Origin of the sequence: Acholeplasma oculi, assembly GCF_900166985.1 — a bacterium.
GTDB classification, from domain to species: Bacteria; Bacillota_I; Bacilli_A; order Acholeplasmatales; family Acholeplasmataceae; genus Acholeplasma; species Acholeplasma oculi.
On the sequence record NZ_FUZK01000005.1, the window covers coordinates 1 to 54,368 of the forward strand.

Consider the following 54,368-nt stretch of genomic DNA (forward strand, 5'->3'; position numbering starts at 1 on the left):
AACGCTGAAAGCATCTAAGCGTGAAGCCCACCTTGAGATGAGATCTCCCAATTAGTAAGACCCCTTGAAGACCACAAGGTTGATAGGCTAGGTGTGTAAGCATAGTGATATGTTCAGCTGACTAGTACTAATAGGTCGAGGACTTAACCTTACGTGATGAATTCGCATCACAATTTCAATTTCAGAAAATCATTTATCTAGTTTTGAGAGCATGTCTGGTGACGATGGCGAAGTGGTTCCACCTGTACCCATACCGAACACAGAAGTTAAGCACTTCAGCGCCGACGATAGTTAATACAAATAGCGAAAATAGGACGTTGCCAGGCAACTCTTTACTTGATATAATATAAACAGTATCATATGTGTCACCCAAACTTTAATATAAGTGCCTACTTAGCTCAGTCGGTTAGAGCATCTGACTGTTAATCAGAGGGTCGCCTGTTCGAGTCAGGCAGTGGGCGCCACTTATGATTTAATAAGAGTTCTTTTAAGGACTCTTTTTTGTTTATAACATCTTAAATTAAGTAAAGCTTATAAATTTCGTTGAGAAAAAGCAGTTTTTCATATATAATAAACCAAGGAACATCCAAATTATAAGTAAATTTAAAGGAAAAACATCATGAAAAAACCATATCTTATCATTGTTGCAGGTGGTTCAGCATCCGGAAAATCAACAGTCGTTAAAGCAATATTAGAAAAATCAGGAATCAAAGATTGTTTAACAATCAATCAAGATGATTACTACAAAAATCAAGACCATATGACAATGGAAGAACGCCTTTTAGTCAATTACGATCATCCACTTTCCATTGATAATGATGTTTTATATCAAGATTTAATAAGTTTATTAGAAGGAAAAACGATTTTAAAACCTATTTATGATTATAAAAACTACACAAGAAGTGATCAAACAGAAACCATTGAACCTAAACCGATTATTATTTTAGAAGGAATTCTATCTTTAACAGATAAATCCATAAGAAATTTAGCGGATTTAAAATTATATGTTGAGTCTGATGATGATTTAAGATTGATTCGACGTATCAAAAGAGACGTTAAAGAACGTGGTCGTTCACTAGATTCTGTGGTAGATCAATACTTAAATACAGTTAAACCGATGTATCACAAATATGTGAAACCAACCAAACGATATGCTGATATGATTATTCCTAATGATGAAGCACATCAAAAGGCAGTCGATGTAATCGTTGGTATGTTAAAATCAAAAAAAGAGGAACTTAAATGAGATTAATTGTAGCAGCAATGGATAGCGAAGTCACTTCATTGATTGAACGATTTGTTCAACTTGAATTAGAACCTTTTAAACTTTATCAAGGTAAAATCTCTGGATTTGACTATTTATTAGTTGTAACAGGTGTTGGAAAAACGAATGCTGCTGCTGGTCTTTCTTATGCTTTATCTAAACATCCAAACATGGAAATTATAATTAATTTAGGGATAGTTGGTGGATATTTAGTTGACCTTCATGAAGCATATCTAGTCGAATCTGCAATGTATCATGATGTGGATGTAACGATATTTAACTATAAGTTTGGACAAATTCCAGGTCAACCAGAAATATTTTTATCTGATATAAATGAAATATCATCTAAACTGAATCTAAAGACGATGAGGTTAATGACTGGAGACTCTTTCCAAACCTCCAAAATCGACGATAAACCTTATATTATTGATATGGAAGGTGCGAGTTTGTTTCAAGTAGCAAACCGTTTTAAAAAGCCTATAATTTCACTAAAAATTGTTTCTGATGTGATCGAATCTAAGCATCAATTAGAAACATATACACGCTCAGAACAAACACTCGATGAAAAGTTATATCAAATACTTTTAAAGCTATTGGAGGTCATTTAAATGAAAGGTTTAATCTTATTTTCAAATGGAATGGAAGATAATGAAGCACTTGGAACAATTGCTTATTTAAGAAGAAGTGGTGTCATAATTGAATCTGTTTCTTTAGAAGAGGGAATTCATGTCTTAACACAGTATCAACAAACCGTTCATGCAGACATGAATTACACGAATGTGTCATTAGATGATTATGACTTTTTAGTCATTCCTGGTGGAGGTTATGTTAAAAGAGTCATTGATCAGGATACACGTATTAAAGAAATCATTAAAGATTTCCACCAAGAAGGAAAATTGATTGCAGCAATATGTGCTGGACCAAGGTTTTTGGGTCGTTTAGGATTACTGGATGGACTCGATTTCACATGCTTCCCAGGAAGTGAAATTGATATGCCTAAAGGTAATTATTTACGATTGAGTAAAGTAGTATCAACAGAACGCATTATTACTGCAAGATCTGCAGGTGCAGTCGTTGAATTTGCTGCTGAAATTGTGAAAAAAATACAAGGATTTGTGGAAGCTAAATCGCTTATTGATAACATTTTATATTAAATAAATTAAAAATAATAAAAAGTATTTTTTGGGTTGACAATTTATTATTTATTGATATAATTATACATGCGCACAAAGTGGCCCGTTGGAGAAACGGTTAACTCACATGCCTTTCACGCATGCATTCATGGGTTCAAATCCCATACGGGTCACCAAATTTTTGCACCCATAGCTCAATTGGATAGAGCGTTTGACTACGGATCAAAAGGTTAGGGGTTCAAGTCCTCTTGGGTGCGCCATTAAATTGCAATAACATTTTTAAAAAGCGTAACCTTTACCGATTGACAACGTATAAATTAATTGGTAAAATAATTTGGCTTGATAGATTTCGGGAAGTAGCTCAGCTTGGTGGAGCACCTGGTTTGGGACCAGGGGGCCGCAGGTTCAAATCCTGTCTTCCCGACCAGCTTTATTGCGGGTGTCGTATAATGGTTATTACCCCAGCCTTCCAAGCTGAAGACGGCGGTTCGATTCCGCTCACCCGCTCCATTTGTTGTTAATTATTACCTCGTCTAATATAGAACTTACTATAGACGGGGTTTTTTTATTTGTAAAAGACATATTAAAGGAATGGTTTAAATTATGACACTGTTTGAATTAATTATAATTTCCATTGGAATTTCGTTAGATGTTTTTGCTGTATTACTCACAGTGGGTTTAACGCTTAAAAATTCATCTTTTAAGACACGATTATGGATTATAGGGCTCTTTACCTCAATGCAAGTAATCATGCCTATAATAGGATATTTAGTTGGTCAGGAGTTTAAACAGTATATTGAGGCATATGATCACTGGGTATCATTTATCTTATTAGCTTTAATCGGTCTACGTATGATTCTTTCTAAACAAGAATCGAGTGACCATGTTTCTAAAAGACATATGTTTAAATTAAGTTTTGTAACAAGTATTGATTCATTAGCAGTAGGTGTGACGTTTGCAATCGTACAAATTAACCTATGGACATCATCCATTGTATTTTTTATAACAACAGCATTATTTAGTATATTAGGCTTATATTTAGGTCAAAAAGTAAAAACAGAAAAATCGATTATCGCAGAACGTTTTGGTGGAGTTATTTTAATTTTAATAGGCTTAAATATTTTATTAAAACACTTAGGTATATATTAATTATTGACAAATCTAATGACATCATGTAAAATAATTATGTAACCCCTATATGGGGGGTATAGATGAGGTGATGTCAATGAAAAAAGAAACGTATGAAGTTGAGGGAATGACTTGCGCATCCTGTGTACAAGCTGTTGAAAAGACAACTCAAAAACTTGACGGTGTGAAAGAAGTATCAGTCAATTTAACGACTGAAAAAATGACAATACTTTATGATGAAAATAAAGTGAATTTCAATCAAGTTAAAGAAGCAATCACAAATATAGGATATAACATACATGAATCCAAAACCGAAAAAGAATTTTTAGTTGAAGGTATGACTTGTGCATCTTGTGTGCAAGCAGTAGAACGCGTGACTAAAAAACTAGATGGTGTTAAAGATGTATCTGTTAATTTAACAACTGAAAAAATGCATATTGTTTTTGATCAAAAAGTTTTAAGTACCATTGATATAAAAAAAGCAGTAGAAGATACAGGTTACAAGTTAGTTGATATTACAAAAAGTGATGATAAACACCAAGAAAAAAAACAATTAGAAATTAAAAAGTTATGGGTTCGTTTTATTCAATCTCTTATCTTTACCATACCACTACTTTATATTGCTATGGGTCATATGGTAGGATTATATTTACCTGAAATCATTGATCCACATATGAATGACTTATGGTTTGCTTTAACACAACTCGTTTTAACAACTCCAGTTATGTTGGTAGGATATAGTTATTTTAAAGTTGGATTTAAAACATTAATTAAAAGACATCCAAATATGGATTCTTTAATTGCAATCGGTACATCAGCTGCATACCTTTATGGTGTATTTGCGGTGATTATGATTGCATTAGGAAATCATCAATATGTTTATAGTTTATACTTTGAATCTGCTGCTGTGATTTTAACTCTGATTACACTAGGTAAGTACCTTGAAGCAGTATCTAAGGGTAAAACATCAGAAGCAATTAAAAAACTAATGAATTTATCACCCAAAGAGGCACTTGTTATTAGAAATGGTGTCGAGAAATTAATATTGGTTGATGAAGTATTAGTGGGAGATATCGTTTTGGTAAAACCAGGAATGAGTTTACCAGTAGACGGTATCGTCCTCGATGGATATTCATCCATTGATGAGTCCATGCTTACAGGTGAATCTATGCCTGTTGAAAAAACAAAGGGTTCTAAAGTGGTTGCAGCAAGTATCAACAAGTTAGGTACATTTACATATGAGGCGACCAAGGTTGGTAAAGACCGTGCAATTGCCAAAATTATAGAACTTGTTGAAGATGCACAAGCGACTAAAGCACCAATTCAAAAACTGGCAGATATCATTTCAGGTCAGTTTGTACCAATTGTCATAATCCTTGCCGTATTATCAGGTTTATTATGGTTCTTTGTTGGTGGAAGTTCAGTTGAGTTTGCACTTACAATATTTATAGCTGTTCTTGTGATTGCTTGTCCTTGTGCCCTTGGACTTGCAACACCAACAGCCATAATGGTTGGTACAGGTAAAGGTGCTGAATATGGTGTATTATTTAAGAGTGGTGAAGCACTTGAAAGATTATACAAAGTCAATGTAGTAATCTTCGATAAAACGGGAACTATTACCACTGGTAAACCTAAATTAACGGATATTGTTTCAATTCATGAAATGCATGATGATGATATTTTATTACTCGCAGCATCAGCAGAAAAAACATCCGAGCATCCTTTAGCAGAAGCAATCATAGAAGCAGCAAAAGAAAAGAATCTAGAACTTTATCCTGTTGAGGCTTTTGATGCAATACCTGGTTATGGTATTCAAGCAAAACTTAGAGGAGAAAATATTTTATTTGGTAATGAAAAATTAATGAATAAATATCAAGTTGATATTGATCAGCATATACCTAAAGCATTAAAACTCGCTGAATCTGGTAAGACTCCGATGTATTTATCTGTGAATCAAAAACTTGAGGCAATTATAGCTGTTGCTGATACACTTAAAAGCGATAGCCAAGAAGCGGTTTTAGCACTTAAAAAACGTGGTATTCAAGTCATGATGATTACAGGTGATAATAAACAAACTGCACATGCAATCGCAAAATCAGTTGGAATTGAAAATGTATTAAGTGATGTCTTGCCTCAAGATAAATCCAACGAAGTTTTAAAACTTCAAGAACAAGGATTTAAGGTTGCTATGGTTGGAGATGGTATCAATGACTCACCAGCACTTGCACTTGCTGATGTTGGAATTGCAATTGGTTCTGGTACGGATATAGCAATTGAATCTGCAGATGTCGTATTGGTTAAAAACAGTTTAATGGATGTTGCAACAGCAATCAAACTGAGTCAACATACCATCAGAAACATACAAGAAAACCTGTTTTGGGCATTTGCTTATAATATTTTAGGCATTCCACTTGCAATGGGTATACTACATATCTTTGGTGGACCACTCTTAGACCCAATGTTTGCTGCACTTGCAATGAGTTTAAGTTCTGTATCGGTATTACTAAATGCACTGAGATTAAAACATATTAAGAAAGTTAAATAGGAGAAAAAGAAATGGAATCTACAATTAAAATTGAAGGTATGACATGTAAACATTGTCAAATGCGTGTTGAAAAAACACTTTCATCATTAGATGGTGTAGAAAAAGTAACGGTTGATTTAGAAAAAGGATTGGCACATGTACAATCCAATACATCATTAAATGAAACAATCCTCAAAGAAAAAATTGATGATGCTGGTTACAAAGTAATCTCAATCGAATAAGTCATAAAAAAGTGTTTGAAGACAAATTATCGTCATTCAAACGCTTTTTTATTTATAATAGACATGGAGGATAAAAAAATGTTAAAAGACTAGGTATTAAAAAGATTAGAATCTTTAAGCAATCCTGCACGATATAAGACATTAATTAAAGCAGGTGCTCCTAAAGAAACTTACGGTGTATTACTTGGAAATATTAGAAGTATCGCCAAAGAAATTAAAATCAATCATGAACTTGCATATGATTTGTGGCAAACCAAAAATACAGATGCAAGATTGTTATCGGTTATGATTTTTGATTCTAAACAAATCGATAAAAAATTTGCTATAGAACTCATTTCTAGTGTTAAGTTTGATCAACTATTAGACGATCTTATGTTTAGACTAATTGTAGAAATAAATCCACTTGATGAAGTACAAGAAACTTTATCACATATGGAGGATGATTACTTGAAGCGTGCTTATTGGTCTATTCAAGTCCATAAGGCATCTAAGAAATTATTAGCCCATGACAAAATTGATGAACTTATCAAACATGCAAAACTCAACCTTTTAACGGAATCTAAACAAGCACAGTGGATGATGAATCGCTTTTTAGCAACTGTTGGAATATATTATGAAGCTTACCGAAATGAAATAATTCATATAGGTGAAACATTAAAACTTTTTAAGGATCAAGTCGTACCAAAGGGCTGTACAAGAGCGTATATCCCTGAATGGATAGCTGCAGTTGTTAAATAATGGGCATTTATTTATTAAAACCTTTGGTTATTTATTTATAATCATATATAATATGAGTAGTATAAAAATTACAAGGGGTATGTGAATGAATAAAACTTATTTAACAGTATCACAAGTGATGCTTGGAATTGCTGCTGGCGTCATTGGTTTATATGTCTTTTTATTTGGTATTATTCTCTCAGTGGGATCAATTTACAACGGATTTGTTATGGGGAATTTCGTCGTTGTTATGTTCATCATCGCACTGATTGTCGGACTTCACATTCTAGTTATGGTTCGCTTTCAAAAAGCAAAAACTGACTACAGTATGAAGCAAGAGGTTCTTATTTGGTCAATATTGTTACTTATATCTGGTAACATTATTGCAGGTATCTTTGGTATCTTAGCATCCAATGATAAACAAGAAGCAGATTCTCCTGTCATAAACTCAGTTGAAGATAAATTAAAACATTTAGATCAACTCTATGACAAAGGATTAATCACACTTGAAGAGTATCAAATTAGAAGAAAAAAAATTATTGAAAGTATATAATATAAGGAGATAAGAAATGAATAAAACATATTTAACAGTTGCACAAGTTTTTGCAATTATTGGTGGAATTATCTACTGCTTCATGTTTTTCCTAATTTTTCCATTAATTCTTGCGTTCTTTAACTTTAGAGCCGCAACTATCATGGATAAGGCTAAAAATGGAATGGCTTCTAGAGATCAAGTAAGAAGTTATGGTATCTATCTACTCTTTACAACATACGTTATTGGTGGAATATTTGCTATAATCGCTGCAGAAAGTAAAGTAGGAACTGATGCACCATTAGTTCAATCTACTGAACAAAAACTTCAAGAACTAGAAACTTTATACGAAAAGGGTATGATTTCTAAGGAAGAATACGAAATTAGAAGAAAGAGAATTATTGAGACATTATAATGAATAAAACATTTATAACCGTTGGTATTATATTTACTGTACTTGCTACATTGATGTTGTTACTTTTTGGTGGTGTATTCATGAATGCATCAGATATTGTCTATGAGTTAGCACTTCAAGATCCAGATATCCAACTCGTTGCAGAAGAGTTGATTAGTTTATTCTCAACTGTTGCAGTCTTCATGTTTATATTTGCATTTCTAAACATTGTTGCTGCTGTTAGAATCTTTATGTTAAGAAACAGTCAAACAGCTAATAAAGAGGCGTTAGGATGGGCAATCTACTTATTATTTGGAGCTGGATTATTAGGCGGAATATTTAGTATATTAGGAGTTCAAGTCAAGAACCCAACACCTGTTGCTGCATCAAGTGGTTCAACCTTAGAATCTCAACTTAAAGAACTCGATAAACTCTTTGAAAAAGGATTAATTAGTCAAGATGAATACAACGAGCGTCGTGAAAGAATTATTTCGAGAGTTTAATAATCATGTATAAAACAACCGACTATCGGTTGTTTTTTTCATTCCCAAAATCATAAAATAGTGTAAAATATTATTGTAGATAAAATGAGGATATTATGAATAACAAAAGAGAATCTAAAATTAAAAAATTGAATCGTGCTTCTGTAGAGTCCTTTAAAATTACAGCACTATATTTCTTGACAGCATATGGGTATTTATTTTTAAGTGACTGGATCGTAATGATTTTAGTAGATGATCCTATTTTACTGAATTTAATTCAATCCATTAAAGGATTAATTTCATTAGGTCTTATTGGTATTGTTTACTATTTTATTATATTGAATAGACTACAACAATTCATTGGTGTAAACCATCAAATGAATCAAGTGCTAGAACAGCTTAAACAAAAGAATCAAGTATTAATCGAATTAGAAGAAAAACATTTTAAACTTGCATATTATGATACATTAACAGGACTCATGAATAAACAAAGATTAGAACTTAAGGTAAATCGTATGATTGAACAAAAAGAACCTTTTGCATTCGTGTATATGGATATTGATAACTTTGGTGCAATTAATGAATTAAAGGGTCATGTTTGGGGTGATCATGCTTTAATCCTAATTGCTAAAGAACTTGAAAAGTTATCAAAGGGAAATGTCGTATCTAGATTAAGTGAGGATTCATTTGTTTTACTATTAAGTGGTATGACAGACCATGATGCATGTAAAGTTTATGTAGAAGAAGTTCTATCATCCATAAAAGAACTTATCAATCTGCAAGCAGAAGTATACTTTTATACAGCATCTGCAGGTATTTCCATTTTCCCAGAACACGGTCATACATATACAGATATCTTAAGATATGCAAATTTAGCACTTTCTCAAGCCAAGAAGAATGGTAAAGATCAAATTGTTTTCTATAATCAATACACACATGAGTTAAAGTTAAGAGAATATGATATTACAAATTCGATTAAAACTTCTTTACAACAAAATGATTTTTATATTGTCTATCAACCTATTATCGACTTTAAGAAAAATCATATTCGAAAAGTTGAGGCATTAATTCGTTGGCTACATCCAAAATTAGGGATGATACCACCAAATGATTTCATATATTTATCGGAGATTTCAGGGTCCATCTTGGAACTCACACACTTTGTTTACGAGTCAGTATTTAAACAAATGGCTTTATGGAATCAACAAGGTTTAAAAATTCAGGTGGATATTAACGTATCACCGAAAGTATTAATGCATCAGGATTTTATTAAAAACTTAAATTATTATATTCATAAACACCAAGTGGATAAGGGTCAAGTTATTATTGAAGTGACTGAATCATTAATCTTAAGTAGCATTGATCAAGCAATCATGGTGTTGAATCAGTTAAGATCTGAAGGGTATCGTATTGCACTTGATGATTTTGGAAGTGGTTATTCTTCATTAACGTATCTTAAACACTTACCAATTGATATTTTAAAAATGGATAAAGCATTTATTGCTACAATTGATAAAAACGAATTAGAAAAACAATTCCTAAAGTTTGTCTTAGATTTAGCACATGCTATGCATAAAGAAGTGGTTTTAGAAGGTGTAGAAACCATCAGTCAAGAAACAGTATTAAAACCATTTAATGTAGACTATGTTCAAGGGTTCTTATATTATAAGCCGATGAAAGTAGAAGAACTAACTCAAATCCTACAAGAAAAATATAAATAAAAGATAAGAAAACTCACAAAGAAAAAATATGTTATTGTGAGGTTTTTTATATAAAAAAAGATGCATTCATCATGCATCTTTATGGGTTTATTCTTTAGGTTGTACGGACTCGATGGATTTTAATCTTGTTTGATATTCTTCATCTGAAATAATACCTCTTTGATAAAGTCTTTCAAGTTCGTTTAATTTAGATTGTTGATTATTTTGAACGACGGGTTCTTCAGATACAATTGGTTTATCTTTAACCATTAAGACCATTGAAATATATACTACTGCAATAGCGATTAATGCAAATACAACTCTAAGTACTGAATCTAGTTTCATTAAAGTAACAAATGGAGATACAGCTGCTAAGAATATGAATGAAACGATTAAGGATACCATGATAAATCTTTTAGTGAATTTTGTTTCAAATTTAGTTTGTGTCGTATGAAGTAATAAGAATAATGAACTGATTTCAAATAATGCATGACCTAGTAGAAGACCTAATACGAAGATAACTTCAAATTCTACTGAGTTGATGATTAATGATACAGGCCTTGTTCCAGTTACTCCGTAGAGTATATTAAATGCACCATAAATGACTAAAATGATTGCAATAATCTTATCAAATGACTTAAACTGTAAAATCATAATAAACGCAATCGCCATAAATACAAATGTATCTAATTGGAAACTAAGTGTTAAGAATGATCTTCCAAAAAAGTCTTGTAATACAAAGGCAGCAATGTATGCTAGGATAATTGCAATACCCCCTGTTAATAAACTTGTATGATATGTTTTTTTCATTGTTTTAAATCTCCTTTCCTTTATGATATCAATATTTTAAACTTTTTACAAATAAAGTTATCACAAATCAAACAATTAGATTCTTAATTGAATGATTTTTTGATAAGATAGTAGTATAAGGGAGGATTTTATCTATGAATTATGGCATTATTGATTTAGGATCAAATTCTGTTAGATTAGAGATATACGCTTTTCAAAAAGATGAGATGAAACATGTCTATTCAAGAAGAGAAGTACTGGGATTAGCAAGTTATGTATTACCTGAGGGGTATTTATCTGATTTAGGTATCGATGCTTTAATACGTGTCTTAAATGAATTGGTAAATGCATCTAAGCATTTTGATTTAAAATCATTATATGTTGTTGCAACTGCAACCATTAGAAATGCTAGAAATCAAAATGAAATATTAATTAAAATCAAGAAAAATTGTGGTGTCAATGTTATTGTTTTAGATGAGGAAAAAGAAGCTTATTACGGGTATAAAGGGGTTTCTTTGAAATTTGATATTAAAGATGGTTTGGTCATTGATATCGGAGGTGGTTCTACAGAGGTTACGCTTATTAAAAATAGTTTAGTCAAAGAAGGTCACAGTTTACCAATTGGATCACTGAATGCATATATTTCATATGTTAAAGAAGTATTACCAACTTTGGATGAGAAGGAACGCATATTACATGCTGTGATACATGCGTTAAAACAAGAAAAAGTACCTAAAGAACAAGTCTTAGAAGTGTATGGTATTGGTGGAACCATCCGAGCATGTAAGGTTTTAATTGAAAGTCTTTTGAATAAGAAAATTGATTTTTTAACAAAATCACATTTAGAAGATTTAATGAAGCGTTTAAACCCACTTAAGAAACAAACCTATTTATCTTTAATGAGAATGATTCCAGATAGAACGCACACGATCATTCCTGGAATGATGATTTTACTCGCACTTATGGAATATTTTGAGTTCAGTCAATTAAAAGTATCGGATTATGGAATTCGAGAAGGTTATTTATTTGAACGTTTAGAAAATTAAGAAAAAACGCCTACCAGAAACTATTTTTAATTAAACGAATAGTTTCTAGTGGCGCTTTTTTTATTTATTAATGATACTTAAATTATCATCTATTACCAAGCATTCATAGTGTACTGCTGGTAGAATACTTCCATCAATTAATTGTTTTGCAACAAATGTTTCGATGTTTCTTTGGATGAATCGTTTCAGTGGTCTTGCACCAAACTGTTCATTAAATCCATTTTTAATTACATATTTTTGAACATCTTCACCAAACTCAATGTGAATATTTTGTTCTAAAAGTTTTTCTTTGAGTTCATCTAACATCTTTCTTGCGATTAACACTTGAACTTTAAATCCTAAGGCATTAAATGTAATGATCTCATCAATTCTATTTAAGAATTCTGGCTTAAACGATTTTCTAACCAGTTCCATCACTTTATCATGACCTTCATTAGAATCGCTTAATAAATATTCAGATCCTAAGTTTGAGGTCATAATGATGACTGTATTCTTAAAGTCAACCGTTCTACCTTGACCATCTGTGAGACGACCATCATCGAGCACTTGTAGTAATATGTTAAATACTTCAGGGTGTGCTTTTTCGATTTCATCAAATAAGATGATGGAGTAAGGCATACGTCGGATTCGTTCTGTGAGTTGTCCTCCTTGATCATAACCTACATATCCTGGAGGTGCACCAATCAATCTAGAAACACTATGTGATTCCATATACTCAGACATATCTATACGAACCATGTGTGATTCAGAATCAAATAAATTATCTGCTAGACTTTTAGCAACCTCCGTTTTACCAACACCTGTTGGTCCTAAGAATAAGAAGCTACCAATAGGTTTATTAGGATCTTTTATACCAGCACGTTGACGAATGATTGCATCACTAATAAGCTTGATTGCATGATCTTGACCAATCACACGCATTTTTAAGTAACTTTCTAAGGATTTTAATTTTTCGATATCACCTGAAATGAGTTTTTGAATTGGAATATGTGTCCATTTGCTAACGATTTCAGCAATACTTTCTGATGTGACAGTTTCTGTAAGTAGTTTATCTTTTAAATCCATTTCAGATAAATTTTGTATATCTTTTTCTAATTGAGGGATTTTTGAGTATTGAAGTTCTGCTGCCTTAGAATAATTACCTGCATTATAGGCTGTGTTTAATTCATTTTTAAGTTTTTCTAATTGTTCTTTTTTCTTTTTAATTTCATTTAAATGATTTTTTTCTTGTTCCCATCTTTTTTTCAAATTTGCTGCTTCATCAGTCAGTGTTTGAATTTCAAGTTGTAGCTTAGATAATCTTTCTTTAGATAAAGGGTCGGTTTCTTTGGATAATGCTGATTTTTCTATTTCTAGTTGCATCAAACGTCTTTGAACATCATCTAACTCAACGGGCATAGAGTCAATTTCCATACGAATAGAAGCACATGCCTCATCGACAAGGTCAATTGCTTTATCAGGTAGGAATCTATCTGTAATATATCGAGATGAAAGTGTTGTTGCAGCAATAATTGCATTATCTGCAATATGCACACCATGATGCGCTTCAAATCGATCTTTTAACCCTCTTAAGATTGAAATGGTATCTTCAACAGTAGGTTCTTGAACTAAAATCTTTTGGAAACGACGTTCAAGTGCACTGTCTTTTTCAATATAGTTTCTATATTCATTCAGTGTGGTTGCTCCAATACAATGTAATTCACCGCGTGCAAGCATTGGTTTTAACATATTGGATGCATCCATGGCACCGTCCGCACGACCTGCCCCAACAATGGTATGTAGTTCATCAATAAATAAAATGATTTCACCATTACTATCCTTTATTTTATTGAGAACTGCCTTTAAACGTTCTTCGAATTCACCTCTAAATTTAGCACCTGCAACTAATGCTGCTAAATCAAGTTCATAAATCATTTTGTTTTGTAAACTAATGGGTACATCTTTATCAACAATACGTCTTGCAAGTCCTTCAACGATGGCTGTTTTACCAACACCTGGTTCACCGATGAGAACAGGGTTATTTTTGGTTTTACGAGATAAGATTTTGATGATTCGTCTAATTTCTTCCTCTCTACCAATGACAGGATCAATTTTACCTTTTTTAACTAGGTCAACGATATTTCTTCCGAATTTATTTAAGATTTCAGGATCTTTTGTATAATCTTCCATGGGATTGAATTGCATCAGAATTACCTCCTATTAAAAATCAATTCAGGTATATTATAATACCTTTTTTTGGCACTGTCAAGTGTTGAGTGCTAATTATGTGTTGTAAGCAAAAAAGTTGAAATAAAGACCATATTCGGTATAATATAGTGCAAGCTTTAAAAGAAGGAAATTCACTATGGAAAATAATAATTATCGTGTCTTACTATATTATAAATATAGAACAATTGAAGATACCGAACAATTTGTAAAAGAACATTTAAAATTTTGTAAAGAAAACAATTTATTAGGTAGAATACTAGTTGCAAATGAAGGTATTAACGGAACTGTATCTGGATTAGTTGAAGATACAGATAAATATATGACATTTTTAAAAAGTATCAGTGGTTTTGAAGATACATTTTTTAAAATTGATGTCGTTTCTGGACATGCTTTTAAAAAAATGCATGTACGTGCAAAAAAAGAGTTGGTTAATTTAAGTTTAGAAGAAGATATCAATCCGTTAGAACTCACAGGTAAACATTTAGAACCTAAAGAATTTATGGAAAAACTAGAAGATCCGAATGTGGTAGTAATTGATGCAAGAAATGATTATGAATATGATTTAGGTCATTTTAGAGGGGCAATCAAACCAGAGATTAGAAATTTTAGAGATTTACCTGGATGGATTAGACAAAATAAAGAAAAATTCGAAGGTAAAAAGATTCTAACTTATTGTACCGGTGGTGTACGTTGTGAGAAATTTAGTGGCTGGTTATTAAAAGAAGGTTTTGATGATGTCAGTCAGCTTCATGGTGGTATTCACAATTATGGAACAAGTCGTGATACATTAGGTAAACACTGGGATGGAAAAATGTATGTTTTTGATGAAAGAATCGCTGTAGATATTAACAAACATGAACATGTGATTGTAGGTAAGGATTATTTTACGGGTGAACCTTGTGAAAGGTATATCAACTGTGGAAACCCAGATTGTAATAAACAAATATTAGCATCTGAAGCATCAGAAGAAAAATATTTAGGATCATGTTCAGATCATTGCAGATTACATCCAAGAAATCGTTATGTATTAAGAAAACAACTTACATCGGATATGGTGAGAGAACAAGTCGAACGCATTCGATTAAAACGAGTTTAAGTATAAATATAAGTAAGGGGGAACACTTATGATTAAAGTACTATTTGTATGTCTAGCTAATGTTTGTCGTTCACCCATGGCTGAAGGCATGTTTAAAAGTTATGTAAAACAAAAAGGTATTGAAGATAAGTTTATATTTGAATCTAGAGCAATTAAAAATTGGGAGAACTTGAAAGTTCATGAAGAGACTTTGAATCAGATTAAAGCATTAGATGTTGACATGAAAGATAAGACATCTAAACCTATTACGGAAAAAGATTTTATTGAGTTTGATTATATTATTGGGATGGATAAACTCAATACGAAATTTTTAAAGAGTTTTGAAGAAGGATATTATCAAAGTAAGGTACACACATATATACCAAAGAAAAATGTACCAGATCCAATGGTTACAGGGGATTTTAATAAAACCTATAAGTTAATTAAGAAACAATTGGACTATTGGTTTGATACTTGGCATAAAAAAGAGAACATTTAAAAACTCAAGATAATCACTTGAGTTTTTTTATTGAAACTTTTTTTCTCTTTATTGAGCGATTTATGTTAAAATGTGAAATTTGTTTTTTCTATTATAACTTCCTTTGACTTGAAAACGCTGATATGTTACAGTCTATTTATAGTTATAGTAGTTTTCAATCAGTAAACTACAAACCTATACGATAAGGATTGTATGAGGCTAACTAAGAAAAAACGAATCTACTGTGCGATTATAAGTTTCATCCTAATGATAGGCTTGCACATGTTAATTTCACAGATTCCATTTTTCGCTCCAATAGATTCTACTGATGATGTAGGTCTATTGGTACCAACTTATACGTATTCAGGAACGTTTATGTCTGAATCAGGTACTGAGTTGGATCCCTATGTAATTGGTACTAGGGAAAACATGGAGTCGCTATCTGAACTTGTTAAATCTGGACAGAATATGACAGGCAAGTTTTTTGTTATCGACACCTCAATTAACGAATTAGACTTAGGTAATTTCCAACCCATTGGATCAAATACTCAACCCTTTAATGGAAACTTCAATGGAAGCGGAATTAATTTTAAATTAGCAATTGATAGACCTTCTGAATCATATATCGGATTATTTGGTTATGCATCAGGTGGTAGTATAAAGAACTTAACTGTATCAGGAATCATACAAGGAGACCAATATGTGGGCTCCGTTTTAGGTTATAACAATGGCAGTATTGTAACAACCGTTTATAATACAGCAACTGTCATTGGTACCAGAGATTATATCGGTGGTATCATGGGTGTATTATTAAGAGGTACGATTAAAGATGCAATCAATCAAGGACATGTCATGGGTCAAAGTTACGTGGGTGGTGTGATTGGGTATAGTTATCGTTATCAACGACATGGTTCATCCCTTTATTATCAAAATACAATTTTAAATGTTTATAATCGTAGTAAAGTCCAAGCAAAAACTGCCAACGTTGGTGACTGGATAGGTGGTTATAGTTCAAGCTATTATTCAAGTTATAACCAATTGAATAGTTGGACAAACATTCATATCGATACAAATTATGCAATGTTAAATATGGATATGAGTGTATACGGATTTAAAGATAAAACAGTTAGAAATGATACATCTTATTTATATACACAACAGTTTGTAGATGGTACCTTAAAATTAACAAATTTTACCGATGGAATGATTGTTGATTCATTTGGGTATTATCCAGTTCAAACATATTTTACGACACATACAAACCCGATTATACAATCCAGATTAATCCAGTATTCTAAAATAGATTTAAGTGATGGAATAGGATCCATTGAACATCCATTCTTAATTAGAGATGAAGCGGATATGATTGATTTTTCAAACCGTGTGAATGCATCAAACACATTTGAAAAATATTATTTTAAAGTAGAAACAACCGATTCAAGATTCATCCTTCCTGACTTTGTACCAATAGGTTCACCAACCAAACCATTTTATGGTAGTTTTGATGGTAACTGGTCACTCTTTGAGTTAGATATTAATCGTCCGGATCAAGATTATCAAGCACTTTTTGGTGGGTTTGCTAAAGGATATATCAGAAATTTAACCATTAGTGGTCAAGTCATAGGTAAAAACTTCACAGCAGGTGTATTAGGCCGTTTAGGACTTGGGCTTGGGTTAGACAATTTAGGTGGTCAAGTTTATAATGTCAATAATTTAGCAAACATTCAAGGTGAAAGCTATGTGGGTGGTATTGTTGGATATATCAGTAGTGGTAGTGTTAAATCCACATATAATGAAGGACGTATTCAATCCACTTTAAATTATGCAGGTGGAATTACAGGTTTTATGTATGGTACAGGTGTTTCTGCATCGGTTGAGGAGTCTTATAACCGAGGTAGAATAATAGGCCAAAACTATGTAGGCGGTATTACAGGATATTTTTATCAGTATTATAGACATTCAAGTTCTCAATATGTATATAGCACATTAAAGAACAATTACAATTCTGGTTTAGTTTCTGGTGCAAGTAGTGTATTTGGTCATATTGGTTATACAAATTTAAATCATTACTCAAGTTATAATCAACCGAATACCAATTCTAATAATATTTATGATGATTCAATTAATGTATTATTTATTCCTGAAGTGGGCATTAAACCACCAACGCTTCAAACAAATGGATTAACATCTGAAACATTCTTTAATTCAACCTTGATGATGCAAAGAGGTTTTTCTACAAACTTTTGGACTTTTGAAGAAAAAACTTCTACAACAGGTTATTATCCTCAATTAAAAAGTTTTATGGATTCTGGTGTTACAAGAGTTATTAATGATGCAGTTAGATCGACAAGTATTGATATTCGTGATGGTTTAGGTACGGAACTTAATCCTTTCCTTATAAGAACAAAAGAAGACATGGATCAGTTAAGTTCAAATGTCTTAAAAGGTAATACTTATCAAGATTATTTCTTTAAAGTAGAAGAAGGAATAGATCAAATTGATTTAGAAAACTTTATACCAATTGGTGATGCGACCAAACCATTTAGAGGAACCTTTGATGGAAATGGTGTGAATTTTAACGTTTCTATGGATCAACCTACTAAAAACTATATGGGTATCTTTGGTCTTGCAGATATGGGAGTTATCAAAAACTTTTCTGTATCCGGATTTATTACTGGACAAAATTATGTAGGTTCAGCAATCGGATATATGCAAGGTGTTGAAGTTTATAATGTATATAATACAGCTACTATTATAGGAGCAAGCGAAGTTGGTGGTATTGTTGGTAGACTTTATACGGGTAGTTTAAAGTATACTTTTAATATGGGCTCAATCTATGGAACATCTAACGTTGGTGGAAATATTGGTTATTCCTACCGATATGTAAGACACTCATCCTCTCTTTATGTAAGAAATACAATTCAAATGAATTACAATGCAGGAACAGTGAAAGCCAAAACTGCAACTGTAGGTGGAAATATTGGTTCATATAGTACATATTATTATTCAAGTTATTCAGAAGCAAATCCTTGGAGTTTAAATGTATATGATGCAAGAATCATTTCATTTGATCCATATGATGCTAACTTTATTTATAAACCTAATAGTATACCAGATCAATTAAATCAAGCAATCAATCAACCAAGAGCAACGCTACTTGGTGCAACACTTACTGGATTTGTGACAAGAGAAGAAACAGAAACACATGATTTCTATCCAGAAATTGAATACTTTAGAAATCATTCAAATGAAACAATCCAAAATTTATCTAAAACTACAGTTATATATGATTTAAAAGACGGTTTGGGCACATTAGAACATCCGTTTAAGATTTATGATGAAACCGATATGTGGAAATTATCCACAGATGTAAAAAATGGTGCAACTTTTGAAGGGTTCTATTTCAAAGTTGTAACACCGAATACAACTTTTAATTTGCCAGACTGGCAACCCATTGGAAACATCCAAACTTCATTTTTAGGTAGTTTTGATGGAAATTGGTCAAACTTTAATATAAGTATTAATCAACCAACCTTAGATTATCAAGGTTTATTTGGCGTTATTGGAATGGGTGAGATTAAATACTTATCAATTAGTGGATCAATTACTGGTAAAAACTATGTAGGTTCTGTTGCAGGAAGAACGGGTTATGGTAAACAATCTCCATCTCTTTCTGGTCGAATACATAGCGTATTTAATGAAGCAATCATAACAGGTGATAGCTACGTTGGTGGTATTGTTGGTTTACAAGATTCTGGTATGATCGAACAAACCTTTAATATTGGAAGAATTACTGGTAAAGTCAACTATCTAGGCGGTATTACAGGTTTCATGAATGGTAATGGCGTTCGAGCTACAACAAAAGATAGTTATAATACAGGTGATATTACAGGTAATCAAAACGTAGGTGGTATTACTGGTTATTTCTATCAATATTATAGACATAGTAGTGATAACTATAAATACATGACACTTTCTAATACCTATAATAAAGGAAATATTTCAGGTATTACATCCGTATTTGGTCATATTGGATTTACAAATCTCAGTTTTTATTCCAGTTATAATCAACAAAACATCAATCAAAATAATACTTATGATAGTTCGTTAAATGCTTTATTTGTACCATCTATTGGTATAAAACCTCCAGCACTCGCATCGAATGCTTTAACTTCTGATAATTACTTTGATGCAGCGAAGATGCAACAACTCGGTCTATCATCCAGTTTATGGACATTTAAAGAAAAGAATACGGAGTTCGGTTATTATCCACAGTTATCCACATTTATTCAAAGTGGTATTGACCGTGTAATTGAAACATCCCTTCAATCTGTAACAAGAAATATTGAAGGTGGATTAGGAACTGAAGGTTCACCGTTTATCATTGAAACAAAAGAAGATATGGATCAGTTAAGCTATAATGTTTCAATTGGTTATACATATGATAATTATTATTTTATTGTAAAAGAAGGTATTGATCAAATCGATTTAAGTGATTTTGATCCAATTGGTAAACCAGGTAAACCATTTAGAGGAACATTTGATGGGAATGGTGTAGACTTTATTTTAAGTATCGATAGAACTTTAGAAGATAGGGTTGCATTATTCGGATTTATGGATAAAGGAACCATAAAGAATCTTTCAACATCAGGATTTGTTACAGGTAGAAACTTTGTTTCAGCAATTCTTGCTGAAAGCCATGGTGCGCTGGTTACCAATGTCTATAATGCTGCAAGAATTTTAGGAACAGATTATGTCGGTGGATTGGTAGGATATTTAAGACAAGGTGAACTTAGTTCATCGATGAACTATGGTCTTGTTGAAGGTGCCCGTTATGTCGGTGGATTAGTTGGTGCATTACTACAATATTACCGTCATGCATCCGATACATATTATTACTCAACCATTAAAAATTTATATAATGCATCGGTTGTACGTGCATCTACCAATATTGTTGGTGGTGTATGGGGTTATTTAAATCCTAATTATTATTCAAGCTATAATCAACAAAATATTCGACAAAATGTTTATTACGATACAGGTGTTTTAGCAAAAGAACCGCAAGATGCAACATTTGGATTTAGACCATCAACAGAACCAGGGGTTGGTGTTGCAGTTTCTACTGGTGCACTGATGAACCAAACAGCATCCATTAACGGATTTATTAAAGATGGCCCTTATGAAACTTATGGGTATTATCCTTTATTATCAACCTTTAGCACACACACACTTAAAAATGTAGAAGACCGTTTACGTTCTTTAGCATATATAGATTTAACAGGTGGATTAGGAACGGTTGATTATCCATTCTTAATTGAAACCAAGGCAGATTTAGATAATTTAAGTTTATCTGTTTTAAGCGGTATCACATTCAAAGGAAATTACTTCAAAATTAAAGATAGTGTCACATCCATTGATTTAGAGAATTTTAAACCGATTGGAAAACAAAACCTTCCATTTGAAGGACATTTCGATGGAAACTTCAAATTACTTATTGTTTCAATGAATCCAACAGAACAAACATTTGGACTTTTCGGCGAATTAAAAGGTGTTGTTGAAAACCTCTATATTCAAGGTACAATAACTACCACTCAAAATGTAGGTGGATTTGTTGCAGGTAGACTCACAGGTGGAACTATTAAAAACACATTTGCATCCGGTGAAATCCAAGGTGGAACATACATGGGTGGACTTGTTGGTGTCCAAGTGGGTGGAAAGATTGAACAATCCGGATTCTATGGAAAAGTAGTAGGAACAACCATTGTAGGTGGTATTCTAGGTCAACTACACTCCGGTCAATTACTTAATTTATATACAAGAGCAGAAATCATTGGTACGACTCAAGTCGGTGGAATTGTTGGAACAACGTATCAGTATAACCGAGTATCATCAAGTGATTATACAAGTAATAGTATCCATCAGGTTTATAGTGCTTCACTCGTTTCATCTACAACAAACCTAGTAGGTGGCGTGATTGGTTACCATAATCCTGCTAGATATAGTTCATCAGGTGCGAATGCACGTGTGAATAATTATTATGATGCATCCATTTTAAAATCTTATACTCCAGTTGGAGGATTTAAACCATCTGCAGTTATTAGTCAAACAGCACTAGAAAAAACATCCATGTTAGGTTATGAGATGCAACAACTAGGTTTTTCTGATAGTATTTGGAAATTTGAGGAATCAGTTGGAAATGAATCATATTATCCACAAATTCTTATGTTTACAACGACCAAAGAATCTAATCTTAAGTCGAATTCTAAATTATCTGTTACAACAACCCCACTTCTTGGAGATGGAACCAATTTGTCACCTTACTTAATTAGAACTGTACAAGATATGATGAGTTTATCCGTTTCAGTTCAATCAGGTTTTGATACAACAGATATTTATTATCAAGTAGACTTAGGTATTCATTCCTTTGATTTAAGTACGGTATCATATGTACCTATTGGAAATTCTACGAATCCATTTAAAGGACACTTTAATGGAAGTTATGCGAACTTTAATCTGAATTTAAAATCAAACCTAGATTATCAAGGTTTATTTGGTGTTCTATCAAGTGATGCAACGGTTGCATATCTATCGGTATCAGGTAACATTCAAGGTTTATCTTATGTAGGTGGAGTCGCAGGTTATTCAGAAGGCCAAATTGAAAACATTTATGTAGATGCATATCTTAAAGGTAATGCGTATGTAGGGGGCATTACAGGCTCTAATTTAGGTATTCTAACTTATGGTTACTTTAAAGGAAATATTGAAGCTGAAACGGGTTCATATATTGGTGGTATTACAGGATTTAATCAAGGCTCTATTTCTGAATTTTACGTTAATGCAATGCTTTATGGACTAAGCCACGTAGGTGGTGTCGCAGGATATAATTCAGGTACGGTTTCAAATAGTTATTATAACCATACGTATTACATAAAAGATACTAATCCTAATAAAGTAACAAAAGCGATATCAAATCAAGAGAATCAAGATGATGTGAAGGGTTTAGATAAACTCAATATGACAGGTTTAAACTCAATTGGAAGTGAAGCATTCCAAATGAATTTAAATGTTAACATATTTAAAACAATTTCTGATGAAGGTTTATTTATTCACATGCCTCAGTTAAATGGATTTAGTAGTCATCCATTAACTGTAATTTCCAGCCGTTCTAAACAAAGTGTAAGAATCATCCGATTTGAACAAGGTGAAGGTACAAAAGATGATCCATATATCATTAAAAATGAAACAGAGATGGCGCTTTTATCACAGGTAAGTTCAACTGATTCATTTTCAGGTATATATTTTAAAGCAAGTCCTGAAAAGATTATATTTGACTTAAGAGATCCACTACTTAACTATAAACCAATTGGTACATTCCAATCCATGTTCAAAGGTGGATTTGATGGCAACTATCAAACATTCTTGATTAATATTAACCAAACAAACCTAGATTATCAAGGTTTATTTGGTGTTATTGGTGAAGGTGCCTTGATTAAAAATATTGATATTACAGGTTCTGTAACAGGTCGATATTATGTAGGTGGTTTAGCAGGTATGATTCGTGGTGCAACCATTGAAAATGTTTCTAATAAAGCAACCATTAAAGGTGCAAGATACACAGGTGGTATTGCTGGTGATATTGGATCAAAAACCAATGTTCGATTATCATATAACATGGGTAATGTCACAGGTACAGGAGATGCAACCGGTGGTATTGCAGGTATTTTACAAATAGAAAGTGAAGCAAAAGAAGTCTTTAACTATGGAGCAATTACTGGAGTGACCAATACAGGTGGTATTGCAGGGTTGTTACATGATCGTTCTTTAATTTCTTATGCATATAACCGAGGGGAAGTACGTTCAAGTGGTGCACAAACAGGTGGTATTGTTGGATTAAGTCGACAAAAATCATGGATTGACCAAGTATATGTAGCTAGTATTGTAAGAGGTTTAAATCAAACATCAACTGGTTCAATTGCCGGTTTAAGTCAAACTCAATCGGTAGAAAATAATGCATTCTATGATGTATCCGTTCTTTTATCTGATTTTGGACTTGTTGGTGTAAAACCAACCAAAGCAGTGGGTAATAAACTCGATCAACAAGATTTAAGAGGCGTGATGAAAACATCCTTAACAGGACTGGATATTTTATCAGAAGATGGCACGAATTATGGAAATTATATATCACTAAATCCAAATTACTTTAACCTTACAGAATCTATTGGATTAAAACGTTTTTATCCAGAATTAAAAGGATTTAGTCAATCCTTTATTGTCAATCATCAAACGGATTCTAAAACATCGGTTGAAACATTCGTATTTGATGGTCTAGGAACAAGTGCATCACCTTACATTATTTATAGTGCATATGATATGGTGGCATTAAGTGATGCGAATAATGATGGAATCTCGTTTGAAAATACATACTTTAAAGTACATGATACAGTTACTGAAATTAATTTATCCTTAAACGGATTAAATTATCAACCTATTGGAACTGAAACACAACCTTTCCAAGGGATTTTTGATGGAAATTATGTCAATTTCATCTTGCAGATGCAAACCAATCAAGAAGCGGGATTGTTTGGATATATCGGTGAATTATCGATCGTAAAAAACTTAAGTATTGAAGGATCAATTACTGGTCAAGAATATGTAGGTGCGATTGCAGGATATAATAATGGTTTAATTGAAAATGTTTATTCTGTTGCACATATTCAAGGTGAAAGCTATGTCGGAGGACTTGTTGGTTATAACCAAGGAATCCTAGAAAAATCATATGTTCATGCAGAAGTTAAAGGATTAAACCTTTATACAGGTGGTATGGTTGGTTACAACAAGGGAACCATTACAGATGGTTATGCAAGTGTTTATGTAAGAGGCTTCATGCACCAAGGTATGTTAATTGGTTATAGTGATGCATCAGCACTTGCTGAGTACTTATACTATGATTTAGATAAACGAAACGAAATTAATCCAGAATTAAATGCGGTTTCTAACCTAGATGAAGGAACACTTCTAAGAGGTATCGACCAAAATATCTTATCCTCACATAAAGCATATCAAGCATTTGAGTTTGTTTTCAGTTCCCAAGATATCTTTAAGAGTGCCTCTTCCGTGGGTATGCATGCATACTTCCCACAATTAAAAGGTTTTATGGAACATCCACAAGACTTTATCCGTACAAAATCTAAATTAAGTGTCACATTAAATAGAATCTCTGGTGCTGGTACGAAGGAAAATCCATATTTAATTAAAAATGCTTTAGATATGGTTGCCTTATCAGAATTAGTAACAATTAATAAACTTTCCTTACTGGATAAATACGTAGAAGTACTCGATGGAATTGAAATGATTGACTTAACGGACCCTCAATTAGGATTTTTACCGATTGGAAATCAGTCTTATCCATTTAGAGGTCATTTTAACGCGAAGTTTACAGAGTTTATCATTGACTTTAAAAATATTTCTACCTATGCAGGATTATTTGGATATATTGGAAAAAATGGAACTGTAACAAATGTGATTGTAAGTGGTTCAATTAATGGTGGTCGTCTACATGGTGGTATTGCAGGTAGAAATCAAGGAACCATTTCTAACAGTCAAAGTCATGTAGAAATTTTTGTGAATCAACATAGTAGCTATAATGCTTACGCAGGGGGTATTACTGCATATAATGAAGGATTCATTGAAAATAGTTTCAATAGCGGAACTGTTCATGCAGAGTTTAATTATGCAGGTGGAATTGCAGGGTATCATGCCAAGGGTGCAAGTATTATCAATAGTTTTAATGTTGGTAATGTTTCAAGTAACAGATATTATGCAGGTGGAATTGCAGGATATAGTTTAGGTAGAGTAATAAACGTCTATAATAGTAGTTTAGTCACAGGAACCTATGCTGGTGCGATTGTTGGTTATAGTAATCAAGGTACCTTACTTTATGCATATTATGACAAATCCATATTAGAAACAAGTACACAAGCTAAAAAAGCTACAAAAGCAATTTCAAATATGGATGATGAAGGATTTACTAAGGGATTATATAGAGTTGAGATGATGCAAGCATGGCACCAAGGATTCTTATTTGATACCGATCAATTTGAAGTTGAGCTGACAGAAGGCCTGTATGGTTATTTACCACAACTGAAAGTCTTTAATGATGAAGCAATTCATCATGCGAAGCAAAAAATGAATGATTCAACTTATAAAACCATCTTCATGGGAGATGGAAGTCTTAGTCTTCCATACCTTATTTTAAGTGAAGTGGACTTGCTTGCAATGAGCAATCGATTTGAAGCAATCGACTCGAATAACCTCAACTTTAAATTACAAACATCTAAAACAATGTTTGATTTATCCAATTCAAATGTAACTTATCAACCGATAGGTTCTTTAACACATCCATTTAAAGGTAACTTCGATGGTAATAATATAGAAATAAAACTTAATCTAAATGGAAACGATTATTTAGGTTTATTTGGTGTCACTAGCCTAGATGCACAAATTAAAAACATTCATATGAGTGGATTAATTTCTGGTAAAAACTATGTAGGTAGTATCATTGGATATAACCAAGGACAAGTAGAAAATGTAACAAGCACTGCAACCATTCAAGGCGAACGATATGTAGGTGGATTACTAGGTTTCTCAAGCCATAAACTCTATGAGGGTATGTATGAAGGCGCACTTCAAGGTAAATCTTATGTAGGTGGATTGGTTGGATATCTAGCAAGCAGTGGTTCGGTAGAAATGTCATACCATAACGGATATGTACGTACTGAATTAAGTTACACAGGTGGTATTGCAGGTTACGCTGAGACTGAATCCTCTATACAATCAAGTTTCAATATGGGGCTCATCGAATCCTATGGCACTTACTTAGGTGGTTTAGTAGGTTATTTAGAAGGAAGTATTGAATCTTCATATAACCGAGGAGACATTGTTGGCTATAACCTTTATGTGGGTGGTATAAGTGGTTATTCTAAAGGTTCAATGAATGAAGTTTACCATGCAGGAAAAATTTATGGTTTAGGTATTTTAGGTGGACTTGTTGGACAAAATGAAGGTCAAATTCAAAATGCGTATTATGATCTATCTATTATTGAAGAGGCTAGACCAATTAACTTATTAGTTAAACCTGTTCAAAGTATTTCAAATCAACCAGAACAACTCGATGTTTTAGGATTAAGTCATGAATTTATGGTAGGAACTGATAAGCTTGAAGGTGTTTATAAGACCATGAACTTCAATCCAGAAGCATGGTATTTAAGAGATGGTAATGACTTTACAAGTTATTATCCTGAGTTGTTAAGTTTTAATGAACATAGTCTAGAATCCTTTAGAACTGATTCTTATCAGTCCATCAAATATCAAGTGTTTGATGGTGAAGGAACATTATTAAATCCATATATTATTAAAGATACTAAAGACATGAAAACACTTCAACTTTTTGTTGAAAAAGGTTTTTCATTTGATCAAAAACATTTTAAAGTTAAAGATGGTGTACAAACGATTGATTTAACAGATCAATCGATAGATTACCGACCAATTGGATTAGTAGATGCACCATTTGAAGGTCATTTTAATGGTAATGGTGTAAACTTTATTATGGTCTTTATTGAACCAGGTGAAAATAACTTAGCATTATTCTATTTAATCGGTGAGAATGCATCGGTTAAAAATATTAATATTTCAGGATCAATTATTGGTAATTCATATTTGGCAGCCCTTGCTGTAAGAAATGAAGGATTAGTTGAAAACATTGAATCCTTCGTACAGATACAATCAGCAAATGGTAATTCCATTGCAGGGATTGTATCAGTCAATAAAGGTTCAATTCAAAATGCATATAACCATGGTCATGTAATGGCAAATGGTTCTTATGTAGCAGGTATTGTTGCAGAAAATGATGGAACGATTAAAAACTCCTTTAATAAAGGAATGATTAAAGGACTTACCCAAGTTGCAGGTATAGCAGGTATTCATAAAGGAATCATCGAACTTTCATACAATATGGCATCTATTGAAGGCGATACATCCGTTGGAGGTGTTGCTGGTGAAACCTTAAGTGTTATTGGAAGTAGTTTTAATCATGGAACAATTTATGCGAAAACCGGTATCGTCGGTGGTATTAGTGGTTATATGAGTGGGTCTAGTGCACCAAGAATTTATTCAAGCTATAATACAGGTTTAGTTTACTCTGACTTTAATTTAGCAGGTGGTATTTTAGGTGTTATGGATACAGGAACAGTGATCGATACATACTCAGCGGCAGGTGTTTATGCAAAACGTGATGTTGGAGCAATCATTGGACAAAAAACAGGTGGAGTTATTGAAAGAAGTTATTATGACCAAACAGTTTTAGATAATCTAAAAAACTATTCAGGCATTAAACCTTCTAAAGCAATTGGAAACCTTTCAGATACAACAACCGTAAAACCATTACTCCGTGGACATATGACAGGTTTAAAGAGTATTGGAAATCAAACGAATCAAATGAACTTCTCAAGACCAAATGATTTCATTGGATTAAGTTCATTTGATCAATTCAGTTATTATCAACAAATTAAATTACTTTCAACATCCACGAATAAAACAATTGCAGAGGATTCAAAAGTATCTGTTACAACCCATACATTTGCATATGGTAGTGGTAAACAAAATGACCCATTCATGATTATGAATGAAGCGGATATGATTGCTTTTGCAGATACAGTTAATAGTGGAAATACGTATCAAAATCAATATATTCAAGTATCGAAACAAGTTGGCACATTAGATTTTACGAATGAAGCTATGTATCAATATGTTATTGTTGGACAAAAAGATTTTATATTTAATGGTTCATTTGATGGTAATGGAACAACATTTAATGTATCAATCGTACAATCAAGAGATTATGTTGGACTCTTCGGTAGAACCGGTAAGAGTGCAGTTATTAAAAATATCTCAGTAAAAGGATCAATCGAAGGACTCAACTATACTGGAGGTATCGTCGGATACAGTGAAGGTATCTTAATGAGTTCTTATAATCAAGCAACGGTTAAAGGATTAAATTATACCGGTGGATTAATCGGACAAAGTACAAACCTTAATGAATTTGTTTACAATAGAGGGGATGTATTTGGTAAAGACTATGTGGGTGGTATTATTGGTCATTTAGATGGCTTATTACATAACAGTTACCAATCCGGTATCTTATATGGTCAAAACCATTTAGGTACACTCGTAGGATTCTTAAACTCAGGAGCTGTTGAAAATAGTTATTATGACCGATTAACCTTACAATCCTATGCACCATTTGGTACATGGAAGAAACCTGAAAAGGCAGTTTCAAATTCACCTGATTCTGATGTTGTCTTTGGTATGGACCCATCATTTATGATGCGAATTGATTCAATAGGTACTGCATCTTCACAAATGAATTTCGATTTATCTAAAGGTTATTGGACAACTCAGTTTAATATTCAACAAACAAATAAAAACTATCCTCAATTAGCTATATTCTCAAAACATACACATTTAAATGTATTAAATGATTCTAAAAATTCAACAGAAAGAGTATTAGATAATATCTCATATGATGAAGGATTAAACCAAGGTCTTAAAAACATGAGTGTCATTGTTGGATATCATTATCAATTAAATGTTCCAACAAAACTAGGTTACCGTTTTATAGGTTACTTTAAAACAGATTCTAATTTAAATGAAACACAAATGACTAATGATTTAGGTATTTCATTATTACCGTATGATGGTAACAATTTAGATACACTCATTGCGAAATATGAATTAAGATCTTATGAAGTTAAATTTGTAGACGGCAACAATCAAACCATTCAAACAACCTATCATACATATGGTGATCTTTTAACCATACCTTCAATCATTCCTTTAAAGAATTCAACGAATGAGTGGATTTATACATTTGAATCATGGAATTATGATTTCTCTAAAGGTGTCGATGATGATTTAGTCATTACTGCAAATTATCAAGCAATTCCAAAATTCTATAAAGTCATTTTCTATGATGGTAATGGTTTATTCTTTAAAGAGATTTATGTGGAATATCAAAAAACTATCAACATTCCTAGTGAAATTCCTAGAAAATTATCAAGTGGAAATATTGCATATCAATTTAGTTCATGGAACTATGACTTTGATTTAGCAGTAACGAGTCCTTTAGAAATTTATCCAACCTTTATGGAAGTTGATCGTTATTATACTGTTATATTCCATGATGCATTAGGAAACGTTATTGAGACACAAACCGTTGAATACTTACAATCTGCATATGATATCATCGTTAAACCTGTTAAAGAAGCATCTATTTCACATACATATGAATTTGTATCTTGGAGTGAATCCTTAAAACTGATTACAAAAAATCTGATGATTCATCCAATCTATGAAGAAAAGGTCAGAAACTATGAAGTTACATTTATAGATGGAAATGGACAGATTTATGATCAGTTGAGTGTGCCTTACTTAAGTGAGGCAATTCCAAAATCAGGTTATCCACTTAAAAATGCATTTGAAATGGAAGCCTATCAGTTTATAGGATGGAATCAAGTTATAAGTGAAATTACATCTGATTTAACGGTTCATGCACTCTATCAAACCATTGATAGATACTATAAAGTTTACTGGTATGATGGGGATTCAAATTTAATTCATACAGATCTTAATCAAGAATATTTATCGAAATTAAATCCACCAAGTATCATTCCAACTAAAACAAAAACAGACCAATATCAGTATGAATTTAATGGATGGAGCGAGTCTTTAGATTATTGTTTAGGTGAGATGCATATCTATGCGACATTTGATGAAGTCTTAAGACCATTTGAAGTGAAATTCTATGATGGAAATGGTGCGTTAATTTACAGTGAAACCGTCTTATATGGACAAGAAGCAACATTTCCAAGTGACTTAATCGTTAGAAAAAAATCCAGTGAAACAGAAGCGTATAAGTTCACAGGATGGAATCAATCATTTAATCTAGTCACAACTGATCTAGATATATATCCAGAATTTATCTCCGTTGAAAAATATTACTTTATTACATTTATGGGTCCAACAGGAAGTGAACCTCTCACTGTACAAAGAGTTGAGTATGGATATCCAGCAACACCACCTGTACTTGAACCTTATATACATCCTAATATTCAGTATGAATACATCTTTATGGGATGGAGTGAAGACCTAGACTTTATTGATAGTGATTTAACAGTCTATGCCCGATATGAAGCAAGATTGAAAACATTTGAGGTAAGGTTTGTTAATGGAGATGAAGAAGTTATTGTTACTGTCGGTTATGGTGCAAAAGCAATCGCTCCAATACCTTATAAATCACCTACAGATCAAGTCACTTACGAATTTATCAAATGGAGTGATTCATTCGATGTAGTTACAAGCAATTTAGTGATCTATGCAGAGTTTGAAGCAAGATATGCATATTATATTGTTACATTCTTAAATGGTGATGGTTCAATATTAGAAACTCAACATGTATTACCAAATCAACATGCGAAAAAACCTGTGAATCCAACAAAGGTAGCTCCAGACCAAAAACTCTATATCTTTATTGGTTGGGATCAAAGCTATATGGATGTTACAGAAGATTTAGTGATAGAACCTGTATTTAACTTAATTGACAAATATTACGTGATTCGATATTTTGATGCATTTGATGTGTTAATTTCAAGACAAGTCATTGAATATGGACAAAGTGCACTGATTCCAGATGGGCCGATAAAACCTGATGAAGGTTCGGCGCACTATACGTTTAGAAATTGGTCAGTCGATGCAAGCTTTGTAGATTCTAACCAAGATATCTATCCAATCTATGATGAAAGTCTTAGAACATATAAGGTCATCTTTAAAGATGGTGATGGCAACATCATCAGTGAACAATTCATAAAACATGGTATGAGTGCAAGTGTTCCACTTACAACGACCAAAACACCACACGATAATGATTATTATCTCTTTATGGGATGGAATCAAGATGCATATTCTGTTTTAAGTGATTTAACGATTGAACCGATATTTAAACGTATTGATTGGCACTACCAAGTTAGATTTATTGGGGATGGAGGCGTCATCTTGGATGAACAAACCATCACCTATGGTAATCCTGCAATAGACCCGATTCGACAAACACCAATTATAGACCGAGGTGATGGTTATGTGTTTGTTGTTACAGGATGGGATAAAAACTTTGATAACATTCAAGAGCATTTGGACGTATATGCAATTTACGGTATAGAACCGAGAGATTATATCGTCAGATTCTTTGATTTAGATGGTAACCTCATCCATCAAGAGACGGTCGTATATGGAACGGATGCTTCCGCACCAATACTTACACCTCCAACACATACGGACCCTAAATATTTATATACATTTAGCAGTTGGGATCAAGATTATACTTATGTTCGAGAAAATTTAGATATTTATCCAATATTTGAAGAAGTCTTAAGAACATATGAAGTCAGATTTATTGATGGTGATGGAAGAGTCTTTGAACTACAAACCGTAACCTTTAATGAAGGAGCTCAAACACCGAATGGTATCCCACAAAAATCAAATTCAGAAACACACTCTTATGTCTTTAGAGCATGGGATAAATCCTATGATGTGATTAAAAATCATCTCGATGTGTTTGCGTTATTCGATATGGTGGAATTAACCTATATTGTACGCTTTGTGGATACAAATGGCGTATTGATTAAAGAAGAACGTGTTGGTAAAAATCAAGATGCCACTGCACCTTTTATTGAGCCAATAGAACCAACAGATGAATTTATATTTAGTTATGAATGGTCTAAATCGTATCAAAATGTGACAAATCATGTAGAGACAAAATTAGTTATTGTTAAAACAGTAAGAGAATACACATATACATTTAAAGACTATTTAGGAAATATTATTAAAGAAGTGAAGGCTCCATATGGAACAACAATTATTGAACCAAATCATCCATTAAAACCGATGACAGCAAGTCATCAGTACGAATTTATTGGATGGAGCCCAACAGTTGATTTAAAATTAACAAAAGATGTTGTCTTCACACCGCTTTATGATGAAGTCATTAGAACCTACACCATTCGCTTTATAGATGGTGATGGACTTGTAGTTGATGAACAAAAAATACCTTATGGTGGAGAGTTTACGTATCCATCATATATTCCAACTAAAAAGTCAACAAAACAATATATATATACATTTAAAATGTGGGACACACTCATCATGCCGGTTAGAAACGACTTAACGATTGAAGCAATTTTTGATAGAACACTCCAATCATATGAAGTTATATTTATCGATGAAGCAGGAAACACTTTAAAAATAGAAACAGTATTCTATGGATATGGTGCTACTGAACCTACCAATATACCAACCAAACCGATGACACCAATTTATGAGTATATGTTTATTGGTTGGGATAAACAGTTTAACTTTATCGAAGGTGATTTAACAGTTCAAACGCGATATGTAGGTGTATTAAGAAAATATGTTTATACCTTCTATGATGATGATGGAACAACTATTTTACTTCAAATGACAGATATTTATGGGGCAAAAATTACGCAACCAACGCATCCTACAAAAGAATCCTTAGAGTTTGTTCGATTTGAATTTATGGGTTGGGATAAAGTTGTACCCGATCTATTAACCGACCATATTCATTTTGTTGCACAGTATAAAGAAATTTGGAAGACCTACCAAGTCATATTCCTAAACGGAAATGGTACGGTTTTAGAGGTTCAAACAATTAATCACGGAATGGATGCCTCCTTGCCTTCAGTCTTACCTAGCAAGATGCCTACAGTGATATATGAATATATCTTTAGTCATTGGAATCAATCCTTAGCATCAATTAACAAAAATATGACAATAGAACCTGTATTTGAAGAAACATTACGTACATATACGGTCACTTATTTAGATTACGATGGAACATTCTTAGGTGAAAAAGAAGTGAAATACGGTATGAGTGGTGTGGGGTTAATTGTTACACCTAAACGTATGGGTCATGGATTTACTGGATGGGATCAAAACTTAATTCAAGTGAAGTCAGACATGACCGTTAAAGCAACCTATATGCCATATCAATATCAAATTAGGTTTAATGATAATGGTGCAGATAGTGGTTATTTAGAATCAATGATTGAAACATATGGCAACCAAATCAGTTTACCAAACCAAGTCTATGAGAAGAGGGGTTACTTCTTTGCAGGGTGGAAAGTTGATCCTGATAGTGATGATGTGATCTATGCAGATGGTGAGGCAATCTTATTTGAACAAGAAGGTTTAGATTTATATGCGGAGTGGATTCCAATAATCTATCAGATAGAATATATTCTAGATGGTGGAACTGCATTTAACCCAACAACATATACCATTAAAGATTCATTGAATCTTCAAGGTGCTTATAAAGAGGATTATATCTTCGTAGGTTGGGAATTGGTTTATATTTCTCAAAAATCATCACAAAGACGTATGAGTGGATCTAGCCAATTTATAGAAAAGATTGATGAAGGTACGATTGGTAATATTACCTTAAAAGCAATCTATGAATATAATGGATGGATTAAACTTAAAGAAAATTCAACACTTGGATTATTCCATGCAGAAATAACAGCAATCATCCCAGTAGATGAAAGAACGCCACTTGAAACAGACAATCCAATATATTTAATGGGTGTATTCTTAGGTCAAACACTTGAGAACTTAAGAGGAAACTTTGATACAGAAGGTTTAGTATTCTTAGATGCCAATCAAAACGTATTAAGTGATACGGATGTGGTAAGAAGTGGCATGATGGTTGTGATGTATGATAAAGAAGACCCAAGTCAAATCAGAGATTTGTTTACAGTCATATTAAAAGGTGATTTAAATGGTGATGGAATTATCAATGCCCTAGATATCAATGTTTTATCTAGTCATGTAAAGGGTTCACAAACCATTGAAGCCTACAAGATATTATCAGGATTAGTCAATGATGATAGTATTGTCAATGCATTAGATATCAACTTGATATCAGGGCATGTTAAAGGAATACAAATGATTCATGATCCAAATAAAACATCAACTTTAAATTAACAACTAAATCGGTAAAATTAGGGAAACCTAATGACACAAAGCTATAGGGTCTAATTTAGACAGCCAGTTGCAAGAAATTATTCGAAACATAATACGAATAACTATCTCTTGATGCAACTAGGAGATAGTTATTCGTTTTGTTTCTTAATAGGTTAACTAAGAGACAAAAACATATTCAAATTAACATATTAAGAAATTTAAAAACAATTTAAACATTTTTAGAAAGACAGGTATCATATGAAATATTTAAAACAATTCGGTGTATGGGTATACATCATCTTAATGACTGTACTAATAGTCTCAGTCGATAACAAAACATATGCGGCTGCAAGTGATTTTGAGTTTTGGATTCAAACCGAAACTGGAGAAAAAGAACTTACAAAAGCAGAATTAGAGGATTTAGCTACAAGTAATGGTGATTTATTAAAACTTGAAATCTGGGCCAAATCCGTTTCAACACCTAAAAACTTAGGTGCAATTGAGGCTACATTTATGAATCTAGATCCTAATTTAGAATATGTTGGAGCAACATGGACATACCAAGTTCGTCGTGTTTTTTCAGGGGTACCTCATGCAACAATTAAACAAGATGGGTATACTGATGTAAGTAATATTAGTGAAAAGAAAATTTCATTTTACACTTCAGGAAATGTAGTTGAAGCAAACAAGATGGATTTAGATATATCAACAAGTGGAGCGCGCTTAGGATTTGTAGAATTTTTCATTCTAGGAGAATTACCTGAGAGTTTTAAATTTGAGTTAGCATTTAACCCTGGATTGGTTGGAGACTGGTTAGGAAATAAATATAATGTTGCTAATTCAACAATAAAATCTTTTAATATAGGCATGCAAGCAGAAAATGCAGATCTTACAGCACTCTCTATCTTAGGGAATAATTCCAATACACAATATGTTAATGCATCCAATTTTACTGGAGTTGATGATACAAGTATTGATGTTTTACTCACTTACCAAGATAGTTTATCCGGTCTAACGATCACTCCAACTACAAAGAATGCTTCTGCAAGTGTCGCAATTGATACCATTACGACCCCAATACTATCTGGAAGCACAATTAATGTAACGGTAACCGACGGTAGCTTAGTGAAGGTTTACCAGATTAATGTGACTGTTACACCAATGAGTAATGAAAATAGTTTATTATCCATCAGTGCTAACGTAGGGACTTTAACCCCTGTTTTTAGTCAAGGAACTTTAAGCTATACATTAACACTACCTTATTCTAATAACCAGGTTACATTATCAGCAACTAAAGTCGATAGTAAATCTAAACTCTTTATTGATAATGTATTAAGAAGCTCATTTACTAAAACCAATTTACCTGTAGGAAATACGACGATTTCTTTTAGAGTAGAAGCAGAATCAGGATTAACAAAAACATATGATGTCATCATCCAAAGATTACCTGCATCCAGTCAGAAAGACTTAGATTTTTTAAAAATTAGTAATGTAGATATTTATAATGGGGATACAACATACAATCATGTCTTAGATGAAACCAAGACAACATTTAACTACAACATTAAAGCACTGGATGCTAAAGCAACCATCTTACTTTCATTAGATCAAGGTGTAAGCTATAGTGTTATTTCACAAAATGCAAACTCAGCAAGTTATAGTTTAAATAAGGGTGAATCTAAAACATTTAAATTTAAAGTAGTTGCAGAGGATCTATCTGAATTGATTTATACAGTTCATGTGAGTAGACCATTATCAAGTTTAACAGAACTTCAAAGTGTAGCTATTAAAGATGGTAGCCAAACTTTAACACTTACACCACTACAAGGTGTATATACATATAAACTAAATAGTCAATCTACATCACTTGAATTCTTAGTAGCTGCTAAAGAAGGTGGTTCTGTAGAAATTATACATAGTGAAGTCACTGGAACAGTGATGGATGTATCTGCTTTACCAGCAGGTACATATCCTGTCATTATAAAAGTAACATCAAGCGATGGACTACAAACTAAAGAATGGACTGTTCAAGTTGTCAAAGAATCTGATGAAAAAGAGATTACATCGGTTATTTTAAAAGACCGTTTAAACGGGTTTAATGATATTTCTAACTTTACGTTTGATGCATTAACCAATACATATTCAATGACACTTGGATTTAAAGAAATATCTCAAATTCAAATTGAATTACAATCTTCTCCATTAGCAATTATTAACCGTCAATCTGGTCCAACTTTAAATCAAAATGGAACAAATTATGTTATTGGGCAACATGACTTTGTAAATACAAGTCAAATGGGGACAATGCAACTTGTCGTTGATGTGGTTGCTCAAAATGGAACGGTTAAACAATATAAAATTGTCGTCAACAGACTTGCAGCAGAATCTATTAAAACGCTAGATAGTTTTTACATAGATTCAACACCTGTACCTAATTTTATCGGTGGACAATCTCCAATTTCTGGTGGATATGGAACAATTATTGTTCCAGGTGATACAGGTAATGTAAATGTCATTGTAGAAAAAACATCAGCAAAATCTACAGTAACTTATAATGGGTCTTTAAATCCAAATATCGCGCTTGAACGAGGCAAGGTTAAACTAGTTACTGTCCGTGTCACTGCAGAAGATAGTACATATTATGAATACCAAGTCAATGTTTTAGCGGCTAATACAAATAATCAAATCACAAACATCTTAGTTAGAAATCATTTAGGTCAAGCATTACCTTTGGTTTTTAATCCTACAACACTTGTTTATGAAATCTTAGTGGATTACCCTACAACATTTATTAACATTGAAGTCATTACACCAACAGACTCTAGATCCGTTGTCACTACGGGTGGTGATGAAACAGGTACTAAGAACTTGATTCAAGGTTTAAACACGATTAAAGTGTTTGCAACATCAGAATCTGGTACAAAAGGTACAGAATATACATTACGTGTTACAAGATCATATGCAAGAACTGAAAATAGTTTAGAAACACTTCAACTTTCATCTAGTGGTTTGATTCATAACTTATCACCACAATTTAATCCATCTATTTTATCGTATACATTAAGAGTTGACGATAATATTTCTAATATTACAGTTTCTGCAACAACCAAAGATAATGGTTCTAAAATTATATCAGGTCTTGGTGTTCACAACCTAACCAGTGGACAAACAACAATGATTAGTGTTGTTGTTCAATCAGAGTCTGGAGTGAATAAAACATATATTATAGAAGTTAAAAGAGCCAATCAGATATCTACCTTAGATCATGTTGTCATTGATGGGTTAACATATCCTGTGATATCAACATTTAATGGCTATGTTCTTGAATTAAGTAAAGTGAATTATTCTAAGAACTCCATGCAAGTTCAAATTATCTTATCCGATATAAAAGCAAGTTTCCAAACAAGTACAAATTACTCAGGTGGTGTGTTTAACTTAGTAGATGGTGTGAATGAACTCATCATCACAGTAACTGCTATGGATGGAACGGTTCATCCAAACCAATATATAATCAGAGTAGAAAGACAAGCACCTGATTTAACAAAATCTTTAAGTGGACTTGAAGTATTAGCACAAGGAAGTGGTGCGAATTTAATTAGTGGTTTCTCACCAACCCTATATAGTTATGCGATACGTGTCAATCATAATATTACACAAGTAACCATCAATCCTACATTAACAAGTGTAAACTCAAGTTATACCATTACACCAGGACCTGAATTAACAACACTCACTCTTTATCCTACCAATACAACATTTGTCATCAGAGTTTATGATCAAACAGGTGTTGGATATAGAGATTATACTGTTGTTGTTATGAGAGCAGATGATAACCAAGAAATCAATAACATCACAGCAAATGCTGGTTCACCATTTACATTTAATAAAACTCAAACAGATTATGACTTGGGTTCTTTAATGTACTCTCATCAACAAATTACATTTAATATTCAAAAGGCTTCCATGTGGTCAACGATTTTAATTAATGGTGAACCTAAAGTGAGCCCTTATGTTGTTTCATTAGTTCCAGGACTTAATGAAATTACGATACAAGCTGTTTCAGAATATGGTACAGATGGCCTTATTTATACATTTCAGGTCTACCGTTTAGAACCTTCTAATGACACGTCATTAAAGGATTTATTAGTGAGTTATCAAGGAACTAAACTGATAGATGAAAAAACACCAGTTGCAAATCAACTCTATACCCTACGTGTGGACAGAAATATTAGTTTCGTTGATATTACTTATTTGAAGGGGCATTCCAATCAACAAATTACAGTGAGTCCTCAAAATGGAGGTTCAATTACTGCAGGTGCAATCAATAACTTTACGATTACAGTGACTGCAGAAGATATGGTTACAGTCAGTTATTATCGCATACAAATCATATCTAAAAATGATGATTCTGATTTCTCAAATATTAAAATAGATGGTGTTGCTATTACAGATATAGCAACCTATGATGATTTAAGAAAAACATATGTACTCAATGACGCATTTAATTTTAATCAATTAACAGTTGAAATCAGTGCAGTTAAACAAGATAGTTATTCCGTATTAACAGGCGTTGGAACAAAAACATTAGTCCATGGCTTTAACCGATTTGAAATTTATAATACATCAGAGTATGGTACAAAATCGGAGTCCGTATTTATTGAGTTAACCAGAAGAATACCTCAAACCGATTCAACACTTGAAAATTTATCTGTTAAAGATTTATCATTTGATAATGGATTAGTGTTCCACCCAAATACATATAATTATGTCATTACTTTACCAAGTTCGGATACAAGAACAACGATAGAAATATTGGCTACTTTAGGTGCAACACCATTAAATCAAAAGACATTCTCAGGTAAAACTGGTGTACAAAGTTTACCATCTGATGCGAGTTTTAATGTGAGTTTCCAAATCACTGTAAAGGCCGAAGATCAAAGTCAATCAATTTATACAATCAATGTGTTAAAGAATGCAAGTTTAAGTCAAGATGCAAGTATTAAAGAAATTATCATTGATGGTGTTACTTATGATGTAACAGATTTTACGAATAAAGTTTTAGATTTAGGATCTGTTATCTTTTCAAAACAAACCATTCAAATTGATGTAATTCCAAATGACCCACTGGCTAAAGCACAAGGTCATATCGGAATTTATACACTCAATGGTACAGGTATTCACCAATTTAAATTTAAGGTTGTTGCTCAAGACGGTATTCATGGACTCTCTGATGAATATACGATACAACTGATCAAATTAAGTCAAAGTAGTGATCACTCATTAAATAGTTTATCACTTGAAATTGACGGTATTGAATATATCAATAATTTTAATAAAGATACATTAAATTACCGTGTTGAATTAAGTGGAAATGCATTAAACACTGTCTTAGATGCAACCAAAAACCATCCAGGTGCTCAGCTTACAGGTGATTTAGGTAGTTTTGTTATTAGTAGAGGAGAACATATCTATAAAGTATTTGTTACTGCTGAGGATGGAACGAAGAGAACGTATACCATTACTGTGGTTGTAAAAAGTGACGATGTTGAATTAGAGTCTAATCATGTTGAACTTTTATATCAACAAACAAATCTATATACTTCATTTGATCCATCACTTACAAACCAATTGGTTTTTGAAGTGGATTATCAAGTATCTTTCGTTCAACTCAATGTAACTTTACCACTTGGTGCTACTTTAGTAACCAACAATCAATTATCCATTTATGATTTAACACCAGGTGTTGTTAAAATTATTGAAGTTCAAGTTCAATCTGAATCTGGTGTTTTAGGCATGCGTTATCAAATCAGTGTTTTAAGAAAAACTGCAAGCAGTGAAAACAGACCACATGAATTAAGTGTTGTTATTGGTACGGATACTTATGAATTAGATACTCAAAAACAATTTCATAAATTAACACTACCAGATACAGTGAGTGCACTTAGAGTAGATGCAGTACTTGCACTGAACTCAACTGCAACAGGTCTTGGAAACTATTCAAATGTAACAGATGGAATGACAATTCCACTGGTCTTTAGAGCAGAAAACATGGATGTACTCACATACATGATTGAAATCGACTTAAAATCAACGAATCATAGTTTTAAAGAAATTCAAGTGAATGGGGTAAATCGTTTAGCTGATTTTAATGCAAGCTACATGCTAAACTTAGGCAATGTTCCTTATAGTGTAGATACGCTTAATCTCTTTGGTATCTTAAATGATTCATTAGGTACAGTCATTGGAAATCAAAGCTATACACTTGCATTAGGTATTAATACAATTACCATTCAAGGTGTATCTGAATTTGGTACACAAGGCCCTATCTATACAATTTTAATTAACCGTGCAAATCCAGATAATCAAAACACACTCTTTAGTTTAGAAGTACTACATAATGGATTAGCAATTCCATTTAATGAAGGTGCTTTTGATCCTACTAAACTACAATATACAATTACATTAAATCCTGATTCTACAATCACTCAAATTTTTGTAGATGCAGTTGCCAGTAACCCAAATTATCAACCAACTGGAACTGGTGAATATACACTAGATATTATAGGTGGTATGATTCATAAAGTGATTATGGTTTCTGTAAAGAGTGAGGATAACATCACTAAAACGTATCAAATCACAATAACTAAGAATGCTCCAAATCAATTAAGTTCAGAACATGAACTCAATGTCGATGATGTGAAACTGATCCATCAAGGAATGAATTACATTACATTTGATTCAACACAAGAGATTCAACCCAAAGTGTTTGTTCCATATAGTGTAACAGATGTTCGATTTGAAGTGGTTTTACCTTCTAAAGCAACACTTGTTATAGGAACCAATTATAAAACATATACACTTTCACCTTCAAATGAAATCATCATTGAATTCCAAGTTCAAGCAGAAGATCAAACATTAGGCAAGCTTTATCAAATCACCGTAGAACGCATAGCAGGTTCTGCTGAAAACACATTAGATTCCTTAACAATTAATTTTGGAAATGATGTCATTACACTCGATCCAAATGTTCTTAAACATACCATTAATATACCGCTTGATATAGAAGAAGTGATTATCGACGGTACATTAAAACCAGGTTCTACAGTCATTGGATTGGGCGTAAAAGATTTAACAAAATCCAATATATTTATCATCAGTGTGACATCAGAAACAGGTGTTAGAAATGATTATATTATTGAAATTAAACAACTCTCCGATTTAAATACTTTAGAGTCTATTAAAATTCAAGGTATTGAACGTATAGAAGATTTTAATGCGTATCAATTAAGTATTGAAGTACCTTATCAAATGACATCTATCTCAATCCTATTAAAAGCAAACGACTTAAAAGCAAGTCTTTTTGGTGATGGATCAAAATCACTGAATGTTGGGATAAATGAGATAAAAATTTATGCAGTATCTGAAAGTGGTATTAAAGGTATTGAATATACATTAGTAGTTACTAGAAAACAAGCATCCAATAATAATTATTTAAGTGATTTAATTGTTACAGATAGTGATACAGGTGACTTATTAACCCTTTCACCCGTATTTAATAAAGATAATACCTATTATGTAATTAATTTAAGTGCTTTTCCAAATATCAAAAATATTCATATCGATGGATTAGCTGAGTCACTGGATTCAACTGTCATTGGATTCGGATATAAAGTATTACTTGCACAAACAGGAGCAAGCAGTCAAACATTTAGTGTGATGGTTATATCTCAAAGTGGATTATCCAGAACCTATGATATTGTTGTACAAAGAGCAGTAAATCCAGATGATGATTATAGCGTATCGTTCTTAAGTTTGATTGGAAATGATCACATCAATTATTTAGGTACAAAAGATGCATCTAAAACTTTCTATAATCATGTGTTAACGTATGAAATTACAGTACCTTACATGGTTACGAGTTTAAATCTAACAGTAAGTAATACCAATGGTGCTGTACCAAGTAGACAAGGAACCATTTTATTAGAAAGTGACTATCAACTACGCACCACCATTACATTTACAATGACATCTAAAACGGGGTTAATTTCACCTGTTTATACAATTTATGTTGAAAGAATGGCACCAAGTGATGATGTTACATTAAAATCTATTGAAATCAATGGTGTTTTAATTGATGGATTTGATCCTGAGGTTACACAGTATGAAATGACAGTAGACTCACAAATTGTTCAAGAAATGAATATTGTTGCAACTAAAAACAATGCACTTCAAACATTAATTGGAACATCAGGTATCATTCATATTTCAAGAGGTGTAAATATTCATACATTTAAAGTGATTTCTGAAAGTGGTCTTGAAAGAATTTATTCTATTAAGATTACATCGTTAAGTTTTGCTAATGATCTTCTTAGTCTATCTGTTAAAAATCAAGTGATGACACCTTCATTTGATCCAGATCAACTGATTTATGAATTGACGGTCGATTATACAGTTTTAACCATTGAAATACTAGGAACACATTCACCTTATGCAACTATAGTAGGTCATGGTGTGAAATCCTTACAAGTAGGACTTAATGTATTTGAAGTTTATGTCATGAGTGAGGCGAATACCAAGGGTGAAGTTTATATTTTAGAAGTTCACAGAAGCGAACCAAGTAGTGATGCAACATTAAAGAATTTAACAGTAAAAGAGTCCTTATTAGGTAATGTGATTTCATTTAATCCAGGATTTAATAAAGATATTACAAATTATGTTATTCAAATACCAACAGGTGTTAATCTATCCGTATTATTTATTGAAGCAGAAGCAAGCAATGCCAATGCATGGGTCAGTGGTACAGGTGTAAGAATTCTAGACGGATTAGTTACTGGAGATTATCATACCATTTTAGAAGTTACAGTACTTGCTCAAGACGGAACTTTAGGAGTCTATAGAATTTCTGTTTACCGTGCAGTTGATTTAAACAAAGATATCTCTATAACAAATATCTCACTAGAAGATAATCAAGGTATCAAACACCTAGGATTAACAGATACATTTGAATATGTCTTTGATCCAAGTATTTATTTATATGAAATTGAAGTACCATTCTCAATTACATCCACTCAGTTAACCATTGAAACATCTAGTGCACTTGTTTATGGGGCAGGATTAAAAACATTTGGAAATAACGATGAAATCCGATATGCATTTTATATTGTATCTTTAGATGGCACAGTACAATCGGATATGTATCAAATTATTGTTACAAGAAGTGTTGCAGAAATTGATAATAATTTAAGTGGAATCTTTATAGATGGCGCATTAATTGATGGATTTGACCCATCAGTCTTAAACTATCAAGTGATGATTCCTGTTCACTTAAAAGATAGTATTGAGTTATCTGCAACTAAAGCATCAGATTCATCCTCAGTAACAGGGGATTTAGGAAGTATCACATTAATACCTGGAACACATGTTTACTCCATCAATGTTACGAGTCAAAAAGGTGAGATTAAAACTTATACCCTTACAATCTCTTATGTAGAATCTAATGCATTATTAGAGGAGTTAATCATTCGTACAACGAATCAAGAAACATTTAATTTAGCAACATCTGATTTACTAGAGTCGTTAAACTTTAGTAGTGAAGAGATGGTATATAGAATCACAGTCGGTGAGGATACGACATGGATTCATTTAACAGGTGCAGCAGTCGATACCGTTGGTGCACAAATCATGGGCTTTGGTACATATCAACTCACATCAGGTGTTACAGATATTACAATTTATGTACGTTCTGCAGACCAACTTGAAACACTAGCTTATAAGATATATGTAACAAAAACATATATACCAAGTAATGATGCAAGCCTTAAAGATTTAGTATTAAATGGTAGTAAGCTTGAAATGGATGCTGAACAAAATATGTACCACATTCAAATTAAGTCAGGGGATTCAAGTATTGCACTAGACGCTAGTGCATTCCATCCAAGAGCTAAAGTGTCTATCCTAAATCACCAAGGTGGTCAAGACCTATCACAAAATCTATCGACAACAATTGATAATTTAGGATATGGACCGAATGTTTATATGATTAAGGTTGAAGCAGAAGATGGTAGTGTCTTATTCTATCAACTCGTTATTGAAAGAGACGAAGCATCTAATGAGTTTGTTATACTCTTGTTGATATCTATATTCTTATTATGGGTTGCAACTATTGTTTATATCATCATTAAAGAACAAAAATCAAAAGATCAAAAGCAATCCATCGATAAAGATTTCTTCAAGAGAAATCATCGTATGCATATGAGGAAGTAAGATGTATATACTACTTAGTCAAACAGAAAACATGGTATTTACATTTTTAGGCGTTTTATTATTGACCTTAGGTATCTACCTTGTTTATAAAAAAATATATAAAGAACGATTAAAATATCAAAAACAACATGCGATTAACCACACGGTTTTAATATCCAAAAATGATTTGAGCTATCAAATGATGGAGGATAATGAGCATAAGAAAAACCTATATAAGACAGCAATCTACATAGAGATCCACGATTTTTTCCATGTCATTCGACATATGAAGAAAAATGGAATCTCTATGTACCTAGAGTGCTTTTCCAAAGAAATTGAAAAAATTATAAAAAATGGATTTCTAATCTCCTTAAATGAAGATGATGACGGTTTCTTAATCTATATACACAAATTTGTTAAGTTAGAAGAATTAAAAGAAATCATCAAAGAGATTCAACAAATCTCTCAAAAAGGGATTTACTTAACTGAGGAATTCTTCATTAAAAGAAGTCTAAGAATTACGTATCATACATATCAACATAAAAAAGATTTCTTAAGCTTCATACATGATTTAAAGCGTTCAACAGCACTTTTATTAGAACAAAATGAGTGGACTTCTAATTTAAAAGACACGAAAACCTTAGATACCTTTCATCATGAAATGTATTTAAAATATAAAGCGAGTTTTTATAAAGAAAGATTCCAAATTACTTACAAACTCATAAAAAACAGTGTAAACCCTAAAAATTGCTGGATACAACCGATATTCCAATTGGAAAACTTAAAAATAGAAGATGCATTTAAAGAAGCTAAACACCATCATTTGATGACTTATTTGACACATCAATACTTAAGTTTGATATTTAAAGAGTTTAAAAAGTTAAAAGAAAAAGATTGGGATACGATACTGGTGATCAAAATTGACCAAGCTTATTTTAAACAAAACAGTGTATCCTCATTTAAAGAGTTTATCGGTAGATATTTCATCAGATTAAATGATATATATATTGACTTAATTGGAGTACCGGATGCTGAACTAATTCATCAAATACGACAACAAGATTTATGTATCATTGGCTTAAGTGAACATAGAGAAACAATATTTGATATTGTTAAGACCAATGATTCAAAAGAGATTCCTAAGTTACTTAGTCAAGGACAATTGGTTTGGTATAACGGGTATCAAAAGATTTTAATGGACTCAGAGGATGATAAGTTATTTATCACATCTCATGAGGTAGAAAAAGGGATAAACTTAGAGGAACTCATCAGTCAAAATCCCCAAGATTTAGGAAAGGTTCGTTGATTAAAATGGAAAAATTTAGCACTTGGTTTATTGCATTTATAGAAAAACTATTTAAACATTTTATAGAGTTTTTTGGAGGATTTTTCCAATTACTTTACCGTGTTTTTGTAGATAACTTAATGATGTACTTTAATGATTATTATGAGGCATCACAAACATTTACCTTAATAGATTGGATATTATCTTTTATAGCAATTTTATTAATGGTTTTATTAGTCACTGGATTTGGAATTATCGTATTTCAACTTTTTAGGAAGTATGTAAGATTCTTAAAAAACCAGTATGAAAAAGAAGCTTTAATTGAAGAGATTGATAGTTTAAAATATCAGGTAAATTATTTACTGGATGAAAAACATGCAATGATGTCATTATCTCAAGAAAACTTTGATACAACTGTTGAATCAGAAGTTCTAGGTCGCTTTACTAGACTTAAACTGATTGATGAAAAATATCAATATAAACCCCTGATTGTACCCGCTTTAAAAGAACCTATTTCATTATCTGAGTTAGTCGATCGATTCATTAACTTTTCTGCAAGTCAGTTAAATTTATACTATACAAGAAAAGTTGTATCCGTGTTCTTTGCTGGTATGGCATCGAGTCAAACACTTGTTTTAGAAGGTATTTCGGGTACAGGTAAAACCTCACTTCCTTATGCTATGGGTAAATTCTTTAAAAATGATGCAAGTATTATATCCGTTCAACCATCATGGAGAGATAGAAGTGAGATGATGGGATTCTTAAATGAATTTACAAAGAAGTTTAATGAAACAGACTTTTTAGAATCTCTATATGAAGCATCTTTTAGAAATGATGTAGATATTATTGTATTAGATGAAATGAACTTAGCACGTGTGGAATACTACTTTGCAGACTTTTTATCTATTCTTGAAATGCCTAATCCTGAGGAATGGGTATTAGGAATTGTACCTAATGAAGTTGAAAATGATCCAATTCATTTGAAAAAGGGTAAACTAAAAATTCCTAGAAATGTTTGGTTTGTAGGAACTGCCAATAGAGATGACTCCACCTATGCAATTACAGATAAAGTTTATGACCGTGTGGCTTCCATTGAAATGAATGAGAAATCTACACCGATTGATGCACCTTACACAGAAGGTATTCAAATGCCTTATGATGCGTTAAAACGTTTGTTTAAGGATGCACTAACAACCAATCAAGTGAACGAGGATTTACTTTATCGTTTAGAAACACTGGATCAATTTATTGTTGATAATTTTCAAATTGCATTTGGTAACCGTATAACTAAACAGATTCAAAACTTTATCCCTGTTTATGTTGCATGTGGTATGGACCAAGTAGATGGACTAGATTATTTAATTGCTAGAAAAGTGATTCGTAAATTTGAATCCTTAAACCTACCGTTTTTAAAAAGAGAATTAGAAGAACTTATTGACATGTTAAACCAACTCTTTGGAGAAGATGGTTTCAAATACTCCAAGAAAATGATTCAAGACTTCCTAAAAAGAGTGTAGTGTATGAAAAGACATTATGATTTATCACTTTATTATGAACTTTTAGAAAGTTATTTTAATCAACTCGAAAAAGAAACAGATTTTGTATCTTATTTTTATGATGCCTATTTTAATGGGAAAAATGATGTATCGTTAGTTGAAGAGGTTGAACTTAGAAAGTTTAACCAAGACTGGTTAAAACAAATAGAGTCTTACTTTCCTTCAATTGATAGAATCACTAAGAATATGAAGTCTCATCTAAGATTTGAGTCTGAAATTATACCGGTTGAAAAGGTTAAACAAATCGATAGTGAATCCATTAAACATTTAAGCCAACATACAGAGTATATTCGAAGTATGGATCAAAATGAAATTATTCCAGAAAAATTAAAGACACCAAAATCAGACGTTGAATTCGATTTATATGAAAATAGATTTGTAACGACATTGATTTTTAGATTAAGAGATTTCTTAAATCGTAAAATCAATGATATGGAAAAGAAACTCCATGATGAAAGAAGATTAACGTTAAAATCTGGAAGTAAGTTTAGTTTTAATGACTCAAACTATGTATTAAATCTAGATATCAAACAAACGGATGATTTAGGTCCGGGTACTTATTATCACGAAAATCTAGAAATGATCGAACAAACAAAAAGATTGTATCAATTAGTGAGTAACTTAATACATACACCTTTTGTACAAACGATGAAGAAATATAAAACAGTTACACCTCCAATCGTTAGAACTCAAATGATTCAAAAGAATCCAGATTTTACCAATGCTTATCATTTATGGACCTATATGGATAGATTGCATGAAATGAAATTTGGTGAAGAAATTACACATACTAAAAAGAATCTATCGACATCTTATATGGAAGATATCGATAGGTTTCATTTACATTCCATTTCTACCTTAATCGCACACGATATGGGTAAAGAACATATACATGACTTATTTGTCGATGATTCCTATCAAATGGATAAGGATTTAATACCAGTAAATTTAATAGATCCTATAGACTTTTCTAAAGCAAAAGGTTATCAATTGGACACGGAGTATCTAAAGCATCGAAAAGACTTCTTTAAGAAACGATTGATCAAACTTGAAGAGACATTTAAAAAGTCTATAGAAACAAAACTAATTCTAGAAAGACTTCATGAAGAAATTAATGATGTATATCAAGACTTAATGGATAAGATGTTTCAAGATGCTGATACTGCCGAGAAAAAAGAGAATTTACTTGAAGTCATTGATATCATTAGAACTATCAAAGAAAAAGATTATCAAGACCTCTTAAATAAAGAGTTATCGATTCGAAAAGAATTAACCGACAATCATCAACATATCATCTTTGAAGAGAAGAAAAAACTGAGTCAAGATTCATTTGATCAGTTAAATCAACTTGAAAAAGAATTGGATCAAGCATATAGAGAGAAGAAAGATGGATTTAAATCTTATGTTCTAAAAGAAACAGCAAGTTTAAGTGAAAGTGTTGAATCTCTTAAGAAAGAACAAAGTCAAAACATTAATGAAACACTAAAATCAATTAGAAAAGCATCTGATCAAGTATTTGAAATTAAGAAAAACAAACTTTTAGATAAACATCAAAAACGTATGAAAAAACTTGAACAAACAATAGATTCAAAGCCAATGGTTCAATCTAGAAAAAAACAAAAATAATATCAAGAAAACAATAAGTATGATGAAATCCTGTAACTTTAACAAGCTTTTAGATTCTTCATACTTATTGTTGACAATTGGTATCTCAAAACGTATAATATAATAGCGCTTTGGCCCCGTAGCCAAGTGGTAAGGCACGAGTCTGCAAAACTTTGATGCGTCGGTTCAAATCCGATCGGGGCCTCCAAAACAAACTTAAATTGGTTCGATAAAACGAACTTGTTAAAACAAATTAATGCCCATCTAGGGCATTTTTTGTTTTTAAGGAACCTATCATCAATATAATAAAACACCTTTCAGAGGCAAAAAATAAAAAAATAAAAGTTTTTCTTTACTAGAGGCAAAAAAACGAATTGATACGGTCATATACAAAATCGTTTATAATATATTTAGACATCAACATTCAATCATGTTGTCATCTATCATGCAAGAATCACTATAAGGGAGTATAATCATGGACTATTTAACAAGACTAAACTATTTAAAATCATTGAAAAAAACAATTTTGAAATATGAACCAGAGATTAAACAAGCACTTTTTGAAGATTTAGGTAAATCCAGTCAAGAAAGTTATTCAACTGAGATTGGAATTGTATTATTAGAATTAAGTTTATTTATAAAGAAACTTAAGAAATGGATGAAACCAAAAAGAGTAAAATCAAGCCTCATTGCTTTCCCTTCTCGATCCTTTATATATCCTGAACCATTCGGGAAAGTCTTAATCATTGGTCCTTGGAATTACCCATTCCAACTTATTTTGATGCCGTTAATTGGGGCAATAGCAGCAGGAAACCAAGTTGTTGTTAAACCATCTGAATTTGCTATAGAAACAGAACATATCATCAAAACAATCATAAAAGAAGTGTTTACTGAGGATGTAGTTCAAGTGGTTTCTGGAAACCACTTGGTCAGTCAAGAGTTATTAGAAAAACAATTTGATTATATATTCTTTACAGGTAGTGAAAAAGTAGGTAAAGTTGTTATGCAAGCAGCAAGTAAACATCTAACACCAGTAACATTAGAACTTGGTGGTAAAAGCCCTTGTATCATAGTCGATACGAAAGATATTCAACTTGCAGCTAAAAGAACAGCATTTGGAAAACTTATCAATGCTGGTCAAACCTGTATTGCACCAGATTATGTTTTGATTCAAGAAAAAGATAAAGAACAATTTATTAAGTATTTTATTGAGGCTACCGAATCATTTTATGGAAAAGATCCATTAAATACATTAGATTATCCTAAGATTATTCATCAAAGACATCATGAGCGATTAAAAAATTTGATGAATGGTCAAGAAGTTATTTATGGTGGTCAATATTCAGAAACAAAAATAGCACCTACCCTGCTTATACCTAAAAAAGATTCACCTATAATGGAAGAAGAAATATTTGGTCCAATACTACCTATACTTACCTTTAAGGATTTATCCGAAATACCTAAATTAGTCATAGATAAGCCATTAGCTTTATATCTTTTTACAGACAATAAAGATGTTAAGGACTATATTATTACCAAAATACAGTCTGGTGGTATGACGATAAATGATACATTAATGCATTTCAGTAATCACCATTTAGGGTTTGGTGGCGTTGGAAAAAGTGGTATGGGAACGTATCATGGTAAACATAGTTTTGATACGTTTACGCATTATAAACCTGTTTTATTTAAAAGTAAATTAATCGATATATCTTTTAAATACCTACCATCTAGCAAACAAAAAGAATCCATCATTAAAAAAATACTTAAGTAAATTGAGGTTAAGCTATGTATCAAATATATGCTATGGGAGAAATGTTAATAGACTTTACATTAAATCCAAAAAAATTATTTGTTCCTAATCCAGGTGGTGCACCAGCAAACCTTTGTGTTGCTGTTAAAAAACTGGGTGGTGAAAGTGCACTAATTACTTCACTTAGTCAAGATTACTTTGGAAACTTTTTGATGGATACTTTAATAACACATCAAGTTGATACCAGATATATTACCAGAGTTCAAGATAAAACAATGCTTGCATTTGTGACACTCGATTCAAATAATGATCGTTCATTTAAGTTTTACGATGAACATACTGCAGATAAAAAGCTAAGTATCAAACCTCTTGAATCAACAATCTTCCAAAAAGACTATTTTCATTTTTGTTCAGTAAGTTTACAAAACAAGCAAAATATAAATGCACATTTGAAAATGATAAAAAAGATAAAAGACCATAGTGGTTTAGTAAGTTTTGATCCTAATTTGAGATTAAGTCTCTGGAAACATAAAGAAAAGTTAATGGATACGGTTTGGAAATTCATTGAGTTATCAGATATCGTTAAAGTTTCAGAAGAAGAACTTAAATTTTTAACAAATCTTGATGAAGCAAAAGCAATCGAATCATTCTTCTTAAAACCTATTCGTATGCTTATAATAACCAGAGGTAAGGATGGTGCAACACTTATCACCAGACAAAAACGATATGATCAGCATGCCAAACCTGTAACTGTAATGGATACAACAGGTGCAGGAGATGCATTTATGGGTGCATTCTTGTATCAACTACAACAACAAAAAATAGATACTTCAAATCTACTAACGGTTGATTATTCAAATATTTTGAGTTTCTCAACAGACATTGCTACAAAATCAGTCCAACATGTAGGAGCGATACCTTCTTATATTTTTGATGATGTATCGAGTAAAAAGTAAAGGAATGTATCAATGAAAATATCTGTTGTAGGTTTTAGTGGAAGTGGCAAATCAAGTTTTGCATATAAACTTAGTCAATTGTATCAAATTGATGTGACATATATTGATAAGCTTCAATTTCTCACCAATTGGGAGGAAAGAGATTCGAGTATCAGAAATATGTTGTTAGATGAAGCTATTGAAAAAGACTCATTTATCATCGATGGGAACTATCAGTCCATCGGTATAAAACGATTTGAACAATCAGACCATATCTTCATCTTTAATTTCAACCGATGGAAATGTCTTTATGGTGCAGTTCTAAGAAGAATAAAATATCATGGGAAAACAAGAAGAAGTATGACTGAAGGTAATAAAGAAAAGCTTGATTTTGAGTTTATATGGTGGATTCTTTTTAACAATTTCATCAAGAAGTCCCCTTCCTCTATAGGTGGGGGATGAATTGATTTTTTATAGTATACTATGATCAGATTTATGGTATAATATATTAAATAAACCATTCAGTATAAAAGTTAAGGGGCGCTCTAATATGAAGAATTTCGATAACAATAACCATTCAGTATTCAAATTAAACTTTCACCTTATTTTGGTTATAAATTATCGAAGAGAAGTCCTTGATGAGAAGATATCGAATCGACTTAAAGAAATTTATATAAATATAGCAAAGACATATAACATCTCCTTACAAACTTGGAATCATGATGTGGACCATGTTCACATACTTTTTACGGCACACCCTAATAGTGAGATTTCAAAATTTATTAATGCCTATAAATCAGCATCTTCAAGGTTAATTAAAAAGGAATTTCCAAGTATTAAGAAATTTTTATGGAAAGAAGCTTTTTGGAGTAAAAGTTTTTTATTACTAACAACTGGTGGTGCACCTACTGAAGTTTTAAAACAGTACATTGAAACGCAGGGGGAAGACTGTGAAAAAAATGCATATAGCATATAAATTTAGGATATATCCAAACCCTGAACAACAAATCTTAATAACTAAAACACTAGGTGCTTGTCGTTTTATTTGGAATCAGATGTTATCAGATAAAATCGCTCACTATGAATCAACTAAAGAGATGTTATATAATACGCCAGCTCGTTATAAAGAGGCTTTTAGTTTCTTAAATGAAGTGGACTCATTGGCACTAGCTAATCGTCAACTTCATCTAGAACGTGCATTCAAGTCCTTCTTTTCAAAACAAACCAGTTTTCCTAACTTTCAAGCAAGAAAGAAAGATTATGGTTATACTACAAATATAGTGAATGGAAATATCAAAGTTTTAGATGGATTTATAAAATTACCTAAACTAGGCTTAGTTAAGTTAAAGAAACATCGACACATACCAGAAGACTATAAACTACGATCAGTGACGGTATCTAAAAGTAAAACAGGTAAATATTACATTTCAATCTTATTGGATTATGAAACAGTCATATCACCATGTGAAGTAAAAACTACTATAGGTCTTGATTTTGATATGACAAACTTTTATGTAGACAGTGAAGGTAATCGATATGCTTATCCGGAAAGTATCTTGTTGGACCAACAAAAACTTAGAAGGCTTCAGTCAAGCCTATCTAGAAGATACCAACCGAATAAGAAACAAAAAGATCAAAGTAAGAACTATTTTAAACAACAACATAAAGTAGCAATACTTCATGAGCGTATAACAAACAAACGTCTAGATTTTTTACATAAACTATCAGATTCGATAGCCAAGACATCAGATAGTGTAAGTATAGAAACGCTAGACCTTAAGCAGATGGCAACCAGTAACAAACATTACGCTAAACAGATTTCAAGATTTGGTTGGTATAAATTTATCACCTTACTTGAATACAAGTTAAACAGATTAGGTAAAACACTAGTTAAAATAGATAAGTGGTATCCATCGAGTAAAATGTGTAGTAGATGTGGTCACTTAAAAACAGAGTTAAAACTAAGTGAACGTATATATAGTTGTGAGCATTGTAGACAAAATATGGACCGAGACTATAATGCAGCAGTCAATATAAGAAATAAGGGTTTAGAACTACTTAAAGTTGAAAACTTAGCATAAGTTATTAGAACCGTAGGAACTACGGGGATAGCCTACTGAGACACTAAAGAATACTTTAGTTTGGGTAGGAAGCCCCCACTTCAACATAAAATGTTAAGTGGTGGGTAGTTCAC

At 32.2% G+C, this 54,368-nt stretch carries 25 protein-coding genes, 6 tRNA genes, 2 rRNA genes, 1 pseudogene and 1 riboswitch; of the genes and pseudogenes, 32 read left to right on the forward strand and 2 right to left on the reverse strand.

Annotated features, from left to right (window positions below; genetic code table 11):
* The 18 genes and pseudogenes from B5X49_RS07260 to B5X49_RS07345 all read left to right on the forward strand — a co-directional run.
* A 23S ribosomal RNA gene (locus B5X49_RS07260) occupies positions 1-151 on the forward strand; the annotation flags it as partial.
* A 63-nt stretch (positions 152-214) separates the two neighbouring features.
* Positions 215-326 (forward strand): 5S ribosomal RNA (rrf, locus tag B5X49_RS07265).
* A gap of 61 nt (positions 327-387) precedes the next feature.
* Positions 388-464 (forward strand) — tRNA-Asn (locus B5X49_RS07270).
* A 155-nt stretch (positions 465-619) separates the two neighbouring features.
* The gene (gene udk / locus B5X49_RS07275) at positions 620-1,246 is read left to right on the forward strand and encodes a uridine kinase (protein ID WP_045748970.1); all 627 of its coding nucleotides are present in this window, start codon (positions 620-622) and stop codon (positions 1,244-1,246) included.
* Positions 1,243-1,872, forward strand: a complete 630-nt coding sequence (mtnN, locus tag B5X49_RS07280; RefSeq protein ID WP_045748971.1) for a 5'-methylthioadenosine/S-adenosylhomocysteine nucleosidase — start codon at positions 1,243-1,245, stop codon at positions 1,870-1,872. The genes udk and mtnN overlap by 4 nt, the downstream gene beginning before the upstream one ends.
* Positions 1,873-2,418, forward strand: coding sequence for a DJ-1/PfpI family protein (locus B5X49_RS07285; protein ID WP_045748972.1), 546 nt, complete (start codon positions 1,873-1,875; stop codon positions 2,416-2,418).
* 79 nt (positions 2,419-2,497) lie between these two features.
* A tRNA-Glu gene (locus B5X49_RS07290) sits at positions 2,498-2,573 on the forward strand.
* 7 nt (positions 2,574-2,580) lie between these two features.
* Positions 2,581-2,657: transfer RNA gene (locus tag B5X49_RS07295), tRNA-Arg, on the forward strand.
* 90 nt (positions 2,658-2,747) lie between these two features.
* Positions 2,748-2,824 (forward strand) — tRNA-Pro (locus B5X49_RS07300).
* Between the two features lie 8 nt (positions 2,825-2,832).
* A tRNA-Gly gene (locus tag B5X49_RS07305) sits at positions 2,833-2,907 on the forward strand.
* 93 nt (positions 2,908-3,000) lie between these two features.
* Complete coding sequence (locus tag B5X49_RS07310; RefSeq protein WP_045748973.1) at positions 3,001-3,546, forward strand: manganese efflux pump MntP; 546 nt, start codon at positions 3,001-3,003, stop codon at positions 3,544-3,546.
* Positions 3,547-3,622: 76 nt separating this feature from the next.
* Positions 3,623-6,070 carry a heavy metal translocating P-type ATPase gene (locus B5X49_RS07315; RefSeq protein ID WP_045748974.1) on the forward strand — a complete coding sequence of 816 codons (2,448 nt, stop codon included), beginning with the start codon at positions 3,623-3,625 and terminating at the stop codon, positions 6,068-6,070.
* A gap of 11 nt (positions 6,071-6,081) precedes the next feature.
* Positions 6,082-6,291, forward strand: coding sequence for a heavy-metal-associated domain-containing protein (locus tag B5X49_RS07320; protein WP_045748975.1), 210 nt, complete (start codon positions 6,082-6,084; stop codon positions 6,289-6,291).
* Between the two features lie 108 nt (positions 6,292-6,399).
* Positions 6,400-7,029, forward strand: a pseudogene (locus B5X49_RS07325) (DNA alkylation repair protein); the annotation flags it as partial.
* 85 nt (positions 7,030-7,114) lie between these two features.
* Entirely contained in the window at positions 7,115-7,561 is a 447-nt protein-coding gene (locus B5X49_RS07330) for an SHOCT domain-containing protein (RefSeq protein WP_045748977.1), read from the forward strand.
* Positions 7,562-7,577: 16 nt separating this feature from the next.
* Entirely contained in the window at positions 7,578-7,955 is a 378-nt protein-coding gene (locus B5X49_RS07335) for an SHOCT domain-containing protein (RefSeq protein ID WP_045748978.1), read from the forward strand.
* Positions 7,955-8,437 (forward strand): SHOCT domain-containing protein, encoded by a 483-nt coding sequence (locus B5X49_RS07340; protein WP_045748979.1) that lies wholly within the window; start codon positions 7,955-7,957, stop codon positions 8,435-8,437. The genes B5X49_RS07335 and B5X49_RS07340 overlap by 1 nt, the downstream gene beginning before the upstream one ends.
* 95 nt (positions 8,438-8,532) lie before the next feature.
* Positions 8,533-10,137, forward strand: a complete 1,605-nt coding sequence (locus B5X49_RS07345; RefSeq protein ID WP_045748980.1) for a putative bifunctional diguanylate cyclase/phosphodiesterase — start codon at positions 8,533-8,535, stop codon at positions 10,135-10,137.
* Between the two features lie 87 nt (positions 10,138-10,224).
* Here B5X49_RS07345 and B5X49_RS07350 read toward each other — a convergent pair whose 3' ends face one another.
* Positions 10,225-10,926, reverse strand: coding sequence for an SHOCT domain-containing protein (locus B5X49_RS07350; protein WP_045748981.1), 702 nt, complete (start codon positions 10,924-10,926; stop codon positions 10,225-10,227).
* 134 nt (positions 10,927-11,060) lie between these two features.
* On the opposite strand from B5X49_RS07350, the gene B5X49_RS07355 reads away from it, so the two are divergent.
* Positions 11,061-11,951 (forward strand): Ppx/GppA phosphatase family protein, encoded by an 891-nt coding sequence (locus B5X49_RS07355; RefSeq protein WP_045748982.1) that lies wholly within the window; start codon positions 11,061-11,063, stop codon positions 11,949-11,951.
* 60 nt (positions 11,952-12,011) lie between these two features.
* Here the strand turns inward: B5X49_RS07355 and B5X49_RS07360 are convergent, their stop codons facing one another.
* Positions 12,012-14,135 carry an ATP-dependent Clp protease ATP-binding subunit gene (locus B5X49_RS07360; protein ID WP_052669904.1) on the reverse strand — a complete coding sequence of 708 codons (2,124 nt, stop codon included), beginning with the start codon at positions 14,133-14,135 and terminating at the stop codon, positions 12,012-12,014.
* Positions 14,136-14,295: 160 nt separating this feature from the next.
* Between B5X49_RS07360 and trhO the strand changes: the two genes are divergently transcribed.
* The 13 genes from trhO (at position 14,296) to B5X49_RS07425 (ending at position 54,255) form a co-directional block, all read left to right on the forward strand.
* Positions 14,296-15,255 (forward strand): oxygen-dependent tRNA uridine(34) hydroxylase TrhO, encoded by a 960-nt coding sequence (gene trhO, locus B5X49_RS07365; protein ID WP_045748983.1) that lies wholly within the window; start codon positions 14,296-14,298, stop codon positions 15,253-15,255.
* Between the two features lie 28 nt (positions 15,256-15,283).
* On the forward strand, positions 15,284-15,733 hold the full coding sequence (locus B5X49_RS07370; RefSeq protein ID WP_045748984.1) for an arsenate reductase/protein-tyrosine-phosphatase family protein: 450 nt from the start codon (positions 15,284-15,286) through the stop codon (positions 15,731-15,733).
* Between the two features lie 261 nt (positions 15,734-15,994).
* Positions 15,995-34,819 (forward strand): dockerin type I repeat-containing protein, encoded by an 18,825-nt coding sequence (locus tag B5X49_RS07375; RefSeq protein WP_045748985.1) that lies wholly within the window; start codon positions 15,995-15,997, stop codon positions 34,817-34,819.
* Positions 34,820-34,894, forward strand: a riboswitch (cyclic di-GMP riboswitch).
* A 162-nt stretch (positions 34,895-35,056) separates the two neighbouring features.
* Entirely contained in the window at positions 35,057-45,061 is a 10,005-nt protein-coding gene (locus tag B5X49_RS07380) for a cadherin-like beta sandwich domain-containing protein (RefSeq protein WP_045748986.1), read from the forward strand.
* 1 nt (position 45,062) lies between these two features.
* Positions 45,063-46,346, forward strand: a complete 1,284-nt coding sequence (locus B5X49_RS07385; protein ID WP_045748987.1) for a hypothetical protein — start codon at positions 45,063-45,065, stop codon at positions 46,344-46,346.
* A gap of 5 nt (positions 46,347-46,351) precedes the next feature.
* A complete protein-coding gene (locus B5X49_RS07390; RefSeq protein ID WP_052669910.1) occupies positions 46,352-47,842 on the forward strand; it encodes a hypothetical protein in 1,491 nt (496 codons plus the stop codon).
* A gap of 3 nt (positions 47,843-47,845) precedes the next feature.
* Positions 47,846-49,507, forward strand: coding sequence for a DUF2357 domain-containing protein (locus B5X49_RS07395; protein WP_045748988.1), 1,662 nt, complete (start codon positions 47,846-47,848; stop codon positions 49,505-49,507).
* A 112-nt stretch (positions 49,508-49,619) separates the two neighbouring features.
* A tRNA-Cys gene (locus tag B5X49_RS07400) sits at positions 49,620-49,694 on the forward strand.
* A gap of 267 nt (positions 49,695-49,961) precedes the next feature.
* The gene (locus tag B5X49_RS07405) at positions 49,962-51,260 is read left to right on the forward strand and encodes an aldehyde dehydrogenase family protein (protein WP_045748989.1); all 1,299 of its coding nucleotides are present in this window, start codon (positions 49,962-49,964) and stop codon (positions 51,258-51,260) included.
* A gap of 14 nt (positions 51,261-51,274) precedes the next feature.
* Positions 51,275-52,195: a carbohydrate kinase family protein gene (locus B5X49_RS07410; RefSeq protein WP_045748990.1), complete on the forward strand. Its 921-nt coding sequence runs from the start codon at positions 51,275-51,277 to the stop codon at positions 52,193-52,195.
* Between the two features lie 12 nt (positions 52,196-52,207).
* Positions 52,208-52,636: a P-loop NTPase family protein gene (locus B5X49_RS07415; RefSeq protein ID WP_045748991.1), complete on the forward strand. Its 429-nt coding sequence runs from the start codon at positions 52,208-52,210 to the stop codon at positions 52,634-52,636.
* Between the two features lie 88 nt (positions 52,637-52,724).
* A complete protein-coding gene (gene tnpA / locus B5X49_RS07420; protein ID WP_045748692.1) occupies positions 52,725-53,150 on the forward strand; it encodes an IS200/IS605 family transposase in 426 nt (141 codons plus the stop codon).
* Positions 53,134-54,255 carry an RNA-guided endonuclease TnpB family protein gene (locus tag B5X49_RS07425; RefSeq protein ID WP_045749946.1) on the forward strand — a complete coding sequence of 374 codons (1,122 nt, stop codon included), beginning with the start codon at positions 53,134-53,136 and terminating at the stop codon, positions 54,253-54,255. Before tnpA ends, B5X49_RS07425 begins: the two co-directional genes overlap by 17 nt.
* Positions 54,256-54,368 lie beyond the last annotated feature (113 nt).

What these genes read in the sequence shown, in the direction of transcription:
- udk (WP_045748970.1), top strand. Translation starts at nt 620, where the DNA reads ATGAAAAAACCATATCTTATCATTGTTGCAGGTGGTTCAGCATCCGGA.
- mtnN (WP_045748971.1), top strand. Translation starts at nt 1,243, where the DNA reads ATGAGATTAATTGTAGCAGCAATGGATAGCGAAGTCACTTCATTGATT.
- B5X49_RS07285 (WP_045748972.1), top strand. Translation starts at nt 1,873, where the DNA reads ATGAAAGGTTTAATCTTATTTTCAAATGGAATGGAAGATAATGAAGCA.
- B5X49_RS07310 (WP_045748973.1), top strand. Translation starts at nt 3,001, where the DNA reads ATGACACTGTTTGAATTAATTATAATTTCCATTGGAATTTCGTTAGAT.
- B5X49_RS07315 (WP_045748974.1), top strand. Translation starts at nt 3,623, where the DNA reads ATGAAAAAAGAAACGTATGAAGTTGAGGGAATGACTTGCGCATCCTGT.
- B5X49_RS07320 (WP_045748975.1), top strand. Translation starts at nt 6,082, where the DNA reads ATGGAATCTACAATTAAAATTGAAGGTATGACATGTAAACATTGTCAA.
- B5X49_RS07330 (WP_045748977.1), top strand. Translation starts at nt 7,115, where the DNA reads ATGAATAAAACTTATTTAACAGTATCACAAGTGATGCTTGGAATTGCT.
- B5X49_RS07335 (WP_045748978.1), top strand. Translation starts at nt 7,578, where the DNA reads ATGAATAAAACATATTTAACAGTTGCACAAGTTTTTGCAATTATTGGT.
- B5X49_RS07340 (WP_045748979.1), top strand. Translation starts at nt 7,955, where the DNA reads ATGAATAAAACATTTATAACCGTTGGTATTATATTTACTGTACTTGCT.
- B5X49_RS07345 (WP_045748980.1), top strand. Translation starts at nt 8,533, where the DNA reads ATGAATAACAAAAGAGAATCTAAAATTAAAAAATTGAATCGTGCTTCT.
- B5X49_RS07350 (WP_045748981.1), bottom strand. Translation starts at nt 10,926, where the DNA reads ATGAAAAAAACATATCATACAAGTTTATTAACAGGGGGTATTGCAATT.
- B5X49_RS07355 (WP_045748982.1), top strand. Translation starts at nt 11,061, where the DNA reads ATGAATTATGGCATTATTGATTTAGGATCAAATTCTGTTAGATTAGAG.
- B5X49_RS07360 (WP_052669904.1), bottom strand. Translation starts at nt 14,135, where the DNA reads ATGCAATTCAATCCCATGGAAGATTATACAAAAGATCCTGAAATCTTA.
- trhO (WP_045748983.1), top strand. Translation starts at nt 14,296, where the DNA reads ATGGAAAATAATAATTATCGTGTCTTACTATATTATAAATATAGAACA.
- B5X49_RS07370 (WP_045748984.1), top strand. Translation starts at nt 15,284, where the DNA reads ATGATTAAAGTACTATTTGTATGTCTAGCTAATGTTTGTCGTTCACCC.
- B5X49_RS07375 (WP_045748985.1), top strand. Translation starts at nt 15,995, where the DNA reads ATGTTAATTTCACAGATTCCATTTTTCGCTCCAATAGATTCTACTGAT.
- B5X49_RS07380 (WP_045748986.1), top strand. Translation starts at nt 35,057, where the DNA reads ATGAAATATTTAAAACAATTCGGTGTATGGGTATACATCATCTTAATG.
- B5X49_RS07385 (WP_045748987.1), top strand. Translation starts at nt 45,063, where the DNA reads ATGTATATACTACTTAGTCAAACAGAAAACATGGTATTTACATTTTTA.
- B5X49_RS07390 (WP_052669910.1), top strand. Translation starts at nt 46,352, where the DNA reads ATGGAAAAATTTAGCACTTGGTTTATTGCATTTATAGAAAAACTATTT.
- B5X49_RS07395 (WP_045748988.1), top strand. Translation starts at nt 47,846, where the DNA reads ATGAAAAGACATTATGATTTATCACTTTATTATGAACTTTTAGAAAGT.
- B5X49_RS07405 (WP_045748989.1), top strand. Translation starts at nt 49,962, where the DNA reads ATGGACTATTTAACAAGACTAAACTATTTAAAATCATTGAAAAAAACA.
- B5X49_RS07410 (WP_045748990.1), top strand. Translation starts at nt 51,275, where the DNA reads ATGTATCAAATATATGCTATGGGAGAAATGTTAATAGACTTTACATTA.
- B5X49_RS07415 (WP_045748991.1), top strand. Translation starts at nt 52,208, where the DNA reads ATGAAAATATCTGTTGTAGGTTTTAGTGGAAGTGGCAAATCAAGTTTT.
- tnpA (WP_045748692.1), top strand. Translation starts at nt 52,725, where the DNA reads ATGAAGAATTTCGATAACAATAACCATTCAGTATTCAAATTAAACTTT.
- B5X49_RS07425 (WP_045749946.1), top strand. Translation starts at nt 53,134, where the DNA reads ATGCATATAGCATATAAATTTAGGATATATCCAAACCCTGAACAACAA.